Raw genomic sequence first — 57,671 nt, 5'->3', positions numbered from 1 at the left:
GTTCATGAGCATCAGTCCAAGCTTTTGCTCTTTCTTCGCCATATACAGCACCACTAGAACCACCCATGTTCGGAACTAAAATCGCATTCCAATAAGCATGTCTAAACGCATCACCATTTCCCTTAGTAAGTTGATCACCACCATAATATTTCTTCGCTTCATTAAGAGCATCAATTGAACATCCTCCATAAGTTACGAATTCAATAGGATGCCTCTTTGCTAACGAAATTTCCGCTTCTGTTAAATCAGGCATTCCTGGTATATCGTAACCATATAAACTAGGGGATTTTGCTGTGCTATTTTTTATCTTGTCACTAGCAATTTGATTCAATTCAGCATGAGTATATTTCCCATTCTTTATCTCATCTTTTAATTCTTTAAATATCAAATTTAATTGATATGGATCGATTGACCTTACCTCTTCTTCACTTAAATATTCTTCCCCCGTTTCTTTTAATTCATTTAAGTCAATGTTTTTTGCCTTTTCTGGCATGTTAGATAAAGAGAATGTTTGAAGTTTTGCTATGTTACTTTCTTCAGCATGAGAAATAGTTGGCAAAAGTCCGCCAAATAACATAGCTGATGTTAATGTAATAATTCCTGCCTTTTTAAAATTCAATTGAGTTTTCCCCATAAAATTACCTCGCCTTTAATTGTTAGTATATTTCAAATTTTGAAACACCTGTATATATTTGTAACATATTACCAAAGGTGATTATAGTTAAATATATTTTTCTCAATAATAGACAGAATATTCTTTTTATTTGATTTTGATTATAAATATTTCCTTTTTAGTAGATGAAGTAGAGAAAAGGTTAACTGCAAAATGCGTTGGCATCATAGAGGAACACACTGCTGCGGAACATGAGCTGCTTCTTTTAGAGGAAAGAAATGAAGCTTACACCAAAAGTAAGTCAATTGCTAAATTAGAGCAAGAACTGAATATCTTGTTACATATAAGAAAGGAGTGAATAACAGCTGAACAATTAAATATTTTAGATTCAGGATTTGAGTAATTAAATAAATTTAAAAATTGATTTAATACTATAGCATCATTAATTACGGAAAAAGTAAATTAGATGCAGGTGACTTCCATACTGCCTTATCTTATTTTCAAAAGGCACTTCAAATCAGGCTACAAAAAGGAAATGAAGAGCTAATTCATTCAACTAAGTTTTGCATTACGTATTGTATGTCTTGCTGATAAAAATCCCCAAAACTTTTAACTTTCTTCACAATTCTTTCAAAGTAATCACACTTAATCTCGCTATATTAAATACGTAGTTATTCATATAGGGAAGGTTAGGGGAACTGAAAGTATGAAAGTAAATCGTTCGCTTCATTACATTTTTTGGCGTTGGCATTTTTATGCTGGACTTTTTATTACACCGCTTCTTATTACGTTGTCACTGAGCGGAATTGGGTATTTATTTCGGGAAGAGGTTGAAGATTTCATCTATAAAGATTTATATTTTGGGAAGAGCGCCCAAACAGAATCTATTTCGATGTCTGATTCTATTTCCTTAACCGAGAAAAAATATCCACATTATAGTGTGGCGAAAATTAGTGAGTTTAATGGGGATTATAATACGAGGCTTACGATTGCAAATGAATATACGGGGCAACAAAAGTATGTATATTTAGATAGCAATAATCAAATTGTCGGAGATCAAAACGCAAGTGAAACGTTTGCGAATATAATGAGGGAATTACATAGTTCTCTTTTAATCGGTGGCACTGTCGTCAACTATACTGTAGAACTCGCGGCATGCTGGACAATCTTTTTAATCGTAACCGGATTGTACATGAGTATACGCCAATTCAAAAACACACCATCATCCAATAAGCGAGAAAAAGCAAAAAGACGTCATTCTATTATCGGTATTATATTTACAATTCCACTCGTTTTGTTAGTCGCATCTGGATTGCCATGGTCAGGATTTATGGGTAACCAAATTTATAAGATCGCATCGTCGAATGAATCGATTGGATATCCAAAGTTGTATATGGCACCGCCTGAATCAAAGGTAAAAGAATTGCCATGGGCAACAAGAAAAGAAGCTCCTCCTGAATCGAATTCGAGTAAGCCAAAAACAATTTCTGTCGATGAATTACAAAAAGGAATTGAAATAAAGAAGCCATACGTTATCTCACTACCAGCTGATCCGAAAGGTGTATTCACTGTTTCGAAATCGAGCGGTTCTGGTATTACAGGTATGCATGTTGCACCAAATGAAGAGATAACAGCTTACTTTGACCAATATAGCGGAAAGCTTATTTCCAAAACGGACTATCGTGATTATGGATTACTTGCACAATGGTTCACTTACGGCATCCCGCTTCATGAAGGACATTTATTTGGATGGCCAAATAAAATATTATGCTTACTAACGACATTATCTCTACTACTTCTTATTTATTACGGGGTAAAAATGTGGTTAGCAAGAAAGCCGAAAGGAAAATTAGCAGCACCTCCAAAACAAAGAGATAAGAACAGTATATTCGTTTTCTTTATCATGATGGTTATACTGGGCGCTGTCATGCCTTTATTTGGATTATCTGTATTAGTGATTTTTGCGATTGAACTTCTTATATATGTATTTTCAAAAATACAATCATAATGAAAAGAAAACCACTCTACATGAGTGGTTTTCTTCATCACTGCGCTGTTTTCTTTCGGTACATCTTCCCGTTCCAATAGAAGAATCGTGAAGTGAGGCCTCCGTACTTTACAATGCGCCGTGCCATTTTGTGCATATTCTTTTGTGCTGATACTTTTTGATCTGATAAATAAATACCAAGTAACCCTCGGCTTATAAGGCGATGAAACTTCGCATGAGGCAAATCACCAATACTCTTCTCCGCTTCTTCTACAAAATGTTTCATCCGATCTAATATTGCTTGCTCGTTTTCGTAATAACTACAGAAATTCAAATCTCCGCCTATACGGTCTTCTTCTTGATCAATGAAATAATCAAGTAAGATATGAAGCCCTTGTACGTAAGGGAAGTATCCTTGTCTAATTTTCGCAATATCTTCATCATGTAATTCATCATGAAAGGCATATGCGACAAGACAGAAGATTCCAAGTGTAGAACCGGCACATGCTGAAAATTCAAACCAACTCATCTCTGGTAAGTTTTCTTTATGCGCTTCAAACCACTTTTGTAATCGTGGTTCTCTTTCTTCTAATTTTACATGTTTATGAATTTGTAAATCACAATAATAACAAGCAAGTTCATGAAGAACAGGAGCAATTTTGTCATAGTGCTTCGTTTTCTTTAAAACATCTTGGCATGTTTCAACAAGTTCATCTAAATAACCACCATCATCTTGATCATCACGATAACGATAATAATTACCGCCGCCTTCTACTTCAGGTGATAATGCCATTAACATCGATTCATGCAGTGCGGCAAAATCATTTGGATCAAGTGATGTACTGCGATCACATAAATTATCTAAATAGTCGCTGATCGTTTGATACGCTACGATAAAACGAATACATTCTTCTCGGTGTTCATTTGCTAGCAGAGCTAAAATGCCACCGCCCTCGCAATGAAACGTTTTATGCTCAATACTTGCGATTGCCTGACTATGAAGCTCATCATTCGGAATATGGTAGGCACGCTCTTTCCACATCGCTAGCTCATGGTGTACAACCGGAAACACATCACGGTATACTTTCGCCATGAGCGTTATGGGATTACTCGGTACGTTCACTTCTTCCTTCATCTCCTCTATTAAATGTACAAATAATGATTTATTTGTTTGTTTTTACTATATTATTGACATGCATTTCAGTAAATGACTGAATATAACTCAAAATTTCATCACGCTCATACTCATTTAATAGCTCGTGATAACAATTCGGCCATTCTTTAAAAGCCTTATCACTTATTTTAACATTATCAAACCAAGTGCGGACACGTGTTTTATCTACAAGTTTATCCTCACAAGCTTGCATTAGCAAGAGCGGAACATCTGGAAAATCATCTATTTTTTTATGAGCAATTTCGATAGACTTGATCAATTCACTATACCAACGTACTGATACTTTGCGCAAGAACAAAGAATCATTCTCCATTGCATCTCTTACTTCATGGTTACGTGTTGACATTTCCACCGTAAGATTCGTTGCAAATTGCAATTTTGGAGCCACAACATTTAATATTTTTGAAGCAAATTGAAGCGGAGCAGAGGGTCCAGTCACTACCCCTAAACAAGGCGAACTCAAAATAACACCTTCTACATCTTCTCTCTTCGTTTCTTGCATCATACGAATGACAATAAGACCACCCATACTATGACCGAATAGAAAAATAGGTAACCTATACTTTCTTGCTTCTTTCACCCATAATTTAACTTCCTCTATGTATTCATCAAATGAATCAATATGTCCTCTATTTCTTGAAGTCGTTCCATGTGACGGAAGATCCCCCATCACGACGTGGTAGCCGATATGATTCCACATTTCCGCAACTGCTTCGTAACGTCCGTGATATTCCATTGCGCCGTGCACAATAACAATGACAGCTTTTGCTTCCTCCGCTTCATAATTCCACATACGGCTCTCCTCCATTTCACTCTTTCTCATAATTTGATACACTAAAACTAGTCTCTAGGAAAGGAAGACTTTACATGATATATCCTTACAAAGAAAAAAAACCGAAAATTGCGAGTAGTGCTTTTATCGCTGACTATGTTACGATTACAGGCGATGTTTCCGTTGGCGAGGAATCAAGTATTTGGTTTAATACAGTCATCCGTGGTGATGTGTCACCGACAATCATTGGAGACCGAGTAAATGTACAGGACCAATGTACACTTCACCAAAGCCCGCAGTATCCTCTTATTTTAGAAAACGACGTAACAATTGGGCATCAAGTCATTTTACATAGTTGCCATATTAAGAAAGATGCTTTAATTGGAATGGGATCTATTATATTAGATGGTGCTGAAATTGGCGAAGGAGCTTTTATCGGCGCTGGAAGCCTCGTTTCACAAGGAAAGAAAATTCCGCCGAACACGTTAGCTTTCGGTCGTCCCGCGAAAGTCATTCGTGAATTAACAGAAGAAGACCGTAAAGATATGGAGCGTATTCGCACGCAATACGTTGAAAAAGGTCAATATTATAAATCATTACAGAAGTAAATTTCCGCTGCCATAAGATTGGCAGCTTTTTTTATATAAAATCTAACTTTTTCTTTACAAAACATTATTACTCCCTCAACAAAATCTTATTAAAATAAAAGCTAATATCTCCATATATATGTAGATGAGGGAGGAGAATTTTTATGAAGGTCAGTGGATTATATAAAATAGAATGTTACATTTTCAGAGGAATTAACCGCTACTTTGATCAAAAAACATTAAATATCTTTTTCAGCAATATTACTCATATCGGTGGCGCGACTTTCTCCATCGCACTCACACTGTTCTTTTTAATTTTCGCAAAGGGAACTTTGCATCAAGCTGCAATTGCAACTGCTATTTCGTTAGCAATTAGCCATATTCCTGTGCAAATATTAAAAAGGTGGTATCCGCGAAAACGTCCTTATTTAACAATTCAGGATGCAAAATATCCAGTCCATCCATTAAAAGACCACTCTTTCCCGTCTGGTCATACAACAGCCGTTTTCTCTGTCTTCATTCCATTTATTTGCTATAATCCAAGCTTACTTGCTTTCCTATTACCGTTAGCATTATGCGTCGGTATTTCACGTATTTATTTAGGACTTCACTATCCGTCAGATGTATTCGTCGGTATGTGCCTTGGCACTTGCTCTGGCATCATCTCTTTTTATCAATTCATCCCACTTTTCACATAAAGGAGTGATATGATGAGAGTCGCCATTTTTACCGATACTTTTACGCCACAAGTTAACGGGGTTGCGAAAACGTTAGAGCGATTAACACAATATTTTCAGAAAGAACAGATCGCCTATTCTGTTTTCGCTCCTCAGCATACAGCTGAAGATAATTTTGTAGCGAATGTGAATAAGATGAGAAGTATCCCGTTAACAATATTATATCCAGAATGTCGTTTTTCTTTTCCTACTCCGCGCATTAAACGAGAACTACTTTCCTTTAAACCTGACATTATTCACATTGCCACACCTTTCAACATGGGACTTTGTGGATTGTATTATGCAAAAAAGTTAAACATCCCAGTTGTCGGTTCTTATCATACTGATTTCGATGCCTATTTACGTTATTACAAAATCGAATTCCTCTCCAATATGCTGTGGAACTATTTAAAATGGTTTCATAGTCATATGCAAAAAAATTTTGTACCTTCCTTTGAAACATTACATCAATTAAAAAACAAAGGCTTTCAGACCCTCTCTATATGGGGACGTGGTGTAGATTGCACACTCTTTCATCCTGCTTACAATACAGACCTATTCCGAAAAAAATATAATATTACAGCGAAGTATGTCCTTTCCTATGTTGGACGAATTGCTCCTGAAAAAGATATTGATACGCTGCAACACCTTATCGTTAAAACAGCACATACTCGAAACGATATTCATTGGCTCATTTCAGGAGACGGTCCTCTAGCAACAAGTTTACGTGAAGCTGTTCCGAAAACAAATATCACTTTTACTGGCTATTTACAAAGTACAGATTTAGCTGAAGCATATGCTTGTTCTAACATAATGGTGTTTCCATCAGCTACTGAAACATTCGGAAATGTCGTACTTGAATCACTCGCATGCGGTACACCTGTAATTGGTGCAAATAGTGGCGGGGTTAAAAATATTATTACAGATGGAAAAACGGGAGTTCTTTGTCCGCCTAAAAATGAAGATGCATTTCTATCATCCATTTATTTTTTATTACAAAATGAAGAAAAACTTGAGCAGATGGGAATAGCAGCTTCATCTTTTGCGAAATCAAAGAGCTGGGATGAGATCTTTCACGGTTTGCTTAACCAATATGAAGAAGTCCTGCAGCATAACGCATCAGAGTTGCTTGCTTAAATAGAAAAACTCCCTTCAAAAAAACGAAGGGAGTTTATTACATAGTCATAAATTTTAGTTTAATAAATGATACATAAGGTTAAACATTGTTTTATTTCTATATTAATTATATCAAAAATAAACATAACTAAACAGACTTGTAATAAAAACCCATAAAAATTAATATATGGTTATACAGTATTTTAAACTGTATAATGATTTTAAGAATTCCCCTTAAAATCAACTTACTCACATACCTTTATACAGCAATTGTTCCCCAATTCTGTATATCAAAAAACCTTTCATTCATTTGAAAGGTCTTTTTGAGCCTGCACATATTCTTCTTTCGTATTTACATTTATAAACCAATCCGCATTCGCCTGTACATCTTCTCCAGAAACATACTTCACATTACATAGTGATAAAAGCTGGCCCATACTTCTTTTTTCTTCCTGAAGTAAAGCATAAATCTTTTCTTTCACGCGGTTATGATACGCCGCAAGTAGCGGTTGTTTTCTTCCATTAATAATAGGTACAACCGCATCATATTCATTGCTCGTTTGCTCTAGTAAAATGGCAAACCATTGATGCGAAACGTTTGGTGCATCGCAAGGCATAATAGCGTACCAATCTGCTTCTATGTATTCCATACCTGATACAATGCCCGCAAGCGGTCCATTTCCTTTATAGTGCGGGATATCTTCTATAACAGGAACTTGTACGAATTGCTCTACTCGCTCTTTTATATCAGTATGGCTAATTACTACAATGTCTTGCAAAGTAGTTCCCATCACTTTCACAATATGCTCAACAAAAGTAGTTCCCTTCCAAATTGCTAACGCTTTCGGCTCACCAAATCTACTCGACATACCGCCCGCTAATACAATTCCAGCACACTTACTCATTGGCGATGCAGCTCAAATGTAATATGGCCTAATTCCGGTAAAATTAATTTATTCATCGCAAGTCGAACCGCTCCGCTAGACCCTGGCATCGAGAAGACTACTTTGCGCCCAATTGTACCACCAATCGCTCTACTTAACATTGCGCTGCTTCCGATATCTTCTAAATAACTAATCATACGGAACAGCTCACCAAATCCAACAATTTCTTTATCTAATAACGCTGATACTGCTTCAATTGTGACATCACGTTTCGTAATACCAGTACCGCCGTTTGTTAATACAACATCTACATCTTCCTTATGATAACCAGCTAACACCGCTTGCTGAATACTTTCTTTATCATCTTTTACAATTTCATAAGAAGTTACTTTATGTCCCGCTTCTTTTAACAATTCATGTAATAGTTGTCCGCTCTTATCTGTTTCTTCCGTACGTGTATCGGAAATCGTAACAATCTTGCAACGCACTTCTTTTGGAGCTTGCTTTTTATGTTCAGTTACACTCATTTTTTATCTTTCCTTTCTTAAAGACTTTTCTTCATTTTATCATACATACCTTTACACAATTATGTATGAAGCCACTCATGCGGCATGATACAATATAAGTATACTAACCCACAAAAAGGAAAGTGTACTTTCTTATACTCCTAGACTACACATCTTTAGCTACTCTTTATATTTTCTACATAATAGAATTCAATTTTAAAACTTGTACTAAAAAATAAATTGGAGGTCTACATAGTATGGAACTTTATAAAAAATTAACAACAACATTTATCCTCTTATTCATCGCTTCAATCACTGTCGGCTTTTCCTTAAAAGGCGCAATTCCATACGCTACATTAGTAAGCATTATATTTGCGACACTATTTTTACTAAGTAGTGCCTTTTGCGCAAGTAAAGCACGTCAAATGAAAGGTTGATTACATATGTTCAGAAAGAAATCAATCTTTTGTAAATCATGTAAAACAGAAATACAAACGTATGAAAAAGCGTGGATTCATATGCCCTTTCCGGCGAATGGCATGACGAATATGAAAAAGTATATTGAATTAGAAGGACAAATTTATTGTAGTTCGTGTGTTGAGATAATGAATAAAAACCAGTAAATACAAAAGGGGTGTTTACATTGTTTGAGTCCAACCGTATCCAGTTACGAAAGTTTTCCGAAGATGATATTCTAACATATTATAAATGGCATAATGATATAGACGTTATGAGTTCAACTACACTTACTCTTGATAAATATTCCTTTCAAGACACAGAAAAACTTTGCCAGCAATTTATTCATTCTTCGAACTCTAAGAGCTATATCATTGAAGAAAAAGCTACGCATCTTCCAATTGGTATTACTTCTTTAATTCATATTGATTCGTATAATCGAAACGCTGAATGCATTATTGATATTGGTAAAAAGGATTACTGGGGACAAGGTTATGGGCAGGAAGCTTTAACCCTATTATTGGATTATGCATTTTTAGAATTAAATTTACATCGCCTTTCTTTACGAGTATTTTCTTTTAACGATAGAGCAGTTAAATTATATAAATCACTTGGTTTTCAACATGAAGGAACTTGTAAAGAAGCTATATTCCGCAACGGCACTTGGCATGACATTGAACTCTTCGCTTTATTCCAACGTAATTATAAATAAAAAAAGCTTTGCGCTCACCGCGCAAAGCTTTTTTTCATATATTATAGACCAGCTTGCTCTTTTAAAGCTGCAGCTTTGTCTGTACGTTCCCATGATAGATCTACATCAGTACGTCCGAAGTGGCCGTAAGCTGCTGTTTGTTTGTAAATTGGGCGACGTAAGTCTAACATTTTAATAATACCAGCCGGGCGAAGATCGAAGTTGTTACGAACTAGTTCTACTAGTACGTCTTCAGATACTTTACCAGTGCCGAATGTATCAACTGAAATTGATACTGGTTGTGCTACACCGATTGCGTATGCAAGTTGTACTTCTGCTTTTTCAGCAAGACCAGCTGCTACGATGTTTTTCGCAACATAACGAGCTGCATATGCTGCAGAACGGTCAACTTTCGTTGCATCTTTACCAGAGAATGCACCGCCACCGTGGCGAGCGTATCCACCGTAAGTATCAACGATGATTTTACGTCCTGTTAAACCAGCATCACCTTGTGGTCCACCAATTACGAAGCGGCCAGTTGGATTAATGAAGAATTTCGTTTCTCCATCCATTAATTCTGCTGGTACTACAGCTTTAATTACGTGCTCTTTTAAATCGCGATCGATTTCTTCCCATGTAACATCTGGGTGATGTTGTGTAGAAATTACGATAGTATCAACACGTACTGGTTTACCATTTTCATCATACTCAACTGTAACTTGCGTTTTTCCATCCGGACGTAAGTATGATAATGTATCATCTTTACGTACTTCAGTTAAACGGCGAGCTAATTTGTGAGCAAGCGAGATTGGAAGTGGCATTAATTCTTGTGTTTCATTACATGCAAAACCAAACATTAAACCTTGGTCTCCTGCACCAATCGCCTCAATCTCAGCGTCAGTCATTTGACCTTCGCGTGCTTCTAGCGCTTGGTCAACACCCATAGCGATGTCAGCAGACTGCTCATCGATAGATGTTAAAACAGCACAAGTTTCTGCATCGAATCCGTATTTTGCGCGTGTGTAACCAATGCCTTGAATTGTTTCACGAACGATTTTCGGAATATCTACGTAAGTAGAAGTCGTAATTTCCCCCGCTACCAATACTAAACCAGTTGTTACAGTTGTTTCACAAGCTACACGTGCATTTGCGTCTTTTGATAAGATCGCATCTAAAATTGAATCAGAAATTTGGTCACAAATTTTATCTGGATGTCCTTCAGTTACAGACTCAGATGTGAACAGATGACGTTTTTTTGTCATGTGGTAAACCTCCCTACAGTAATTGTATATATTGTACGGAACTCATCCTTAATTTGCCACAAACTGCGACATACATTTATTCTCCCACACAAGCATACAGAAAAACCTTTCCTACTTTACATAGAGGAAAGGTTTAATTTGCTACTTGCATACTGCTTTTTGCCCTTCGCTCTTATCGTTCGAGACCTGTAGCCTCGCACAGGTTTTAGCACCTATTCACCTGCATTTATCAATACAAGTGAGGTTGCTGGGCTTCATCGGGCCTGTCCCTCCGCCAGCTCGGGATAAGAGAGTATCCGTCCCAACCTATACTAAAGAAATGATATTCATTTGTCAATTAATATTCACATTTTCCTGAAAGTTTTTCTCAATACGCCTGAAATGAAATATTAATAAGGAAATAATGCATTCACACAAACAAAAAGAAATAAATAGTATACATTATTTATATAATTGTGTTATACTCTTGTTGGGGATTACGAGAAATATTTCATTAAATGAAAAGGATGGTATATAAATATGAGTACTGTGAATGTCCAAATTGGTTTACACGAATTATTGAACGGAAGCAATGCACAGATTCAACTAAGTGTTCCGCAATTAGTGGAAAAAGTATTAATGCGAAATGAAGGGAAATTAACTTCTACTGGTGCCGTTTCTGCTTCAACAGGAAAATATACAGGACGTTCTCCTAAAGATAAATTTATTGTGAAAGAAGCATCGGTTGCTGACAAAATTGCTTGGGGAGCTGTGAACCAACCGATTTCTGAAGAACATTTTAATAAATTATATACTAAAGTTTTAGAATACTTAAAAGAAAAAGAAGAGTTATTCGTCTTCAAAGGATTTGCAGGCGCTGACCGCAATTACCGCCTACCAATTCAAGTTATTAACGAATATGCATGGCACAATTTATTTGTACATCAATTATTCATTCGTCCAACTGAAGAAGAATTAACGACTCATGAATCAGAGTTCACAATTGTTTCTGCACCGAATTTCAAAGCTGATCCAGCTGTTGACGGTACAAACTCTGAAGCATTCATTATGGTTTCATTCGAAAAACGCATCGTATTAATTGGTGGTACAGAATACGCTGGAGAAATGAAAAAATCAATCTTCTCTATTATGAACTTCTTATTACCTGAACAAGATATTCTTTCTATGCATTGTTCTGCAAACGTAGGTGAAGAAGGCGATGTAGCATTATTCTTCGGTTTATCTGGAACAGGTAAAACAACATTATCTGCTGATCCAAATCGTAAATTAATTGGTGATGATGAGCACGGTTGGTCTGATAACGGTGTATTCAATATTGAAGGCGGTTGCTACGCGAAATGTGTAAACCTTTCTCACGAGAAAGAACCACAAATTTTCGATGCAATCACATTTGGATCTGTTTTAGAAAACGTTATCATTAATGACCAAACGCGTATCGCAGACTATAACGATACTACTTTAACAGAAAATACTCGTGCTGCATACCCTATGCATGCGATCGACAATATCGTACTGCCAAGTGTTGCTGGACACCCAAATACAATCATTTTCTTAACTGCTGATGCATCTGGCGTCTTGCCTCCAATCAGTAAGTTATCAAAAGAACAAGCTATGTATCATTTCTTAAGTGGTTATACTAGTAAACTAGCAGGAACAGAGCGCGGTGTTACATCTCCGCAAGCAACATTCTCAACTTGCTTCGGTTCACCATTCTTACCACTTGATGCATCTCGCTATGCTGAAATGCTTGGTGAAAAAATTGAGAAACACGATGCGAAAGTATTCTTAGTAAACACTGGCTGGACTGGTGGCGAATACGGCGTTGGTAAACGTATGAACTTAGGTTACACTCGTGCAATGATTCAAGCTGCATTAAACGGTGAACTTGCGAAAACTGAAACAGCTAAACATGACATCTTCGGTCTTGAAGTTCCACTTCACGTACCAGGTGTACCTGACGAAGTGTTAATGCCTGAACAAACTTGGGCTGATAAAGCTGCTTACAAAGCAAAAGCAATCGAACTTGCAAACGAATTCAAAGCTAACTTCAAAAAGTTCGACAGCGTATCTGAAGACATTATTAACTTAGGCGGTCCAATCGCTTAAATTAAAACTTTCTGTTGAAATAACCCTTTACTCATATGAATAAGTGTCGTGTAACCGTAAAGTTTCGCGTACTCACCGACAAAACCCAATGCGGCTTAACGATTACACACACTTACATAAAAAAGAAGCTTACGTGAAAACGTAAGCTTCTTTCTATATCTTATATAAAGTGAAACGCTAATCTCTTCATCTGTGACCTTGATTATAAATATACATTATATCCCTACTCGCTACATCTCTCGGGTTTCACATCGTATGGTGCTAAAAAAGGCCCTGACCGCTTCTATCCGTGGCTGGATCATCTATTCCATCTAAAAAAAAGTCTTTTATCTTTTTTAGCTCTTTGTTAGTTCTTTCTCATCTTTCATGCTATAGTAACCTAAATTCACAACAATTAAGAAATAACCGCCCATAATCCCTACTGCAAATGCCCACATAACCATGTGGTGCTCAATTTCGTACATAATAATAGCACCCAAAATGGCAGCTGCAAAACGGTTAAACATACCGAGTGTCGGTGCTTTCGTCTTCTTTACAATACTATCTCCAAGCTTCTCAATTCGTCTCCCTAAAAGCCAAACGCAATACATACTTACAATAAGCCCAATTCCAGCGCCTAAAAAGTGTGCTGAAAACGGTGTTAACATCCAACCGAGTAACAAAATACCTAGTATATAATACGATTGGATTTTAAATGATCTTAGTGACATACTAATCATGCTGTACCTCTCTTCATTCGTTCTTATCTATCCAACAAAAAATTTCTTTCAAATTCATATTCCTTACATCCATTTCACTCAAATTAAAAACAACATAAACAGTATGTTTATGTTGTTTAAATGTTTTTAGGAAATAATATTATACAAGATTTCAAACATCATATTCTCATATTTTGTGACGGTTTTTCAAACTTTTTTCGTCCATTTATGAAAAAAATGATATCAATCTATGAACATACGGATATGATGTAATAAGCACACAAATAAAGGGGGCGTCTAATGATTTATTTTTTAATGGCTCTCATTCACCTCATTATCCCTGCACTTATTGGACTTTCATTGTATTGGTACACGAAAAACCATAGCATTTTTTACGCTGTCCTCGGTGTTCTTCTTCCAGGTATTATTCTTATTACACTCTTCCGTATTCCATTTTTAAACTTAATTCCACTTATTACTGCTATCTTATTTCTCATCTTCTTACCAAAAATAAAAAAATAGGAAAGCAGATCATAGGTGATCTGTTTTCCTATTTTGATATAGGTTCCCCTGCAATAGAATGAACTTTTACTTTCTCCGATTTCACAAACCATAGACCGACAAAAATGATAATTCCACCGATGATTTGTTGAAACGATACATATTCATTTGCCCAGACAGCTGCAAATAAAACCGCTACAAGCGGCGTTATATACATATATACCATCGTATGTGACGCCCCAATTTTTTGAACACCAACATACCACATTACTAGACCAAATACTGTTACAAAGAAAATAGAATATAGTAAAGCAAATAGTGTCATTCCGTGAGTAATGTGAAATGGCATGACAAACACATGTGGACCACTTAACAATAATAGCGGAATCGCACCCACTAATGCAGACCATGCTGTAACACGTAATGCTGAATATTTTTTAATTAATGGTCCTGCTAAAACAGGATAAAGCCCCCAGCATATTGATGTAATCAGTCCAATTCCATTGCCATAAAAAGAACTAGTAAGCGAATGTCCTGCTACTAAAACTAATGCTGCACCAACAAAGGCAGTCATAGAACCGATTAACTTTCGAGAAGAAAACTTTTCTTGTTTCAAGAAAATCGCAAATGCAGTTGTAAAAATAGGTGAAATAGAAATGAGTAAAGAGGCATTTGTAGCAGATGTATATTTGACAGTTTCCATAAATAACGTTTGATACAGTACAATACCTACAATGCTAACGATAATTAATCTAGGTATATCCTTTCGCTCCATATAAACCGACTTTTCAATAAAAAAGGTAAGGAGTAACAGAAGCGGTGCCGCCGCCATCATGCGAAGTGCAGTAAACTCAATTGCTGTAAATTCTAAAAGTCCATACTTCGCAATTGTATAGTTAATCCCCCAAATAATAACAACACTTAAAATTAACAACTCAATTCCCCATCTTCTCATGCGTATCCCCTCCGCAAAGAAGATTATACAGAAAATTCAATCGCATGTACATTTCATTATGTGAAAAAATCTTTTTACTTTTGAAACGTTTTGGTAAATGAAATTATATCGGCGATTTTCTGAATATATCGGCGCAACTCCATTTATATCGGCGATTTCCCAAATATATCAGCGTAACTCCATTTATATCAGCGATTTTTTCAATATATCGACTTATCAACAAAAATCGACAATAATAGCGACTTATAAAATAAAAAAGGCGATTCCAAAATACATTTTGGAATCACCTTTCCTTTACTATATTCGAACGTGTAACTTCATATTTGGATTATAAAACTGGCTTGGGCTCTTTAACTGAAAAGTTCCTCCACCTTCATGCCAATCAACCGTTAACTTATCATCCATAAATACAAGCTTTGTACGATCAGCGATAAAGTTCATTGTGCTTGATTCAATATCCACATCGCGCTCATCTTTCTCTGCTACAGCTACTAAATCGATAATTCCGCTCATAACACAACCGCAACCTTCATTATCGTAAAATAACTTTATATATTTCGCTTCACTTGGAATCGTATCCATAATCTTTTTATATGCTGCTTCTGTTACAGTAACGTACATACGTTAATCTTCATCCTCTCTTCTCTTCTCTTATCATTCATATATTGTATCACCATTTTTCTCAAAAGTTATATACAGAAAATTAAGACTAATATACAATGTATGTGATAAAGTTTCAGCAATCGAGCTTTTATGAATAGTTCATGCAGGAGAAAGGAGGTTTACTATCCGTGTTCAAACTACAACGATATCCTATGTTATTAGGTCTATTGGGTAGTTTCTTCATTTCTAGCGGAATACTGTTACAGCATGTACTTCCCTATTCTCCTTCTATCGGCTGGATTCTAGGTTTTATTTGTTACCTATCCGCTTCTTATTTTACTACGAAGAATACAAACAACTCATAAAGCAAAAATCATCTTAAGGAGGATTATCAAACATGCCAGCCTTAAAAAAAATAGAGCAATCACTCAATCACTTATTCCAAATTGAAAAATACGGAAAAGATAGTGCCTTTAGTCGATTTATCCCAGCCGTATATGATCCTATCAAATTTCCTTGGCAACAATTTTTCGAAGCAAATTTTGTAGATTTATTTAACGGCCTTATGATGCACGGATCTGAAAATGTAAACAAAGTATTTTTAGCTGTATTCCCTACAGATGACGTTCTTGAAACATTCATTTCACAATCCACACCTGGTGATTTACTCTTTATGCACCATCCCCTTGTAATGGAGTGTGGTGATCCGCTTGGAAGATCAGGTCGCGGTTTCATACCAATTCCTGAAAAATATTTGCAAGGAATAAAAGAAAAACAACTTTCTATATATACATGTCATGTACCAATGGATTTTCATCAAACGCATGGAACGAGTATTTCAATTGCAAAAGCATTAAACGCTACTGTAGTGGACGACTTTGCATATGGAGGTCCAGAACAAGAACCAATTGGCCTTATTTGTGAAATAGATGAAACATCAACAGAAGCACTCCAAAAACATCTAAAACAACTCTTCCAGATTCCTTACACAGACTTCGAAGGTAAACGACATGATTCCATCAAAAAAATCGCAATTATCGCTGGATGTGGCGATGTTGTATCTTTAATGAAGGAAGCAGAAGAAAAAGGTGCTGAAGCATATATTACAGGAGAAATCCATTGCCATATCGACAATGATTACGGCCGACATAAATACTCGCTCATTATGGATTATGTAAAAGAAACGAATATGTCTCTAATTGGTGTGTCACACTCTGCCTCTGAATATTTAGTGAAAGAGACATTGATGTATGATTGGTTTAAAGAAAATTTTGATGTGGATGTTATTTTGCTTCCGCAGGAGAAATGGTGGCTCTAACGCTATCATTTTTTAAATTTATATACACAATACAATCGATCACAGAAAAATAGAGAAATGTGAAAGCACCACCTGTACCAACGTAAATGCTTTCGTTGTGCCGGAAAACGAACCTACTGGTAGCACCGAGTTTACTGGCGCTACCAGTATTACAGCATGAATATATATTCTATTTTTCTAATCACTGACATATAGCAATTCATTTCATAAAAAAAAGACCCGAGATTCGGGTCAACAAATAGAAATATAAATGAACTACAACAAATAACAGACAAAGCCATTATATATTTTTCATAGTAAAACATCCATTATTTTCTTTTTACACTATCAACATATTATTTTTCGTTATCGTCCTCTTTTTTAGAACGTCTACCTAAGAAGAACACAAAAACATTACTTCCAAATAAGTGATGTTTTTTCTATTTAATGCAATGGTAACATAACCTCAACCGTTGTTCCAACCCCAACTTCACTTTCAAAACTCATTTTACCATTGTGGTCTTTAATAATTTTTTCTGTAACTACTAAACCTAGACCAGTTCCTGTTTCTTTCGTTGTATAAAAGGCTTCATTTAACTTTGGAATTTTATCTTTCGGAATACCACATCCCTCATCTTTCACTTGAACGATGATTCCATCTTTTACAGTAACTTTAATCGTAATTGTTCCCCCAACTGACATTGCTTCAATTGCATTTTTGATTAAATTAAAAAAGACCTGTTTTAATCGTTTTTCATCACATGTAATGGACGGTAAGTCTTTACTGTAAATACCTTGTATGTGGACTCCTTGTTTTAAAGCAGGCTTTTCCATAACTCGAATAACATAAGAGATAATTTCTTGTATGTTATGAGTTTCTGATTCTAGTGATTTAGATTTCTCAAATCCACTAAGTTCTGTAGCAATTATATGAATCCGATCTACTTCTTGTTTCATAATATCACTATAAATTTTATCCTCTGGATGCTTGTCGGCTTGTTTATTCACAAGTTTTTTTAAGTTTGCTAAAGGTCTTCTAATCTTATAACCAATAACCGTTGCCATTTTTCCAACAGCTGCTAGTTTTTCTGTCTGTTTTATTTCTTTGTCCATCATCTCAAGCGTACGAACGTAAGACTGAACCCTCAAAAATATAATCCAACATATAATAGTAAATACACTATATAATGCCATTGGGATTAAAACGAGAGAAGATTGAATAATGATTCCTGTAAGAGCGTACTTCCCGACAAGTATCGCTGGAACTAACCAGAAATATCTTTTGTTCACAAAGATTGGTGCGAACAAAATAAAAAATACTTCTACTATATTTCCACCGTCAAATTCCGCATCGCTACCATAATAAATCATAATGTTATGGATACAATCTAATACATTATAGCCAATTAGAATAATATACTTTACCACAAAAACATTCTTCCATTTCATAAAGTATATTCCAATGCAAAACAATACTACCGTCAAAAGGTAAAGCCATAAACCTAAACCATCTTCAAACTTTCCTACGCCTTCTTGCTCTCCCGCGATTAAAGGTACGATAAATTCATAGGCAAGATCATACACAAAAAATATAATAAAAAATAAACTTAAAAATACTTTCAATGCCTTTATTTCTTCATTTTTAAATATATAGCCTTTATTCATATGGTAACTCCTAGCTTTTCTTCCACTTGGATTTCAGTATTTCCACACTTCCTTGGGAGAATGATGTCTATTCTCGTTCCAGTATCTCTTTCACTTGAAATATGCAGCTCACCAAAGTGCTCGGCGACAATTCGATTCGCTACCGTAAGTCCCAGACCAATTTTATCTTGTTTCGTTGTATAAAAGGCTTCTGTAACACGGGTTAAGTTTTCTTGCTTAATACCATGACCATTATCGATTACGCTGATTATTACATATTCTTTCCCTTTATTCTCTAATTGTAAATGTAATATGCCACCTTGTTCCATTGCCTCTAAAGCATTTTTTATCGTATATAAAAAGACTCCTCTTATTTTTCGTTCATCACATTCAACTTCTATTGTTTTTTCTTCCACATTAGAAATAAACTGCACGTTTAATTCATTCATTTTTCCGCGAAGACTTGTTATTACTTGTAATACAATTTTTCCTACATCATGTTTCTTATAAATAGAAGGTTTGCATGTAGCAACTTCCATCAACTCACTTATCATATTATTCATATTTTCTATTTCAAAAATCATACGTTTATAAATAGGATCCTCTTCATGCTTCTCTCGTTGTAATTGCGTAAATCCTTTTAATGAAGCCAGTGGATTTTTAATTTCATGTCCAACAGTCGCTGCCATTTTTCCGATTACTGCTAATTTTTGTGATTCACTAGCAATCGCAATACTTTCCTTTACGGCTGAAAGATATTGTAAAAATCGATTTAAAATGATATATGCAGCTATTAACATAAGTGTACACATAATAAGGAACATAAATGCTTTTATTTCCTCTAATACAAATAAATAAATTAAATATTTTCCTACAATAGAGGAAAGCAAAAACACATAAAATTTTTTATTTAAAAATATGGGTACAAAGAAAATGAGAATAATTTCTATTATATTTGTCGCATCAAACGCCGCCTTATTATAAAAAATATACGAAATTATATTAGCGATTTCTATCCCTATGTATGCAAATATCCATGCATATTTAACAAGGTTTGCCTTTTCTTTTTTCAGTAAATATATATTCACGCATAGTATTGCTACTCCGCAAATAACTTGCCATATTATGTTGTATCCCTTATCCATTATTGATTTATCTTCTAATACGATTGCATAGAAAATTTGATATACAATAACAATGACATATAACACCCATAAAAGGATTTTTGCATTCCTTTCTTCTTCTTTATATGATAGAAAACTTTCTTTCACTTCAACACCCCTTCAAAATAATATCTCGAAGAATACCATTTATTATAATAAATGATTTTCATAGACAAACAAAGATAAATCGAACATTTGAGGAAAATCGTACCAAAAACGCAATATATTTAGACTATATACAGAGCATAAAATCTATGATCATTAATACGTATATTATGGAGGATGTTTTATATAGACGGCCTAAAAAGTAAAACAAAGCTTTTAGAATGGAGCCTATTGATAGAACAGGGGGAGTTTTATGTTTGTTACTGTCGAGAAAGATGTGCATATTTTTGTGCAAGACGTTAACCCTGGTCCAGGTAGTAAGACTGTTTTCTTCGTTCACGGATGGCCTTTAAATCATCAAATGTATCAATATCAAATCAATGTTTTACCAGAGCATGGCTTTCGTTGTATCGCCATGGATATACGAGGGAATGGGCAATCTGATAAGCCATGGACTGGTTACACGTATGATCGATTAGCCGATGATATCGCAATTGTTCTAGAAGCACTCCAAGTAGAGAACGCTACATTAGTCGGTTTCTCAGTTGGTGGTGCTCTTTCTATTCGCTATATGTCTCGCTATCATGGGCGCCGCATTTCTAAGCTCGCATTAATTGACGCTGTCTCCCCCTCTTTCGTTAAAAATCAAGAGTCCCCTTACGGTGTACCGAAAGAACAAGCAAATGCTCTCATTAATCAAATGTATGCTAATTTACCAAAATTTTTAAATGACGTATCTTTATCTTTTTTCAATAGAAACTTAGGGGCTGCAACCCTTGAATGGTTTTCTTATCTCGGTATGCAATCCGCTTCTTATGCCCTTATCAAAATTTTACAAGCAGCTGCAAATGAAGATGTAACGAAAGATTTAAATAAAATTAACGTCCCAACAAAAATCTTCCACGGCGTTCACGACCAACTAATTCCTTACAAAAGTGCTGAGCTTACGCAACAACGAATTAAAAATTCTCAGTTACATGCTCTTACAAATAGTGGTCATGGTTCACCAATCGATCAAGCGGATGAATTAAATAAAGAACTGATAAAATTTTTACAAACATAACAACTGCAATATAAGAATGAAAGTTAACATAATCGTTTTTTATAAAACATAAAATTCACACATTTCTCACAAATACACAAATAAAACGATTACATTTTCATATATACTAAATGTACAAGTAATACTCCCTAAACCCAGCTTGTCTGGTTACCCCGTTAAATACTATGAAAAAAGAACTTGTATCGTTATACAAGTTCTTTTTGTTTCTTTTATTTAAAGAGGATATCTGTACTATATTGATTTCCAACGAGTAAATCATATTGGAGCATTTTATATTGCTCTAACATTTCTTTTTGTTTCTTTGTTAAATCATTGATTACTTCTCCATTTTTATCAACTTTTAATTCATCTCTAAGCACTGGTATTTCCTTGTAAAGTTCCGATAAAAATTGATAAAATAAGGATTTATTTAATCCTGCATAATCAAAAATAAGATTAGAAAAATGAATTGGGCTTACTAAACCTAAATTATCATTTGGCATATCAAAGTTTGCATACATTAATAACGGAGTTTGCGCCATCGCTAAACGTTCGCTCGGTGTTTTTTCATTCGTTATATACCCGTTTTCTTTATAAAAAGATTTATTTGTTCCTAATGATGGAAGATGATCTCCAAAGAATACTAATAATGTAGGTCTATCTAAATTATCTAGTTGCTCTATTAAATATTGAAGTGCCTCATCTGAACGTCTTAATCCTTCTGTATACGTCTCTAATTCTCCTTTTGATTCTTCATTTTCTAGACCGCTAATTTCTATTAGGTTTTCACCAAATCGGCCTTCTGTAAATGGAAAATGATTTTGCATCGTAACTGCATGAATAAATGTTGGCTGTTTTTGTTCCTCTAACTCAGCAATTATCTCTTTACTCATCGCTAAATCACTAATATAATCTCCATCAATATCCACATTTTCCATCGTGTCCTCTGCATTAAACTTATCAAATCCTAACACCTTATATACATCGTCACGTTTAAAGAATGTGCGACCAAATGAATGAATTGCACTTGTATAATAACCTTCTTTTTTCAACGCCGTAGGGATTGATGGAACTTCTTTCTTATTTGTAATAACCTGCTGATATGGTATAGAACCTGGCTTTAACAAACTCATTGAATAACTTGTTAATGCCTCAAATTCAACGTTCGCTGTATTTCCCCCAAATGTAGGAGAAATAGTTTGTCCCCCAGGAAAGTTTTCTATATAATGATGCAAATTTGGTACAGGATCTTCACTAAAAGAAAGGTTGGTTACTTTCGTCGGATCCCAAAACGATTCACTCATTACAAAAATAATATTCGGTTTCTCTTTTTTCTTTTGATTCCCTACATTTCCACTATATTGTTTTTTTATATCGTTTGCTATTTGAAGCATATTTTCTTTAGAATAATTTTTTGGTTTTTCCATAACTGTTGTATCTAAATTGCTAATAAACCCAAGTACAAAACCATTTGAAGCGTAGTTCTCATTTTGATTCCACAAAACAAAATCTACACCTGATTTTTGAAATACTTTATTCATAAATGTATTCGCAAAATTACCGTACGCATATAGAACAAAAATAGATCCTACTACTAATAAGGCTCTTATTCCTAGATGAATCTTTACATTTTGAATATACCTTCTCATATATATCCCTGCTACAATACAAGCTACGATACTTACGATAATGACAAAAATATAACTCCAACTAAAATAGTCCATCACCATCGGTATAACAGATTGCATATGCGTAATTTGTGTGAAATCAGAAGGATATAACGGATCACCTCTGAAAATAAGCTTCAAATAATTCACAATACATAAAATGATTAACGTACAGCTCGTTAAAACCATACTTAGAAAAACCTTACCTATTAAATTATATACAAGAATATATATTGCATAAATTACTACAAAACTTAATATAAACTGCATATTATAAAAGTAAATCCAATTCATTGCCTCTATGAAACTCATATTAACTTGCATGACAATATAAAATAACGCTACTGTATGAGCTAATAAAAGTAATATAAAATGCACTCGCAGGGATGCTCTAAGTATAGGCATCTCTTTTTTATTGAAATGCGTAATATAAAACGTTATGCCCCATATGAAAATCATCATAACACTTAAAACAAGCTTTTGATTTAAATGATCTTTCATCATGTCTAAATTAAAAACCTTTAAAATCATAAACAGCATAGTTATTACTAATAAAGTCACCATACTACTTATAATGCTAGAAATTAATATATTTCTTTTTGGAAGATGAAAAAGTGTAGAACCATACTTCAATTCATTCCCTCGTTTCTATGTCTTAATTTCCCCCGCATCGAAAGAACTATTTCTATTAAAATAACATATATTACATATTTCGTCTGCATACTTGCTTCTACCATAAATGTATTGTCTTAATATTCCCTTAATCAACAGTTAAATTGTGGTATACAAATTACTCATTCTTGAAAAACTTAATTTCAGCATTCCACTTTATGATATAATAACTATGTTTTGGAAATCCTTAATACTATTAAAGATTTCACATAAAAATACGAAAGAATTAATAAACAGGCGTTGCACGTTTTTAACAACTATTACTATAACGAAAAGAACCTGCCACAAGACAGGTTCTTTTCGTTATTTTATGATAAAAGAGAAAATGATTAGTATGTGTATTATATAAAAGGAAGCAGCCATATTTTCCATACGATACATACGAGCACTATAACTACAAAATCAAAAAAATCTAATCTCGGTCCTTTTTTCATATTCATATGTAGCCACATATGAAACCATTTTATTTTTGTATATTTATGGATGTTTTTCTTTGCGAATCGGTAAATAAGCATTTGCATAATAAAAAATACGGCCACAAAAATAAATAATAAGATGAGAAATCCAATCACAAAATTCCTCCTATTTTTGTAGCGTTTTTTCTACTATCTGATTTTTCAAAACCCACTCTTCAAACTGGGCACTTCCAAATTCCCAACTAAGATCGCGAGCATGTACAGAAAAAACGTAATAACCGGCATATTCGTCCATAAACCTACCTAACTCTACATCGTCTTTCTGAATACCGTATACTCCAAAATTAAAATACACATCCCATACGTCTTCATTCTTCCTCTTATAAGCGATCGATTCCATATCACATTCTGTCCCGAAATAATCAAGATGTAAATGTACGCTATCATCGTATTCGTACTCCATTTTATCACCCCTTATATTTGTACTTCTTTACCACCCAAAAAATTCCTGCTATCTACACTCACATATGGGCACTTACCTACATATCATGCTTGTAGAGTGACTTCTAGGAGGTGTTATATAGTGAAAAAATTAATCGCGATTTTTTGCATCATGTTACTAGCTGTTTTTACTTTTGCTGCTTGTAGTAGTAAAAAAGAAAGTACGAAAGAACAAACTCAAAACATTCGCGTTGGCGAAGTTACCCATTCTCTCTTCTATGCCCCATTATATGTCGGGATTGAAAAAGGATTTTTTAAAGATGAAGGACTAAATATTGACCTACAAACAACAGCTGGTGGCGATAAAACGATGACCGCCCTATTATCTGGCGGAATTGATATTGCTCTCGTCGGTTCTGAAACGTCTATTTACGTTCATCAACAAGGAGCGAAAGACCCTGTCATTAATTTTGCACAGCTTACACAAACAGATGGGACATTTTTAGTTTCACGTAAAAAACTAGACTCTTTTAATTGGAATGACGTAAAAGGTGTTACATTTTTAGGACAGCGTAAAGGCGGCATGCCGCAAATGGTTGGGGAATACGTTTTAAAGAAAAATGGAATTGATCCTCGGAAAGATACGAACTTAATTCAAAATATCGAATTTGCTAATATTGCAAATGCCTTTGCATCTGGTACAGGAGAGTTTGTGCAGCTCTTTGAACCGACTGCAAGCATATTCGAAAAAGAAGGTAAAGGTTATATCGTCGCTTCATTCGGAAATGAATCTGGTACTGTTCCTTATACAACGTTCATGGCAAAAGAAAGTTTCTTAAAGAAAGATAAAGCTGCTGCTGAAAAGTTCACACGTGCGCTCTATAAAGCACAGCAATGGGTTGATACACATAGTCCAGAAGAGATTGCTGATGCTGTTTCTCCGCTATTTAAAGACACTTCGAAAGACATTACAGTAAAAGTAATTGAACGGTATAAAAAACAACATTCTTATGCGACAAATCCACTACTAGATGCGGAAGAATGGAAACAGCTCCAAACGATTATGAAAGATGCTGGTGAATTACAAAAAGAAGTCCCACATGAAGCGCTCGTCAATACAAAAATTGCCGAAAGCGTTATTAAGAAATAGAGGCGAAGTGTATGAGTTTTTTACAAATACGTAACGTTTCTCACTGTTTTTTCGCAAAAGAGAATGCCAAACTTATTCTCGAAGATATGAGCTTACAAGTGGAAGAAGGCGAATTTATTTCTATACTCGGCCCAAGTGGTTGCGGTAAAACAACGCTCCTCTCAATCATTGCTGGACTACTTGATCCAATTGATGGTATCGTCTTTTTAGATGGTGAACCAATTACAACGAAAACTTCATCTATGGGATATATGTTGCAGCAAGATTACTTATTCCCGTGGAAAACAATTGAAGAAAATATTATGCTTGGACTTCATATTCGAAAGATTTATGATGAACAGATGAAAGAACATACTTTAAATCTTTTAAAACAAGTCGGTCTACATGGGGTAGAAGGACAATATCCTCGTGAACTATCCGGCGGTATGCGTCAACGTGCTGCTCTCGTTCGAACGTTAGCAACTGATCCGAAAATTTTATTACTAGATGAACCATTCTCCGCACTCGATTATCAAACGAAATTAAAACTAGAAGAACTCGTTTTCAACTTACTAAATAAATATAAGAAAACATCACTACTTGTTACTCACGATATTGAAGAGGCGATTGCGATGAGTGATCGTATTTATTTACTGCAAGCGAATCCTGGAAAAATCGCAAAAACCTTTATCGTCCCGGAAAGTATCCGTTCTTTATCACCGTTAGAAGCACGCCATCACTACGATTTCCCAGCCCTCTTTCAAGATATATGGAAGGAGCTGGAACGACTTGGATAATATAAAACAACTACATGAACAATTTCGAAAGAAAGAACGCAGGCGTGCTTGGATTGCTCGCTCATTACAGCTTTTACTACTTATTCTTTTCTTTGCACTATGGGAAATAGCTAGCAAAAAAGAATGGCTCGATCCTTTACTCTTTAGTTCTCCTTCGAGTATTTGGGATCTCTTCTTAACGAAATGGATCGACGGTTCACTTTGGGTCCACATATGGACGACATTGCTGGAAACAGGAGTAGGCTTCATTCTCGGAACGGTACTCGGTGCTATTATTGCCACGTTTCTTTGGTGGATGCCACTTCTAGCCCGCGTACTTGATCCTTACCTCGTCGTCCTAAATGCAATGCCAAAAGTTGCACTCGGTCCAATCATCATCGTTATTTTCGGTCCAAACATTTCATCTTCTATCGCAATGGGAGTAATCATTTCCATCATCATTACCATTCTCGTTATTTACAGTGCATTTCAAGAAGTCGATTCTAACTATATAAAAGTGATGGACACATTTGGCGCAAATAAATGGCAATGTTATAAGCAAGTCGTTCTCCCTGCCTCCTTTCCAGCAATTATCTCAACGTTAAAAGTAAATGTTGGTTTATCCTGGGTCGGTGTTATTTTCGGAGAACTTCTCGTTTCCAAACAAGGACTTGGCTACTTAATTAGCTACGGATTCCAAGTCTTTAACTTCACACTCGTCTTACTTAGCGTACTACTCACATGTGTTCTTGCAACTCTTATGTATGTATTTGTTGAGGCATTTGAAAAAATTCTAATTGGAAAAAGAAAAAGAAGCTGACTCAAAACAGTGCGCTATAGTCAGCTTCTTTCTTTTACCTTTTATCACACATTTTCGTTTCATTTGTAATGTTTCCATCCGCAACCGTAACTGTATGGAAACAGTCTTTCACACGTACTGTAACGACATTATCTTTTCGATCTATCACATGATAATCATTAAACTTTTCATTCAAAGCACTACGAATTTGCTCCCCTTCAAAAATCGGAAAACCGTGAGACATTACCCAAATGAGACCAGCAACAGCAAGAATCGTTTTCATACGTTTCATTACCTCCTCGAGAGTAAACTTATAGTCCCTACAACACGCGCATTATAATTGTGTCTAAATTGTGACATTTTTATACTAATTCTATTTTATACCGCCAGTTCCTTCTTCTTTTTAATGAAAATACAGAATTTTCAATTTTATCAACATGAAAAAACGCAAAGAATTAAAAATTCTTCACGCTTTACTTTAACGAAACTATATCGAACGCATAACTCACATTAGTCTCCACTTTGTTGTTCTATCGTTTTCGAAACATCATATAATCCCGACAGCACTTCCGCTCTCATTTTTACAAGCTCAGGGAACTGATAGAAGAAAGCAATTTTCTTATATTTTAACTCTGTCCCTTCTTTCACCTTTTTTGAATCTTGTAAAATGAACGCTGTAAATGTATCTGCGATATCTTCCGTTACATTTGTTGTTCCATACAGCGATACAAAATCATCATGCTTTTCTTTATAAAATTTAATTTGTGCCTCTTCACTTTCTTCTACTTTCTTTTCTGTCCACTCTTGCTCAATTGGTTTCCAAAATTCATTATAAAATCGGTTAATATACGAAGTTTTTCTCGCACATCCATTTTTCAAGAACACCGTTTTACATTTATTTCGATATGATGAAATGTCTTTCTCTTCATCAAACGCCTCTAAATATTTCCTATCCACTGGTACTTGTTTATGCCCAATCGTTAATACGTGAGCCGTTTCATGAATTAATGTTTTCATCACTTCATCTATATTCACCCCAGAATCGAGCACGTCTAAACTAAGCAACCAATCTCTCGGGTCATCCATACTTGGCATGACATGAGCAACAACGCCATCATAACCATCCGTTATTAGATCAAACCCTGTTATATTCTCACGATATTTCACTGGAATGAGAGTGCGATACATGTCCCATAAAGTTTCATGATACTCTCTATCTTGCCGGTGGCTTAACAAATCATCTTTTGCTACTTCGTCATCTGTAAAAGCTTTATTCAATCTCTTACGATCCAATTTCTCAAAATAAGGATCTACAATTTCATCACCATCGATATAATAAGAAGCTAAAAAGAAATAATTGTCATCCTCTTCTTTTTTCTGTTCCGCCTCTTTCATATTCACACTTTCATACTCTTCTATGTCATAATCTTCTACTTTTTCAAGTTCTGAAAGTCCCTCTATCTTTTTATATACTTTTTGTAATGTTTTATCTCCTATTTGCGTGCACTCTTCTTCTGTTTTACAAATTTCTTTTTCTTTCGTAACCTCGATAGCACTATCGCATCCTGCAACTAAACTGCTTGCTATAATACAACACACTAACTTGCCATACAGTTTCTTCATACAATCCCCCATTATTCCATTCTACAAAATATCATAATCATTTTTTTACGAATATGCGATAATTAATTATAAAAACTGCAAGGAGGCTTCCCATGATTCGTGCAATCTTATTCGACTTAGATGGAACACTATTAGATCGGCGCCAATCTTTAGAACAATTTATTTGTGAGCAATATAATCGCTTCGCCTCACATTTGAAGAGCGTAGAGAAAACAGAGTATTGTTCTCGATTTCTTGAACTCGATAATAATGGCTATACGTGGAAGGATAAAGTATATGCTACTCTCCTTTCCGAATACAACATTACTACTTTAACGCAAGAACAACTACTACACGACTATATTACAAACTTCCAACATCATTGTATTCCTTTCAAAAACACGCATGAACTACTTCAACAGTTAAAACAGCGAAACATTAAAATTGGTATTATTACAAATGGTTTTACTGAATTTCAGATGAGCAACCTTCGAGCACTACATATACATACGTATACAAACACCATTCTCGTTTCAGAAGCTGAAGGAATTAAAAAACCTCATCCTGAAATTTTCGAACGTGCTTTGCAAAGACTAGATGTGAAGGCAGAAGAATGTCTTTATGTTGGAGATCATCCAGAAAACGATGTGCTTGGTTCTGAACAAGTAGGGATTCTTGGTGTTTGGAAAAAAGATTCGTTTTGGGGGAATTTTAAGCATTCACGTATCGTAGATGATTTGTTGGAGGTGCTTTCGTTTTATAAATTTCCTATTTACCCTATAGAAATATCCTCATCATCAAAATTTATTCTCTAATCCAACCAAAATTTCATATACAATGTTCTTTTTAAGTATTTTTTATTTTTCCAAAAAAACATTCATCCATAAATAGTGAATCAATTATTTCCGATACATATATACCAACTAAAAATTATATGTTATTCAATTTTCATATCAATACTAAATCTACTCGTATTCTATAAAAGGTTATTAGTAGAAACCCTCTCATGTTATAATGAGAAAAACTATACTATGAGGAGATTAATTATGATTAACTCATTACAATTAAAAAATTTCAAAAGCTTTACAGACACAACTAAACTAAATCTCACACCAATCACATTAATTTCCGGTCAAAATAGCATCGGAAAAAGCTCATTGATCCAATCAATTTTACTTTTAAAACAAACCTTAGAAGTACAAAGTCCTGACATTGATGATTCACTAATTCTAAATGGATCATACGTAACCTTAGGTGATTTCAAAGATATTTTAAATAATTCATCCCACAACAATGGGAAAATTCAGTTTAATATTGAATTTTCCAATACTAAAGCAATTAATTCCGATGAAAACGCTACTCTTAATTTACCTTATATATTATTTGATGAAATAAACCATTTAGGTATCAACCTTGAATACGTAAATTCTTTATCTATAGATGAAAATTTATCGCTAAATATACCAAGGCTGTCTAAGAGCTCAATATTTGGGTGTGTTGAAGAAAAGAAGTTCGAGCTTATCCTTAAGCATAATAACGATTTAGTTAGTAATCTGGCTCACAAATTTAATTTGGACGCTAGACTCTTAACTAATGATGATTTTTTGTTTGAAGTTGAAAAAACAAAAGGATTAATTTATCAATCAGAAAAGCCTGTTGCGTTTCTAATGAATACATTTCTACCCTATTCCTTATTGTTCCCTTTAAATGAAGAAGTACTAAAGTTACAAAATGAGCTTATGTTAGACATTCTCAATTATATTTGTAATAAAAATAACATTAGCTTACCTTCACATCACAAAAATATAAATAGATATTTGACCTATCTTGCAAGAAAACTTATTTCCCATAGAAAAAGCTTCCAAGATTCAATCGAATCTATAGATCAAGAGCAATATCAATTAATAGAAAGCAAGATTGAGGAGATTTTTATAGAGACAATTAGAGATAATCCTTTACATATGCAATTTAGAAACATAATCGATTTTTATATCCCACGTTTAGATGAAAACTCTTATCATGAAATAAACCTAAAACTAGATAAAGTATTAGATAACTTAAATGTTGCTAAAAAGCAAAAAAAGAGATTAAAAAGTAGTCCTTTACGGAGCTCAAAAATCCTTGAATATATAGACCTTGACGATTATAATTTTGCTCTTAAAAATCTTTTTAAGAAAATCTATTATTTAGGACCTCTTCGTGAAGAGCCTAAAGCCTTTTATACTAGATTTGGTGCATCTGATCCAATGTATGTTGGACAAAAAGGTGAAAATGTTGCTTTTGTACTCAAACATTATTCAAAAAAGGAAATTAACACCATATTACCACCAACTGATGGTTCCAATTTCAATCCAAATAAACAAACTATACAAAAATGCAAATTAGGGGTTGCTGTACAAAAATGGATGAAATATTTAGGTATTGCAGAAAATATAAAGGTGGAGAATATAGGTAATTTAGGGCTATCTATTCAAGCAAATATTACTGGAGAGAAAGATTCTACCTTAACAAATGTAGGAGTTGGAGTAAGCCAAATTCTGCCAATAGTAGTGCTTGGCCTATCGGCCCCAATGAATGAATCTATTTTAATACTTGAACAGCCAGAGTTGCACTTACACCCTTATGTACAAAGCAGATTAGGAGATTTTTTTGTTGCTCTCACATTATTAAAAAAACAAGTCATTGCTGAAACACATAGTGAACATCTAATTAATAGAATGAGATACCATATTGCTAAAGGTTATTTTAAATATGATGAAGAGATTTCTATTTTATTTGTTAAACGTAATAATGAATCTAAACAATCAGAGATTACGAAAATACAAATAGATGAGTATGGATCTATTGACTCATTTCCTGATGGATTTTTTGATGAAACGGAAAAACAATTAAATGAAATACTCACGGCTGCATTTGAACGTGAGTTATTTGAATAAGGATTAAAACATATGAAATATATTTTAATAGATCCAACTTGTCTTTCCTTCACTTTAAATACTAATATATCTGGAGCAGATGAATTAGTACAATTCAATACATTCTATAAACAATTAGATCAAATGCTTGATGATATAAAAAAAGCTAACCTTAAAATAGGAATGTCTAAAAAATTATATCATCTATATCTCTCTTTAATGCCAATTTCAGTAGAAAAAAAACATCCTATATATAAATTAGCTAGAGAGGCCATACAAAATAAATTTAAAAATCTAATAAAAATAACACCTAATTTCGATATTAGTATAGAAATTGATATGTCGACTGTAAAACATCCAAATAATATTACTAGTTTAGAAGTTTATCAACAATGGGTAGTTGATCATTTAAGTTTAATTTCTATAAAATACTTACCTTCTTGGTGTTTGACTAATGTAAATTATTCTATTTCAAAATATGATTATTTTTACATAATCGAACCTGATAAATCAAAAACCATTGTCTATTTAGCAAATAATATCCATCAAATTAAAGATTCCTTAGAATATTCCATTTATTCCTTACGGAAATTTAGTAATAATTCATTATCGACAAAAATAAATGGTGTTATCAATAATCAAAATATAAAGCAGATGGATGATATCTTAGATTCTCAAAGAAGTCTTTTTGAAAAATTGGTACAAACCCAACTTATTTCATCTATACAATTTATTGATTATTTTTATCAGAACACATCTAATTGTTCTACTCCCCATTTAATTATAAAAGATATAGTAAGTGATGGAATGAGCGACTATTTAAATTGTTGTCTGGTTTCTAACGAGGTTACTATGAATGGCCAATCTATAGAAGTTCAATTAGCACAAGGAGCAGGTTCAAAATTAGCAGGTTTATTTAATAACGAAATAAATTCTTCTAATTTAGATTTATTGATTCCCATTACAACAAGTCCATATCAATACAGTTAAAGCATAAAGAGGAAAAGATAGCATTATCTTTTCCTCTTTATGTTCTGATTTATAACCTCAAATGGATTACATCCTTTTGGAAAAATAATTGGAAAACCTTCAATATCCATAATTTCTGATTTTAATTCCACTTTTAATGATTTATTCCCTTTAGTTTCTAATATAGAAATATCAAATAGCGAATTACAATCATTAAATAGGTGTGAAGAAATTGTATCTACTTCAAGGCTATCAATGTTCTTATTTATTTTATTTAATATAGGTGTCACTACTGCCAGTAAAAAATCTATAATAATTTTTGTTTCATCTATTTCTAAGTTGTCTGTGACAAAGTCAAATAGTCTTATTACCTCCGGATAATTCTCTTTTATAAACATATCATCCTTTTGTTGAATTAAAAATTCAATCTCCTTCGTTGCTGCTAGTGGCTTCCCCGAAGAAATCAAACTTTTTTCTTGATAATACTCTTCAATTGTTCCTTTTCTTAAAATAAAACATCCTGATTTTTCCAAACTATCTAATAAGAAATTCAACCGTCTTCTAATACTATGAAACTTTCTCTCATCCTTAAATGTTTCTATATCTGCTGTATCCAAATTTAATATAATCGCCATACTAGATCTAAGTTTGACTTTTAATAATTCTTCTCCTTGTAAACCTTCTTTCCAATAATTATGTTGCATGGCATACTTAGATAGATCTTCCCAATTCTCAATAACAAACTTTTTAAAATCATTGTACACATCTCTCGCAATTTTATGTAAATTATTATGTCCTTTTTCTTCCATCAATTTCTTAATTTCTTCATTTTCAGAAAATACAGAAATGAAACTTATTCCGTCAGCTAATAAATCTAAATCTGCTAAAACTACAGGTTTTTTTCCCATTAAGCTCATTAATTTTACTACGGCAGGAATTTCCCCTTTACCAATAATAGGTATAATATAACCACCTGATGTTTCTATATTATAACCTAGCTGACCATTTAAAAAATTACATATAATCATATCACTATGACCTTCTACTAAAATAGGTTTAGATGAGAAAAACGCTTCCTTATGCGCCTGACCTATTCTAGAAATTAATTCAATGATTTTTTGTTTTTTTAGTTCAGGTCTATCTCGAGATATTTGTAGTGGTGGCGTTTCTGTATTTTTAAAGAAGATAATATTATGTATTTTTTCGATATTATGAATATCTATCAATTTAGATGAATGCGTAGATATTATGACTAATTTTTTATTCTTTTCACTAGGATCACCAGCCATATTTTTTATCTCTCTTAATAAAAATGCTTGATACTGTGGGTGTAAGGATAATTCCGGTTCATCAATTAACAACACACCAACCTCATCATCATATAACGCAGCTAATATAGTTACTAAATGTAATAAGCCACTAGCCTCTTTAGCTGATGCATATGATATTTTCTCTTCACCATAAGCTATAAACTCTACTTTTAAATTTCCTGAATCCCAATGAAATTTAATATCTCTCTTAAATAGCGATATTAACCTCTCTCTAACCTTAACCATTAAATCCGTTCTTAAACTTAATGTATGGAAATCTCCTAATAAACTTTCCGAAGTATGACGGTGCCTTCTCATATCTTTAGAACCAAAACTAGCCCCCTCATAATTAGGAACACCATTATGTCTACCATCCAAATCAGATCTATAATTTTCTAGTGAAAATAATCTCCCTGCCGATAGTAAACGCACCTTTTTATTTGTTTCTAATTTAATAAATTGCCTTTTTAATTCTCTCAAAAATTGTGTTTTTCCTCCACCATTTGGTCCCAACAAAATGGTCAATCCTTCATTTATAGTGATGGGATTGGAAGCTGAATTAAAAAAACCTGGTATTTCAATTTTAAGTTCTAGTGGGAATTGCATTATTATCACCTTTTATTTTTATAATTTATCATCAAAATTTCTCCAATACTTCTTCAATTATTACTAAAATAGAGACTAGAATCAATTATATTTTTCAATATACAAAAAAAATTAAATTCATATTACTTAAAATTTTAGTAAAAAAAAAGAAACCGGCTACTTTACTTCGTAAAACAGCCGATTTCTTCTATATGTTTCATCGTACGCGCTAATACGTCATCGCGCATTATAAAGCTAAATTTTCTATTCGTTTTAATGTTGTCAGGAATGTCTTTTAATAAAACAGACCCTTTCGTTTCTTCGTAATGCGTATGTTCTTCTACCGCACTAATTGTTGCAAAATAAATGTTTTTAATGATTATTTTGTCTTTTCCAGATACTTTGTATTGTCCTAAGTAAGTTAAATCAGAAACTATGCCGCCGGTTTCTTCATGAACCTCTCGAACTGCCGCTTCTTCCGGTGTTTCCCCTAGTTCTACTTTACCACCTGGAAATTCAAGACCGCGACGTAAATGATGCGTTAATAACCATTGATCCCCGTACCGGCATACAACCCAAACATGCTTTGGCTCAGGAGAAAATGGATAACGTTCAAACGATAATTGTACAGTGTTGTGGTAATAATCTTTAAATTTGTACATGCCATTACTCCCCTATTGATGGTTACAAGTTTTTCCTACCACAAATTGTAGCATATTCTCGCTTTTCTGCATAATATTATCCAATTACAATCCATTGATTATTCCCATTTGCGCGACTAATTCTTTCGTCTCGTGATTTCCTAAATCGTAAATCATTTTATATGCTTTTTGTAGTTGTTCATCATATCGGTCATTATTTGAATCGTGATGATACTCAACAAATGGAACGTGGGAGCGTACAAATGAACCTAAATCTTCTACATATGCTTGATCGAAGTGCTCTCTTAATTCCGTAATTTCCTCATCATTTGCGGAAATCTCAAAATTATACGTATCCGCCGTCTTCACTTGTGAAATTTGACCGTTTCCTATTGATATATAATATGTTTTTTTCGTCTCCATGTAACACCCTTCTTTCATCCTTTTAATTTCTATTGTTTTCATCAATTACAAAATTATGTAAAATAAAGAAAAGGAGGGGTTTTATGTTTAAAATATTAATTATCGGTATTATCATCGTCCTAATTATCCTCGTACTCTCCATCATGACAATTAATAAAGGCTATGCTTATAAACATTCGGTCGATAAACTAGAAGATAATCCTTATACAAAAAAGAATAAGGAGGATTTATAATATGCTTCGTATACTCCGCATCACAATCGCACTCACTGTGATCGTTATGTCGGCAATTGGATTATATACAGGTCAAAATAATTTTTTACCTCTTTCACAATTTCTATTAGGAGCTTTAATGTTTCTCATCGCATTTGAACAAATAAAGAAAAAGGAGTCCTCAACTGGACTTATTTGTATTATTGCCGGTGCCTTCATTTGGATTGTTCTCATCATTAGCTATATAAAATAAAAGAAGGTACATACATGCTAAAAGGAATCCGGATTACTGTATTACTTATCGCTTTCTCTATAGCAATTTATGGATTTTTTACTGGTAGTAGAGAAATAATGCCTTATATGTTCATCTTTTTAGGAGGTATGGCCCTCACCATAAGTTTAGAGGAAATATTAAAACGACAAACAGGAGGTAGTCTGCTCGCTCTACTAGCAGGGGCCGCTGCTTTATTTATTGGTTTCACAGAAATATTCTAGTAAATGGTCTAAAGGAGGCTATACAATGCTAACTCTAACTATATTACGGATTTTTTTAGCATTTCTCATGCTTCTCTTACTCACTCTAAGCACTTATGTCCATGTTACCGATAATTTTTCACTTCTTCCATACTTACAATTTATTCTCAGTTGTTCCTTTATTCTTCTAGGAATTAATGAATTAAAATCCGGACGAAAATCAATGAGTATCCCGTATTTTTTCGTTTCTGGTCTTATATTCTTCTTCTTAATATCGAACTACTTTCACTACATGTAGAATGAAATTTTGACCAATTTAGCATTTATAATTATTTTCTCTCAGTAACTATGTCTTTCTACTAAGGGGGATTCCATGTTAAAAAACATTCGAATTATAATCGCCACTATCGCTCTTTCTCTCGCCCTATTTAGCTTCTTTGCAAACTTCACTATTCTTTTACCTTACGTGTTCACCCTTTTGGGAATCGATGAAATAAAGCAGCAGCAAAAAGCGAAAGCATTTGTTTATTTTCTCTGTTCTGCCTTTATTTTATATGTTGGAGTATCTAATATATTTTCATACAAAAGAAGAGTATGGTCGCTCTTAGCACAATAAAAAAACTGCCCTTTCACAGGCAGTTTTTCTTTTTATCCAAAAACTTTCTCAAGTTCATCTTTATCTTGGCTTAACCAGAAGTTCATTAAGCGTTGTGCTCCTTCTAAGTCGTGAAGCTTCGCTTGACCACATTGCGTTTCATTTGCAGCCGGAATTTCTGTAATTTGAACCGCATCTTTTAATGTTAGTTCTAATAAATCAATGATTTCTCGAACTGTCGGCGTTCCGCTCACTACAAGATAATATCCTGTTTGGCAGCCCATCGGTGAAATATCGATAATATCAAAATGCGGATAACGATCAATATATTTACGTAAATTAAATGCTAATAAATGCTCTAACGTATGAATAACATCTGGTTTCATTGCTTGTTTATTCGGTTGACAGAAACGAATATCAAATTTATTTACAATACCGTCACTACCTACATTGTGAACTCCGCAATGTCTTACATAAGGTGCCTTTACAATCGTATGATCTAATTCAAAGCTTTCTACTGATGGCATACAACATCTCTCCCGCTTTTAATTTAATTCCGTTATATCCAATATGATATAACGGAAATGCACATTAGTAAAGTATTATGTACAGTCGTGCTATAATACTTTACTAATATGCTGAAAAGGAGACCGTTATGAAACAGATTTTTATTGGGATTATACGCTTTTATCAAAAGTTCATTTCTCCGATGACACCACCAACATGCCGCTTTTATCCAACTTGTTCTCATTATGGATTAGAGGCGTTTCAAAAACATGGTGCACTCAAAGGCTTTTGGCTTACTTGTAAGCGTATATTAAAATGTCACCCTTTCCACCCGGGAGGATTTGATCCTGTCCCAGATAAAAAGGATGACAAAGTAAATTCTTAATTGTCGTAACCATTCACAACTAAATCTAATTTTCCTGTATCAGGATCTATAACAAGACCGTGAACAGGTACTTCTTCCGGAAGTAATGGGTGGTTGCGAAGTACTGATACGCTATGTTCTACACTTTCTTCCACACTAGAGAAACCGCGCAAGAATTGTTCTAAATCGATTCCAGAATAACGAAGCATATCTAATTTCTCTTCTGTTATACCGCGTTCTTTCATTCTCTCAATCGTACTGCTTGCTTGAATTTTTGCCATACCACAATCATGGTGACCAACTACACATACTTCATCAGCGCCAAGTTCGTATACAGCGACTAAAATACTACGCATAATACTTCCAAATGGATGTGAAATAACAGCGCCTGCTACTTTAATAATTTTCACATCACCGTTACGCATATTCATCGCTTTCGGTAATAGTTCAACAAGTCGTGTATCCATACAAGAAATAATTACCATCTTTTTGTTTGGAAATTTCCCCGCTACAAACTCTTCATATTTTTTCTCTTCAACAAATTTCTCATTGTACTGCAAAATCTCTTCTAATGACTTCATAGTAAAGGACCCTCTTTTCTCTCGTTTACACTACATAAATAGTGTACCAAAATATGAAAAACTCAAAAAGGATATCGCTTTATAGTAAAAATAAGATATTTTCAGATAATCGACATAATTCTTTCAAAATATACACACATCTTTGTAACAAGTTTCACATACTTTAAACGTATTTTCACTATAAACTGATTGTAGATAATGTAAAAAAGGAGTGAATATTTATTATGTCCGACGTTCTGTTACTGAGTCGTTTTCAATTTGCAATTACTATTTTTTATCACTTTTTATTTGTACCTTTGACAATCGGACTTGTCATTTTAGTAGCATGTATGGAAACTCAATACGCCCGCACATTGAATCCAACATACCGTAAAATGGCAAATTTCTGGGGTAAATTATTTACAATTAACTTCGTAATGGGGATTATAACCGGGATTACGATGGAATTCCAATTTGGAACAAACTGGTCTGAGTACTCCAAATATATGGGAGACATTTTCGGATCACCTCTCGCAATCGAAGCACTCGTTGCCTTCTTCTTAGAATCTACTTTCATGGGAATATGGTTATTCGGTAAAGACAAAATTTCACCAAAGTTCCGTGCCTTCTGTATGTGGATGGTTGCACTTGGAACAAACATTTCCGCACTTTGGATTATTACAGCAAACGGCTTTATGCAAAACCCTGTTGGCTACGTAGTACGTAACGGCCGCGCTGAATTAAATGATTTCTGGGCACTCGTTACGAATCCATACGCTTGGAATATGTTCTTCCATACTGTAGTTGGTTGTTATATTGTAGGTGCTTTCTTCGTTATGGCAATTAGTGCCTATCACTTATTACGTAAAAATGAAGTAGAATTCTTCAAAAAATCATTTAAGTTTGGTTTAATGTTAGGCTTATTCGCCGCAACAATTACACCGTTTATGGGACATCAATCTGGTGTATCAGCAGCTAAATATCAACCCGCAAAAGGAGCTGCGATGGAAGCAGTTTGGGAAACTGGAAAAGGACAAGGCTTCTCAATTGTTCAAATTCCTGATGTAAAAAATGAGAAGAACTTTGAATTCCTTACGATTCCAAAACTCGGAAGCTTCTTCTACACAAATTCATTTGATGGCGAAATTGTTGGTTTAAAAGATATTCCGAAAGATGAACGTCCAAATGTTAACCTTGTGTATTATAGCTTCCGCTTAATGGTTGCACTCGGTATGTTCTTTATGGCATTAACTTGGTATGGTTTCTATTTAAACCGAAAAGGAAAACTAGAAAACTCAAAACGTTATTTAAAAATTACAATATGGTCTGTCTTACTTCCTTATATCGCGATTAACGCAGGATGGATTGTCGCTGAAGTAGGTCGTCAACCATGGACAGTATATAAACTAATGCGTACAGCAGAATCTGTATCACCTATATCTGTCCCGCAAATTTGGTTCTCATTAATTAGTTTAATTTTATTCTACACTTTACTTTTAATCGCAGACGTATACTTAATGCTGAAGTTCGCGAAAAAAGGACCTGCCGCATTAGAAGAACCTGCTACTGAGGGAGGTGTGGCTCATGTCTCATGATATGCTTGCAATCATCTGGTTCGGTTTATGGGGCGTGATTTGGACAGTTTACTTCATTCTTGACGGGTATGCACTTGGTAACGGAATGATTTTTCCTTTCGTTACGAAAGACCGACAAGAACGAAATCAATTACAAGAAGCAATTGGCCCGTTCTGGGGCGGTAATGAAGTATGGTTAATTACAGCTGGTGGCGCAACATTTGCTGCCTTCCCAGTCACATATGCTAATATGTTTAGTTATTTATATACACCGTTATTCTTAGTATTACTTGCACTATTTGCTCGTGCCGCTGGACTGGAATTCATGCATAAAGATGATTCACCAATTTGGCAAAAAATTTGTAAATGGGCATTTGCAATTGGCAGTTTCCTAATCGCCTTCTTATTCGGTGTTACATTCGCTAATCTTTATTACGGACTACAAATCGGAAAAAATGGCTATGAAGGAAATTTACTTAGCTTACTCAACCATTACGGTATATTAGGTGGTCTTTTCTTCACTGCTATATTTGTCGTATCCGGTGCCCTTTGGGTCATGATTAAAACGACTGGTGAAGTATCTGATCGTGCTTATAAAATCGCAAGACCATTTTCAATGGCAGCTGCTATTATTTTAGCTATCTTCTATGTAGCAACTGCTAATAGGACAAACTTATTCCAAAACTTTACGGAATATCCGGTACTATTCATTCTTCCAGTACTTGCAATGCTAATGAGTGTACTCGCACTTATTATGGTGTACAAACATAAAATTGGCCTTGCATTCACATTCATTTGCCTAACAATCGCAATGTTTATGACAACTGGCTTTGCAGGTATGTTCCCAAGAATGTTACCATCTCGTATTAACGATGCATACAGTACAACGTTATACAACGCAGCTGGTAGTCAATTAAACTTAAAAATTATGTTCTTCGTTGCAATGATCATGGTACCAATCGTTATTGGATATCAGCTTTGGAGCTACAGTATTTTTAAAAATAAAATTCATAAAGACTCTGCTAAAGGATATCACTAAAATACAAAAGACACTTCGTTTGAAGTGTCTTTTTTTGTACGTATGATTTTCGATAAGATGTTATATTTCTAATCTAACAACTATAATACAGAAGAATCATTAACAGCTCACAGCTAGATTGTATCATAGGGCAACTTCATCATTTTATGCAATTTTACATATTGTGCTATAAAGTAAACTGTATCCCCTGATCATTTACATCATTATCCCATACATCAGCTGTACTAATCCCGCTAAACGTTTGTACTTTCATTCCTGTATTTGATGACCCCGATCCATTATAAGCCTTCGTCTTTTCAATCGGCTGTACGTTATATTTATCCCCTACATTAATTGTTCCATTGCAATTTTCAATAATAACACCTTCCACAACTGCCGGCATTTTGTCACCCACTTTCATTTCTTTACTTTTATTTTATGAAAATCGCCTAGAAAAATAGCATGTTTCAATAAGAAAAAGCACTCAATTTGAGTGCTTTTTCTTTAAGCATAAAGACAAGTTTGGAGACAGTTGACTTCTTCAAAATTTTATTAGGGGTAATATTTTGAAAAAGAAAGCCTTTCATATGTAGGTTAACACCACTGGGATATATAGTAAATTGATAATATTTATACGGAAGATTGCTAATGTTTAGTATAGATAGTTTACACTACGCTAACAGTGAAAACTATCTATACTAATAAAAAAAGGTGCCTTCAAAAAAGACACATTTCAAAAACAGACACTATAAAACAGAATTATTTATTGTTATACGATTGTTAGATACAAAAAGTAGAGGGAAATGTTTGTATTAAATTCTGCTTTATAAAGTCTGTCTACAAATTATATTGTAATCCTCTTCATTTGAAAAAAAATATAATATGCACAATTGCATACAAAAAGAAAAAGCACTCTACTGAGTGCCTTTTCAACCATTTTACTTTTAATATATCGCTTTACATACATTGTAACATATGTATCTATATATTTTATTGAGAAAATTCTAAATCATTTTTTCTTTCATTTTCAATTATAAAATCATGTAATATAAAGGATATGTCAAATTATTATACAAATTGAGGTGTACTATATTTATGTATTTTGGAATTATTCCTCTTATATTGTTTATTATTTTTCTTATCTCCTATTTAAAAGATCCACGAAAAATAATAAACGGCTTTTTATTTAATGCCTTTTTCTGTTTTTTCCTTCTGTTTTGTATACTTGTCTCTTGGGACTCAAGTAATACTATCCTAGGCTACATAATAGTCTTACCTATTTTAGCAGTGATCGTTATGATTCCTTTCGGTGTTGTTGCTTTAATGTTTGGGCTATTTCTGAATGCGAGAATTTTAATGAAACGAGAAGGACGACGTTTTACTAACTGTTTAACACTTATTGCTGCTTTAGGTATTTTATTCTCTATATTATTCCTTTTCATAAGTCCAGCAAGTTTCTTCTCATCACATTTGCAACCTATTTTTGGTGGAATTTCTCTTATAACCATATATTTCTTTATACACTTATCTAACTTCTTAAGTGCATATTTTTTATACCAATTCAACAGACCAAGACGTAATCAAGATTTCATCATCGTTCTTGGTAGCGGCTTAATTAATGATAAAGTACCACCATTACTTGCAAGCCGCATTAATAAAGCTATCGACTTCTATTGGAAACAAGCAGCTGTAAATACACCACCAACAATTATTTTCTCTGGTGGTCAAGGTCCAGATGAAGGTCTTCCAGAGGCAGAAGCAATGCAAAATTATGCTGTTGAAAAAGGAATTCCTCTTGAACATACGGTGCAAGAAAATCGCTCTGTAAACACATATCAAAATATGTTGTTCTCTAAAGAAATTATGGATTCTTTAAAACCTGAAGGTAAATATAAAAGTATTTTTACCACAAATAATTTCCACCTTTTCCGCGCTGGCATATACGCTAGACAAGCTGGTCTTAATAGCCAAGGAATCGGGTCAAAAACTGCATTTTATTACTGGCCTAACGCAATGATTCGCGAATATGTTGCGATTGTCGTAATGGGACGTAAGCGCCATATGAAAATATGTGGAACTATTTTAGGTTTCGCTTTATTCGTATCAATACTTAGTTTTATATTTTCTTAATAGCATCCCATCCTTTGAAAGGATGGGATTTCTTATACTGATTTCAAAAATATTTTAAAGATAATATGGTGATAATATTCCCTGCATACATCCATTAAAGGAGAATTTTTTCAAATTAAATGTTAAAATAAAATTTAGGTGTGAATGACGTAACAAATAAGAAACTAGTTTGAAACGAGGAAATTATATGGAGAAAATTATCAAAAACAAGCCCAATAAGCTAAAAATTGCTTCAAAAGCTTTGATGATTATTATTGGGGCATTTATCACAGCGTACGGATTAGAAGCAGTATTAATTCCAAATAACGTATCAGACGGTGGTGTGACTGGTTTAAGTATCGTTAGTTCAAGATTATTTGGATTGCCATTAGGAGCTCTAATCGCAGTTATTAACATTCCTTTCGTTTGGTTAGGGTATAAGCAAATCGGTAAAAGCTTTGCGATTTATTCTATTATCGGAATTGCTTCATTAGCAGTAGGTACCGTTGTCATGCACGGAATACCAGCTATTATTGAAGGCGATACATTATTAGTTACAGTTGTTGGTGGTATTATCATCGGTTTTGGTATGGGACTAGCATTACGTAACGGTGGGGCATTAGATGGAATCGATATGCTTGCTGTATTGCTTTCTCGTAAGTTACCATTTGGAACGAGTGACCTTATTTTATTCTTAAACATGTTCGTATTTATTTTCGTATCAACGGTATTCGGTCTTCAAGGAGCTATCCTTTCGGCAATTGCTTACTTTATCGCTTCGAAAGTGATTCATATCGTTGAAGTTGGTTTAAGTGGTTCAAAAGCATTTAAAATTATTACAAAAGAGCCTGAATTAATGGTAGAAACAATTCGCGATCGTTTAGGCCGAAGTGCAACATATAACGAAGTATACGGTGGTTATTCAAGAGAGAAATTCAAAGAAATTTCTTGCGTAATTAACCGTTTAGAAGAAAGTAAAATGAAAGAACTTATTAATGAAATCGATCCACACGCCTTTATTACAGTTTATGACGTAGCAGAAGTAAAAGGCGGTAATTTCAAGAAACGTGATATTCATTAATCGTTATATAAAAGAGGGTGTGCCAAAATTTTGGCACACCCTCTTTTTATTATTAAGTTGCTATCGTTGTCAGTTTTTGTCGGTAAGTCGATATATTTCAATAATCGCTGATATATTTTGAGTTGTGGTCGATATATTCCAATAATCGCTGATATATTTTTACTTCCCCCCTTATGCCTAAATCGTACCAACTGAAAGGGATTAATTCCCATAACAAAAAAAGACCAAAAAGCAATTTACACTTTTCGGTCTCTACACTATCTTCTCTTCGTAATCTTTCCTGAACCACCGACCCTCGTTTTCGGAGGAGATGTATTCCTTGGCGGCGTTTTAATAGATGATTTTGGCTTCACATCTGATCCGCTTGAACCGCCTGGTGTTTTTGTAATTTTACCCTTGCTTCCAGTAGAAGGTGGGGGCGTCGTATTACTTCCTTTTTCAGTAATACTTCCCTTATCACCTACTGATGGTTTCGAATCTACATTATCGCCTCGCTTAATGATAGACCCTTTCCCTTCCTTCGTAATTGGAGGTGGGGTTTTCTTTTCTTCTTTTGTAGGTGGTCTCTCTGGAATAACTGGTTTATGATTTTGTCTATCGTTATATCCTCGATAATCACCGTATGATGATTTTCGTGAACCGAATATATCGTTTAATATGCTACCCATAATATATCCTTGCAAAAAGGACGGTTGGTAATTTTGACGGACAAATTCTTTATTACTTATTTCAATTAACGTATCAGATGGTTTCTCTTTATCCTTTTGCAGGTTATAAATCTTATCAGAATAAACGAGGAACATTTGATTTTCGTCTTCTTTAGATGCTTGCTTCGGTTCTCTTTCGTTAATGAGTTCCTTCGCTACTTCAGGAACTGACCGATTGGCGGCCCTATACACGTAAGATTCTTGTTTACCTTCCTTGGCAACAGATTCAAGTGGATAACGGTCTTGAATCGACTTTGTCTGCCCGCCTTGACAACCTGATAAGGCATAACCAGCAACAACAAGTAATATAACGATAGCAAGTATAGGGATTACAAACGATTTAATCATGGTAAACAATCGGTTTGACATGATTACGCCCCCTTACGTTGCTCTTATAATTTGTACATCAGCAGGAATGATTGCTTCTCCCTCATACATCATTGTGCGACCATTTTGCCATTCAATACGCAATAATTTTCGATTGTCTGATTGGAATTCCCATACGTACTGTTCTTCTGAAGCTGAGAATGGAGTTTTTCCCATCACAACAACACGTCCGTTATATTGTTCTTCCATATGATACTCGGTATCATCCATTTCAATTGTCGTGGGAATTTCATCAATTGAATCTAAGCGACCATCAATTGGTGTATATAATTTGTAATACGTATTTTCACGATCTTCAATTTTTAAATAACGAATATCTTTTCCATCTTGCAATGTCAAAACAATTTCCTTACGCGAATGCATACTCGTTTTCCCAATTAATTCATACATAACTAATGAAACTTCAATCATATCGCCAGGAGCTAACGTTAAAAGACTTTTTTCCGGCTTCAGTGGCTCTGGGCTTTTCATTATATTTTTTATTCGTTTAAATAAACTCATACTCTACCCCTCCTTTTCTCTTTATAAACAAGCACCTAAAATTAGTGCACCAACAATATGTAATGATCCGGCTAACATCGCATGTGCAACGCTACCTTCTTTCGTACCTTCTTCTAAATCAAGACCAGACATTTTCTTTAATACAAATTCGATAAACATTTCTACCACTAATAAAATAACGAAAGAAACTGCTGAAGCAAGAAGTGCCTGCCATAAGTCATTTGCTTTCGTAATTGATTGGGATAAAATGTACCCTTGTGCAAATAATTTCATAATAAAACGAGTTGTTACAGCTGTATTTCCATTTTTAATTTCTTTTAAATCATTGTATTTTGTAAAAATTGAATCAACCCACATAATTGCAAATAAAAGTACTGCACTCGCTCCAGTCCATACAAGCATGGCAACTACATTCATCCATGTCATTGCAAAACCTCCTCTAAATATAATAGAAAACCGACATGAATATATTTAGACATGTCGGTTCATTTGTCTCTATTCTATATTATTTCTCATACTGCTTCATAATACGAGCTAATTCATCGTCAACAGCAGAATTTTTGTTTAAGCTTGCGAATTCATCATCTAATGATTTTTCTTTCTTATAAACTTCACCGCTTGCTTCTGCTTCAGCCTCTAATTGAAGAGCTTTCTCTTCCATACGGCTTAAACCAGCTTTTGCTGAGTTTGAATCAAATCCAGACATCGCCTGATTAATATTTTTTTGTGCTTTCGCCGCATTTACACGCGCTACAAGTGTCTCACGTTTATTTTTCAGCTCATTTAATTGCTTACGCATTTCTTCTAGCTTTAGGCGCAGGTTATCAGCAGCAGCTTTATTTTGCTCATAGCTTGCTTTATACTCATTCATCTTTTGCTCCGCATTTTGTTTTTCTTCTAGTGCACGGCGCGCAAGATCTAAGTTATTAGCTTGAACAGCCATATGAGCTTGCTCTTCACGTTTTTTCACAAGTGCTTCTTGCTCTTCAAATAATATTTTGAATTTCTTCTCAAGCGCGATTTGAGCTGCTACACTTTTCTCAGCTTCTTGTACATCCGCTTGCATATCGCGTAAATATTGATCAGTCATCTTAACTGGATCTTCCGCTTTTTCAATTAATGAATATACATTCGACATTGTTAAATCTCTTAATCGTTTGAATACAGACATCTAAATTCCTCCTATGATATACCTCATATTTCAAATTCACTACTTGGAAAACTGAAAAATCTCCCTTTACAGTAAAGAATATTCATTTTTACAGCCTATGTGTTTATTATAACAAAACTAATATGTCCTTACATGTTATTTCCAAAATACATCCATTATAATATGACATTCTATATACAATATTGTATTTCTAATATATTCTCATTATCCCTCTTTGAAATTAACTTACTTTTGTGCAATTTCACTAAATTACATAAGTGTAATGTTACTGTAAGCTAACTCGATAGTTGCATTCTAATATTTCTTATACACTAATACCAGAAGCAACAAACAAGCTTCTTCACTTGTAAGCAATAATACAAAAATTGTATTTAATATAAAACATATAAAAGGAGAAATCATCATGAAAAAATTAGTAGGAATCGGATTAGCAGCAGCAATTTCACTTGGAGCATTATCAGGTTGTTCTTTATTAGGAGAGAAAGCGAACGGTTTTGTACTGTACGGCTCAGAAGAACAAGTTCAGCAAATTACAGATAAAAACAAAAAAGAAGTGAAAGAAAAAGACTTCTATAAAATGAAAATGACAACATTAGATGGTAAAAAAGTTCTTGTAATGGATAAGAAAACTGGTGAGGAACTAGTGAAAAAAGAGTTACTTAGCAAAGTTGATGAAAAAGACAACACGAAACCACTTGATAAATTACCAGCTGTAACAACAGAACAAGGTGCATTATTTGCAAAAGAAAAAGTAGAAAATGCTACACTTGATGGAGCCAAATTAAAATATGAAGGCAACACAATTATCGGAAGTGGCCGTGCATATACAGATATGTATGCGATTGTCGATGACGCAACTTACAACAATGTAAAAGGTGATGAAAAATCTGTAGGTGTATTAAAATTTGATAAAGACCCAAGTAAAGAATTCCCTGGTTACAACGGCGTCGAAGCTTCTCAACTTGTAAAAATTAAAAAGTAAAACAAAAAAGCTTTGCGAAATTCGCAAAGCTTTTTTCTATTTATTATGAGCAACTTGTTCCATATCTGGACTACAAGTTTTCGACTGACATGACTTACTTAAAGAACATGCTGCGCATTTTCCTTTTTTACTTCTCTTTACAAAATTAACTAACGTGTATGCTGCATAACCAAAAATGATAGCTCCAATTATAATATTGACCATCATTATACATCTCCTTTTAGAATCCTAGTAAAGATCCAACTTGGTATATAATAAGCGTTAATACATACGCAACAACAAGCGGGTAAACGACTGAGAAAATCGTCCATTTCGCTGATCCTGTTTCACGTTTAATAACAGCCACCGTCGCTAAACATGGAACGTATAATAAAATAAAGAACATAAATGCATAAGCTGATAATGCTGTATAATGTGCTCCCATTACGTTTCCAAGCACATCTTCTTTAACTGCATAAATAATTGCCATTGTTGAAACGACAACTTCCTTCGCTAAAAATCCTGTTAAAAGGGATGCTGCAGCTTGCCACGTTCCAAAGCCGAGCGGTGCAAATAGCGGTGCGATAAATCCACCAATCATCGCTAAGTAACTGTCTCCCATATCAACACCAAATCCTGATGGACCTGCATAGTTTAATAACCAAATGATAACTGAACCACCGAAGATGAATGTACCAGCTTTACGAACAAATCCTTTTCCTTTCTCCCATGTGCTCAGCCATAACGTTTTTGCTTGTGGCACACGATAAGGAGGTAATTCAATTACGAAAATAGACTTTTCCGCTTTCAAAATCGTAAGAGACATAATTTTTGTAACTAATAACGCAAGAACAATCCCTGCAACATATAAAGAAAATACAACAGTCGCCTGACTATGCGGGAAGAATACGCCCGCAAATAATGCATATACAGGTAATCGTGCTGAACAAGACATAAATGGTGTTACTAAAATGGTAAGTAAACGTTCTTTCTCCTGTTCAATCGTTCTCGCAGCCATAATACCTGGAACGTTACATCCAAAACCGATAATCATCGGAATAAAAGCTTTTCCGTTTAAGCCGAAAAACTCCATAATTCTATCCATAACAACTGCAATTCGCGCCATATACCCTGAGTCTTCTAATAATGAAATGAAAAAGAATAGTGCAAAGATTTGTGGTACGAATACTAATACAGCACCAACACCGGCAATAATACCTTCTGTAACGAGTGCTTGAATAAAATGAGAAGCTCCAATACTTGTAAGTCCAGCCGTCACCCAATCCGTAAGCTGGCCACCAAAAAACTCATCTAACATATCAGATAAAGGTGTACCAATCCACGTAAACGTAACCTGAAAAATAAAAAACATAACTGCTAAAAAGATTGGAAGTCCTAAAATTTTATGTGTAATTAATCTATCAATTTTTTCTGAAAAAGGAATTTTTCCTTCTTTCTCATGCTTCATAACATTTGTTTTTAACTTTTCAATATACGCTTCACGAGTTTTGTAAATGTGCTCTTCTAACGTACAATCAAGTTTTCCTTCTAAGCGAGATCGAATGGCTATGAGTTCCTTATAAATTGGTAATGCTTTCATTTCTTTTTCTACTACTTCGTTATTGCTTAAAAATTGAAGTGCTAACCATCTCGGATGCTCGTAATTCACTGTCTCTAAAAGAGCAATTACTTCTCCAATTCCTTCATCCATTTGTACACCATATGAAATAAGGAATGGCTTTTTCTCTTTTTTGTCATTTTCTTTAAGAGTCGTAAGCAGTTCTTCACAGCCTTTTCCACTCCTTGCAACAACAGGAACGACTGTTACACCTAATAGTTCTGATAATCGTTTTACATTAATGACAATTCCTCTTTGCTTCGCCACATCAACCATGTTTAAACCAATTGAGACTGGCTTACCAAATTCAAGTAACTGCAACGTTAAATGCATATTTCTTTCAAACTGCGAGGAATCTACGATATTTAACATATGATTAAATTCTTCTGTTAATAGAAAATTTGTTACAACACCTTCATCACGTGAAACTGGATTTAAATCATAAACACCTGGTAAATCAATTAATGTTCCTTGTCTATCTTTTAATTTACCAACCTTCTTTTCTACTGTTACACCGCTCCAGTTTCCTACATATTCATAAGAACCAGTAAGTGCATTAAATAATGATGTCTTCCCTGTATTCGGATTCCCTAGCAAAGCTACCTTATTCACGCTAATTCCACCTTTATCATTTTCGCGTCACAATGACGAATACTAATTAACTGTCCACGACACTCCAATGTACAAGGACCTTTAAACATCGCTTTCTGTTTCAGGCGAAGTTCGCTTCCTTCAGCAAGACCGAAAGCAGCTAGTCTACGCTTTAATAGCTGATCTAAAGACTGAATACTTTTTACTAACACTTTCTCTCCAATTTTAATATCTACTAAACTCATAACCTTCCCCCTCAGAAGAGAATGATAATTATTTTCAAAAAAATTATACCACACCCAATTTCTCTTGTACTATACCCTTTTGCTTCATATTTATTAACATTTCGCTACAATTCTATTTCAATTATTGTCATACTGTATTCGTTTGCCATTCTCATCCATTTCGCTTACAATAAACAATAGCAAATAAAGAATCTCGTTATCACTGGGGGAGCCATGCCGCTGAGAGGGAACACTTCGTTCCGACCCTTCGAACCTGTTAGTTAATGCTAACGCAGGGATTGTGCAAACGTCCGAAATACATACCTCATTTTTATTTACGTATTTCGTATCCTCCTATGATATCTATTCTTTTTTGTACAACTTGGATTTAGGGGGAGACAACATGCGTAACACTAATTTACAAGCGATGATCGAATCTGCTATTCTTGCAGCCTTCGCCTTGGTCATCGACATTTTACCACTTTCAATAAAAATATCAGCAACAGGCGGTTCCATTTCATTTGCTATGATTCCTATTTTTATTATCGCATACCGCTGGGGCTTCAAAATGGCTTTCTTAGGGGGCCTAATTTGGGGATTATTACAAATTGTCGTAGGCGATGCCATTATCGTCACACCAATTCAAGTACTAATTGAATACTTTGTTGCTTTCGCATTCATTGGATTTGCTGGTTTATTCTATCGTCCAATTCAAAAAGCACTTTTAACTTCCAATGATAATAGCGAAGAGCAATCAAATTTAGGTAACCGTAAAGACAAACCTTCATCAAAACCAAACCAAGGAAAGAAAGTAATTGGATACATTATCGTCGCTACTTTTATCGGTAGTCTAGCTCGTTACTTCTGTCACTTTATCGCTGGTATCATTTTCTGGGGACAATATGCACCAAAAGGCCAATCGGCTTTCCTATATTCTTTAATATTTAACGGTAGTACAATGATTGGTTCCTATATTCTATGTACCGTTTTACTTATATTTTTATTTATCACTTCACCACGCTTATTCAAAAGCATCAGTGCTTATCAAATGAATACACAAAAAAAGGGCGCTTAATGAGCGCTCTTTTTTCATATCGTAATATTAATTAAAAATACAATAAATGCGCAAAAGAAAATAAATACCATTATACTTAGCCAATTGCTATGCACGGTTCATCGACTCCTTACATAACCTCATTTTCTAACCAGATTATATCGCTTAAAAATAAAGATTAGGTAAAGATAATATGAAAATAAATTAAAAAAAGCGTAGCATGCATTATCTACGCTTTTTTCGGTAAGTAAAAGTAAAATAATACACCGTCTTCTGTATTTTTCACTCCATATTCAGCATTGTGTAATTCTAAAATATTTTTAGAAATAGCAAGCCCAAGTCCCGTCCCACCTTGTGAACGCTGACGAGCTGTATCCACTCGATAAAAACGATCCCAAATTTTATCTAATTGTTCTTCTTCAATGTGAGTACCTTTATTTTCAATACAAACTTTTATACGATCCTTCTCATCTATTGCAGAAATAATAATATCTTCTTTATTTGGTGTATAACGTATGGCATTCGTAATGAAGTTAACGATGACTTGTTCAATCCGGCCTTGATTTGCAATCACTTCAAATGAATGTATATTTTTATGAACATGAAGTTCTTTTTTCTCTATTTCCACAGATAGATGTTCACATATATCTTCAATTACTGTATCAATATAAAACGAAGACTTTTTCATTTTATATGTACCAGATTCAAATTTAGCTAGCTCAAGCATATCCAAAATTAAAGTATCCATTTTGTCTACTTCTCTCTCCATCGCTTGAAAATAATACTCTTTTTTATGCTCAGCTACCCCGTCTTTTAAAATGAAAATACAGCTTTTCATAATACTTAGCGGTGTTTTTAATTCATGCGAAACACCAGAAATGAATTCTTTCCGTGTATTTTCTAACTTTCTTTCCTTTTCAATATCTTCTTCTAACTGTCCAATATGTGAATGGAGTTTATTTGATAACACATTAATATTTTTCGACAAATCTCCAATTTCATCTTTTGAAGTAATCGGTATTTTTTCTGTAAAATCTAATTGTGCTATTTTCTTCGTCGTATCATTTATTTTTAATAACGGTTTGGCAATTTGTTTTGAGTAATAGAACGAAGCTAAAAAAATAAGAACGACTACAAATGCAATGATATAGATGTAATAATCTTGCACCATTTGTACAGCTTCATCTACGGGCTGTAAAGAAGCCATCGCATAAATATATGTTACTGATCCGTCTTTTTCTTTTATTGGTTTCATTAATAATTTATATTTAATATCATTTTTTTCATAGTCCATTGTTTGTGTTGTATATTGTATGGGCTTGCTCTCTTTTAATAATAAATTAGTTTGAAATTCTTTTATGTTATCTAAGAAGATGCCATTTTTATAAATTGGATTCACAGGACCTTTTACATCTGGTAACTGTACTTTTGTAACACGCCCCCCTATGTAAGCATCTCGTTCTTGGATAACTTGCTCCTGAACGGCTGGCTTCTTTTCCTTACTAACTTGTTCCATAGCTGCTTTCTTTTTCTCTTGATCTAATTTACTCATTTTCTCATTAAACGCTTTTTCTAGCGGTTTATTAGATCCGCTTAAATTCTGCTTAGATAAAGAAAAAGAGAATGGAATAAAACTATCTTCTTTTCTCACTCCAGAAAAATAAATTTCTTGTCCTAAAAACTGCTCTGATAATTTATTATCAATTTCCTCTATATTGACGAGATTACCTAAGGGAATTTTGAATATTTGTTGTCCAAAGCTCTTTTGTTGCCTACGATCTATCGTTACTTCAAAATAAAAATCATCTGCGTGTTTTAAATTCCCGTTCTTATCTAATGTCGTAATCCACGTATTATTTTCTCTTAAAAAGTCTTGCTCAAGTTTCTGAATTCCTTCTACGTTTCCTGTGTAGTTTAAATAATTCTTCTCAAAGGAATTTAAATTTACTTTAATATCTTCCACTTTTCGATTCGCATAATATTGTTTAAAAAATATCGTTTGTCCAATAAATATCGTCGCTAAAATCAACATACATAATGCTGTTGTAAGAGTAAATAATTTTAGTACAATTCCTTTTCTCATATATTCCCCTCAAATTTATAACCAGTTCGTACTACAGTTGTAATGTACTTTGCTTTCTCTCCTAATTTATTTCTTAAATTACGAATATGACTATTAACCGTTCGATCATCGCCAGCAAATTCATATCCCCAAATTCTTGAAATGAGTTGCTCTCGCGTTAAAACGATTCCTTGATTTTTCATGAAATACACCAATATTTCAAACTCCGTATGCGTTAAACTAACATCTGCCTCATCAACAGTAACAGTACGCGACGGAAAATGGACATGGATGCCATGAATCGATAACGTATCATCTTCGTTCTCTAAAGGTTTCTTCGATGCTTTTCTACTTTCTAATAATCGTTTCGCTCTTGCTAATAAAATTGGAGGACTATACGGCTTCGTCACATAGTCATCTGCTCCAAGTTCAAAACCAAGTAACGTATCGTCTTCATCTACACGTGCCGTCAGCATAATAATAGGCACCTCGGACGTCTTCCTAATCCTTCGGCAAACAGACCATCCATCGAGTTCTGGCAACATAATATCTAAAATAACTAAATCAACCTCTTCTTCTTCAAATACAACTAAAGCCTCTTTCCCGTCCCTCGCTTCAAACACTACATATTGTTCACTTAAAAAATAATCTTTTAATATTTCACGTAATATGTCTTCATCTTCAACAATTAAAATGTTTTTTGACATAACTTATATATCCCCCTCTCGCTTTCAGAAACTATAATTTCACTTTGAATAACTGCCAGTTAACTTCGCCTCGATAATATATCTATCTGGTGCATCCCCTATATAATCAAATGGGTAACAAGTTGTCAGTGTTAATATCGGTTCTTCTTTTTTTATAATAACAGTACGATCATCCGCATGAGTAATCCATGTCTTTTGAATTTCATATGTGTACGTTTTATTATCATACTCTAAAACAAGGGTATCCTTTTCTTTCAACTCTTCTAAATCTGTAAATACAGTATCTCGATGTCCACTCAGTACAGTATGTCCCCCTCCAGATGGAGTTGTCGTTAAATCACTAACGAACATACCCACTCCTTTTTTCAAAGTCATATCATCTGCTCCCCAATATATAGAAAACTTCTTCTTTATTTTCGGTATGTTTAACATCGCTACCTTTTCTCCTTCTTTATGTTCTGTTTGAGAAGAAGGCACTTGAGAAGTTACAGGTGTTTCATGAGAAAGTTGAGTACCTTGTATATTTTTAAGGCTCTTTATTTCTTCTGCCGTTAATTGCCCGGCAGAGCTTCTTCCTTTATACCATTCCACAGCATAATAGGATCCCATGAATAGCCCTATAGCCATCAATATGATACCGATATAATTGAGTAACTTCATTCTTCATTCCTCCATGCCAAAAATGGTAGGAGTAACCTACCATTTTTAATATATGAAATTATCCCATTCTTTATAGGAAAATATTTTATTTACGCTTTAATCTTATTGCGACGATTCAAACCAAATAATGTACCTACCGCTACAAGACATGCACTTAATCCCATCATTGCTACATTATTTGATGCTGTATTTGGTAATTTTTCACCTTGTACAACTGGCTTTGCTTCTTCTTTTTTAGCTACTTCATTCTTTTGCTCGGCTTTTATCGCTGCTTCTTTTTTGGCCATATCGTTTTTTAACTGTTCTTGCGCTATTCTCTTTTTCTCTTCTTCACTTTTTTTCTCAGCTTTTATTGTTTCCTCTTTTTTAGCCATATCATTTTTTTCTTGTACTTGTGCCGCTTGCTTTTTCTCTATTTCACTTTTTTGCTGTTCCTTAATTGCTTCTTCTTTTTTAGCTTTATCCTGTTGTACCTGCGCTTCTTCTTCCTTTGTTACTGTTCCAGTATCCGCACTCGCTACTGAAGAATATCCTACTGTTAAAAGTGCCATTGCACAAATTGGTAATAGTTTCTTTTTCATTTTCACTCTCTCCTTATATTTTATTCACATCTACTCGCATCGGATGTATTACTAGAATAAGCAAGAGATATAAATATAAGATGCAGATGAAATATATTTCATTTAAAGATTTCATTGTAGAAAAAGAAAAAAACATCGCAATATGTACGATGTTTTTTCGGGTGTGTGTCTCAATTATTTACATGTTACTTTCGCGTGATTTGGAAGTAGAACGGGCCGGAGCGATAACTAATTGTCTCGGCTCAGTTTTCTTGAAGTGATTTTTGACGTTACACTTACGACGTTGAACAACCCACGCTTTAATAGGGTTTGTTAAAATAATCTTTTGCTCTTCGTTAGGGGCCTCTTCTTCAAACCTACAACTCTCGCTCCATTTATTCCATTTCATTGTAAATTTAGAAGAAGAATGATCATCTTCACGATCAAACAAGTGCAAAAAATCCATTTTTCCATCTAGCATTACGGTGTTACTAGTCGCTAAAAAAGAAAAGGTCGTCCAACGTTTCTCCATGCCCTCCTACTCCTTTTTCACATATAGAGTGCCTAAAACTTAATTTACCTAAAATATGCTTGCCTTTTACCTTACACCCATAGTTTATCCAAAATGCTCTTATGCAACTATCGATTTGCCTTACAACTACCTTACATTTTTGTAAGAAACAAAAAAACCTTCACTCTATATAATGAAGGTTTCTTACTTTTTATCTATATGATCTCTCATATCATCAAGTCCAGCTTCTTTTAGCTGCGACATCATACCGTGCGAAATTGCTCCTAACACTAAAGTCATTCCAATTAATGATATACGAATCGCAGGTACATCAATTACGTAAGCCAACAGGCCAAGAACAATTGTTAAAAGTAATGCTTTTATAAATGTTACACTTGTGTACTGTTTCTTCTTCATCATATTCACCCTTTATGGAAGCGTTTTCTTAATATACTTAGTATATCATATCATCAGATGATTTTGTCGTTATCTTTGTAAAAAATTACTATCTCCTTTGACTTTTTCTATTCTATCCTTTACAGTCGAAATGTTCGCAAGTTTTACACTGTAGGAGGATTACAATGAATATTGAAATAAAAGACACTTTAATTTCTGAAGAACAATTACAAGCAAAAGTTAAAGAATTAGCACTTCAAATCGAACGTGACTTTGAAGGAGAAGAAATCGTAGTTATCGCAGTATTAAAAGGTTCATTCGTATTTGCTGCTGATTTAATTCGTCACATCAAAAATGATGTAACAATTGACTTTATTTCTGCATCTAGCTACGGAAATCAAACAGAAACAACAGGAAAAGTGAAACTACTAAAAGATATCGACGTAAACATTACTGGGAAAAACGTAATTGTTGTAGAAGATATTATCGATTCTGGTTTAACACTTCATTTCCTAAAAGACCACTTCTTTATGCATAAACCAAAGGCACTCAAGTTCTGTACATTACTTGATAAGCCAGAACGCCGTAAAGTAGACTTAACAGCTGAGTATGTTGGCTTCCAAATTCCAGACGAATTCATCGTTGGATACGGTATCGACTGTGCTGAGAAATATCGTAACTTACCATTTATCGCTTCAGTTGTAACGGAATAATCGTATAACTTAAAAAATTGATAGTACATAAAATGTATATCGGCGATTTTTTAAATATATCGACTTACCGACAATAACTGACAATGTTAGCATCCAATTAATAGGGAGAAGCTGTTCTAAAATACATGGGAACAGCTCCTTTCTTGCCATTACAAACTACAGGGAGAGATGAAAAATGACAAAGACAAAATTTGAAAAAGTACTCCTTATCGTAAATCCGAAAGCTGGTCAAGGTGACTTACATACAAATTTAACGAAAATCGTACCACCTATTGCCGCAGCTTTTCCTGATCTACATATCCTTCATACGAAAAAACAAGGTGATGCAACAAAATATTGCCAAGAGTTTGCTAGTAAAGTAGATTTAATTATCGTCTTTGGTGGTGATGGAACAGTATTTGAATGCACAAATGGCTTAGCACCTCTCGAAACTAGACCTACACTTGCAATCATTCCAGGCGGAACTTGCAACGACTTCTCTCGCACACTTGGTGTTCCGCAAAACATTGCAGAAGCGGCAAAACTTATTACAAAAGAACACATAAAACCAGTTGACGTTGCAAAAGCAAATGAACAACATTTCTTAAACTTCTGGGGAATTGGTCTCGTATCTGAAGTATCAAACAATATCGATGCAGAAGAAAAAGCAAAGCTTGGTAAAATCGGTTACTATTTAAGCACAATTCGAACTGTAAAGAATGCTGAAACATTCCCGGTAAAAATTACTTATGACGGACAAGTATATGAAGACGAAGCTGTCCTTGTCATGGTTGGAAATGGTGAATATCTTGGTGGTATTCCATCCTTTATTCCGAACGTAAAATGTGATGACGGAACACTTGATATTTTCGTAGTCAAATCAACAGGTATTCAAGCATTTAAAGATTACATCGGAAAGAAACTATTTGAAGACTCAAATGAAAATGACATCTTCCACGTAAAAGCGAAATCCATTCATATTGAAACGAAAGAAGAAAAAGAAGTAGATACAGATGGAGAAAGCTCGCTTCATACACCTTGTCACATTGAATTATTACCAGGACACTTTACGATGATTTATAATCCTGCGGTTGTGTAATAAAAAAACGAGTGCTAGCACTCGTTTTTTCTCTTCTAATCTAGTTATATTGT

Annotated in this window: 67 protein-coding genes and 2 riboswitches (2 of these 69 cut by a window edge); of the genes, 31 read left to right on the top strand and 36 right to left on the bottom strand. The window is 34.2% G+C overall.

All coding sequences use genetic code 11. The annotated features are described in order from the left end of the window. Positions 1–619 carry the 5' portion of a hypothetical protein gene (locus AU379_RS30820; protein WP_227596004.1) on the bottom strand. It extends 191 nt beyond the left edge of the window, so 619 of the gene's 810 nt are visible here — the first part of the coding sequence; its start codon is at positions 617–619; the stop codon falls past the left edge of the window. Positions 620–1,319: 700 nt separating this feature from the next. Here AU379_RS30820 and AU379_RS00695 point away from each other — a divergent pair. Beyond that, a complete protein-coding gene (locus tag AU379_RS00695; RefSeq protein WP_061138904.1) occupies positions 1,320–2,621 on the top strand; it encodes a PepSY domain-containing protein in 1,302 nt (433 codons plus the stop codon). A 37-nt stretch (positions 2,622–2,658) separates the two neighbouring features. Here AU379_RS00695 and AU379_RS00690 read toward each other — a convergent pair whose 3' ends face one another. Together AU379_RS00690 and AU379_RS00685 are read right to left on the bottom strand one after the other, a co-directional pair. Beyond that, positions 2,659–3,723, bottom strand: coding sequence for a DUF2600 family protein (locus tag AU379_RS00690; protein WP_001102467.1), 1,065 nt, complete (start codon positions 3,721–3,723; stop codon positions 2,659–2,661). 40 nt (positions 3,724–3,763) lie between these two features. Next, positions 3,764–4,567, bottom strand: a complete 804-nt coding sequence (locus AU379_RS00685; protein ID WP_000267425.1) for an alpha/beta hydrolase — start codon at positions 4,565–4,567, stop codon at positions 3,764–3,766. Between the two features lie 74 nt (positions 4,568–4,641). Here AU379_RS00685 and AU379_RS00680 point away from each other — a divergent pair, with 74 nt between their 5' ends. From AU379_RS00680 to AU379_RS00670, 3 genes are all read left to right on the top strand, one after another. Then, positions 4,642–5,154, top strand: coding sequence for a gamma carbonic anhydrase family protein (locus tag AU379_RS00680; protein WP_000640186.1), 513 nt, complete (start codon positions 4,642–4,644; stop codon positions 5,152–5,154). 143 nt (positions 5,155–5,297) lie between these two features. Continuing rightward, positions 5,298–5,831, top strand: a complete 534-nt coding sequence (locus AU379_RS00675; protein ID WP_000868592.1) for a phosphatase PAP2 family protein — start codon at positions 5,298–5,300, stop codon at positions 5,829–5,831. A 12-nt stretch (positions 5,832–5,843) separates the two neighbouring features. Continuing rightward, positions 5,844–6,986, top strand: coding sequence for a glycosyltransferase family 1 protein (locus tag AU379_RS00670; protein ID WP_001261605.1), 1,143 nt, complete (start codon positions 5,844–5,846; stop codon positions 6,984–6,986). A 281-nt stretch (positions 6,987–7,267) separates the two neighbouring features. Here AU379_RS00670 and AU379_RS00665 read toward each other — a convergent pair whose 3' ends face one another. Both AU379_RS00665 and AU379_RS00660 read right to left on the bottom strand, forming a co-directional pair. Then, complete coding sequence (locus AU379_RS00665) at positions 7,268–7,870, bottom strand: molybdenum cofactor guanylyltransferase (RefSeq protein ID WP_000030834.1); 603 nt, start codon at positions 7,868–7,870, stop codon at positions 7,268–7,270. After that, the gene (locus AU379_RS00660) at positions 7,867–8,376 is read right to left on the bottom strand and encodes a molybdenum cofactor biosynthesis protein B (RefSeq protein ID WP_000117124.1); all 510 of its coding nucleotides are present in this window, start codon (positions 8,374–8,376) and stop codon (positions 7,867–7,869) included. Before AU379_RS00660 ends, AU379_RS00665 begins: the two co-directional genes overlap by 4 nt. Before the next feature lie 236 nt (positions 8,377–8,612). Here AU379_RS00660 and AU379_RS00655 point away from each other — a divergent pair, with 236 nt between their 5' ends. The 3 genes from AU379_RS00655 to AU379_RS00645 are packed head-to-tail and all read left to right on the top strand — an operon-like array spanning position 8,613 to position 9,523. Further along, a complete protein-coding gene (locus AU379_RS00655) occupies positions 8,613–8,792 on the top strand; it encodes a hypothetical protein (RefSeq protein WP_000424800.1) in 180 nt (59 codons plus the stop codon). Positions 8,793–8,798: 6 nt separating this feature from the next. Then, positions 8,799–8,978: a hypothetical protein gene (locus AU379_RS30815; protein ID WP_000488709.1), complete on the top strand. Its 180-nt coding sequence runs from the start codon at positions 8,799–8,801 to the stop codon at positions 8,976–8,978. A gap of 20 nt (positions 8,979–8,998) precedes the next feature. Then, on the top strand, positions 8,999–9,523 hold the full coding sequence (locus AU379_RS00645; RefSeq protein ID WP_000464119.1) for a GNAT family protein: 525 nt from the start codon (positions 8,999–9,001) through the stop codon (positions 9,521–9,523). A 41-nt stretch (positions 9,524–9,564) separates the two neighbouring features. Here AU379_RS00645 and metK read toward each other — a convergent pair whose 3' ends face one another. Then, positions 9,565–10,764: a methionine adenosyltransferase gene (metK, locus tag AU379_RS00640; protein ID WP_000163123.1), complete on the bottom strand. Its 1,200-nt coding sequence runs from the start codon at positions 10,762–10,764 to the stop codon at positions 9,565–9,567. 169 nt (positions 10,765–10,933) lie between these two features. Next, positions 10,934–11,055, bottom strand: a riboswitch (SAM riboswitch). 228 nt (positions 11,056–11,283) lie between these two features. Here metK and pckA point away from each other — a divergent pair. Beyond that, a complete protein-coding gene (pckA, locus tag AU379_RS00635) occupies positions 11,284–12,870 on the top strand; it encodes a phosphoenolpyruvate carboxykinase (ATP) (protein ID WP_000108802.1) in 1,587 nt (528 codons plus the stop codon). A gap of 335 nt (positions 12,871–13,205) precedes the next feature. Here pckA and AU379_RS00630 read toward each other — a convergent pair whose 3' ends face one another. Next, complete coding sequence (locus tag AU379_RS00630; protein ID WP_000624926.1) at positions 13,206–13,589, bottom strand: ATP synthase subunit I; 384 nt, start codon at positions 13,587–13,589, stop codon at positions 13,206–13,208. Between the two features lie 279 nt (positions 13,590–13,868). Between AU379_RS00630 and AU379_RS00625 the strand changes: the two genes are divergently transcribed. After that, entirely contained in the window at positions 13,869–14,090 is a 222-nt protein-coding gene (locus AU379_RS00625; protein WP_000639042.1) for a hypothetical protein, read from the top strand. Positions 14,091–14,118: 28 nt separating this feature from the next. On the opposite strand, the gene AU379_RS00620 is transcribed toward AU379_RS00625, so the two are convergent. Beyond that, entirely contained in the window at positions 14,119–15,024 is a 906-nt protein-coding gene (locus tag AU379_RS00620) for an EamA family transporter (protein ID WP_001255414.1), read from the bottom strand. 297 nt (positions 15,025–15,321) lie between these two features. Beyond that, positions 15,322–15,645 carry an iron-sulfur cluster biosynthesis family protein gene (locus AU379_RS00615; RefSeq protein ID WP_000289569.1) on the bottom strand — a complete coding sequence of 108 codons (324 nt, stop codon included), beginning with the start codon at positions 15,643–15,645 and terminating at the stop codon, positions 15,322–15,324. A gap of 170 nt (positions 15,646–15,815) precedes the next feature. Between AU379_RS00615 and AU379_RS30425 the strand changes: the two genes are divergently transcribed. Both AU379_RS30425 and AU379_RS00610 read left to right on the top strand, forming a co-directional pair. Then, complete coding sequence (locus tag AU379_RS30425) at positions 15,816–15,992, top strand: hypothetical protein (RefSeq protein WP_033685738.1); 177 nt, start codon at positions 15,816–15,818, stop codon at positions 15,990–15,992. 32 nt (positions 15,993–16,024) lie between these two features. Next, complete coding sequence (locus tag AU379_RS00610) at positions 16,025–16,945, top strand: Nif3-like dinuclear metal center hexameric protein (RefSeq protein ID WP_001111132.1); 921 nt, start codon at positions 16,025–16,027, stop codon at positions 16,943–16,945. A 423-nt stretch (positions 16,946–17,368) separates the two neighbouring features. On the opposite strand, the gene AU379_RS00605 is transcribed toward AU379_RS00610, so the two are convergent. Both AU379_RS00605 and AU379_RS00600 read right to left on the bottom strand, forming a co-directional pair. Beyond that, positions 17,369–18,589, bottom strand: a complete 1,221-nt coding sequence (locus AU379_RS00605) for an ATP-binding protein (RefSeq protein WP_001032638.1) — start codon at positions 18,587–18,589, stop codon at positions 17,369–17,371. Next, entirely contained in the window at positions 18,586–19,839 is a 1,254-nt protein-coding gene (locus tag AU379_RS00600) for an ATP-binding protein (RefSeq protein WP_061138903.1), read from the bottom strand. The genes AU379_RS00605 and AU379_RS00600 overlap by 4 nt, the downstream gene beginning before the upstream one ends. 250 nt (positions 19,840–20,089) lie before the next feature. On the opposite strand from AU379_RS00600, the gene AU379_RS00595 reads away from it, so the two are divergent. After that, positions 20,090–20,899: an alpha/beta hydrolase gene (locus tag AU379_RS00595; protein ID WP_061138902.1), complete on the top strand. Its 810-nt coding sequence runs from the start codon at positions 20,090–20,092 to the stop codon at positions 20,897–20,899. 209 nt (positions 20,900–21,108) lie between these two features. Here AU379_RS00595 and AU379_RS00590 read toward each other — a convergent pair whose 3' ends face one another. The 3 genes from AU379_RS00590 to AU379_RS00580 all read right to left on the bottom strand — a co-directional run bounded on the left by AU379_RS00590 (position 21,109) and on the right by AU379_RS00580 (position 24,096). Beyond that, positions 21,109–23,178, bottom strand: a complete 2,070-nt coding sequence (locus tag AU379_RS00590) for an LTA synthase family protein (RefSeq protein ID WP_061138901.1) — start codon at positions 23,176–23,178, stop codon at positions 21,109–21,111. A 380-nt stretch (positions 23,179–23,558) separates the two neighbouring features. After that, the gene (locus AU379_RS00585) at positions 23,559–23,789 is read right to left on the bottom strand and encodes a hypothetical protein (protein WP_061138900.1); all 231 of its coding nucleotides are present in this window, start codon (positions 23,787–23,789) and stop codon (positions 23,559–23,561) included. Between the two features lie 10 nt (positions 23,790–23,799). Further along, positions 23,800–24,096, bottom strand: coding sequence for a DUF3986 family protein (locus AU379_RS00580; RefSeq protein WP_061138899.1), 297 nt, complete (start codon positions 24,094–24,096; stop codon positions 23,800–23,802). Positions 24,097–24,216: 120 nt separating this feature from the next. Here AU379_RS00580 and AU379_RS00575 point away from each other — a divergent pair, with 120 nt between their 5' ends. The 3 genes from AU379_RS00575 to AU379_RS00565 are packed head-to-tail and all read left to right on the top strand — an operon-like array spanning position 24,217 to position 26,799. Further along, a complete protein-coding gene (locus tag AU379_RS00575) occupies positions 24,217–25,224 on the top strand; it encodes an ABC transporter substrate-binding protein (protein WP_000733151.1) in 1,008 nt (335 codons plus the stop codon). Between the two features lie 11 nt (positions 25,225–25,235). Further along, positions 25,236–26,000 (top strand): ABC transporter ATP-binding protein, encoded by a 765-nt coding sequence (locus AU379_RS00570; protein ID WP_000009025.1) that lies wholly within the window; start codon positions 25,236–25,238, stop codon positions 25,998–26,000. Next, on the top strand, positions 25,993–26,799 hold the full coding sequence (locus AU379_RS00565; protein ID WP_048568022.1) for an ABC transporter permease: 807 nt from the start codon (positions 25,993–25,995) through the stop codon (positions 26,797–26,799). Before AU379_RS00570 ends, AU379_RS00565 begins: the two co-directional genes overlap by 8 nt. A gap of 34 nt (positions 26,800–26,833) precedes the next feature. Here AU379_RS00565 and AU379_RS00560 read toward each other — a convergent pair whose 3' ends face one another. Further along, positions 26,834–27,061 (bottom strand): hypothetical protein, encoded by a 228-nt coding sequence (locus AU379_RS00560; protein WP_000849112.1) that lies wholly within the window; start codon positions 27,059–27,061, stop codon positions 26,834–26,836. A gap of 227 nt (positions 27,062–27,288) precedes the next feature. Further along, entirely contained in the window at positions 27,289–28,401 is a 1,113-nt protein-coding gene (locus AU379_RS00555) for a hypothetical protein (RefSeq protein WP_061138898.1), read from the bottom strand. Positions 28,402–28,493: 92 nt separating this feature from the next. Between AU379_RS00555 and AU379_RS00550 the strand changes: the two genes are divergently transcribed. From AU379_RS00550 to AU379_RS00540, 3 genes are all read left to right on the top strand, one after another. Next, positions 28,494–29,195 (top strand): HAD family hydrolase, encoded by a 702-nt coding sequence (locus tag AU379_RS00550; protein WP_061138897.1) that lies wholly within the window; start codon positions 28,494–28,496, stop codon positions 29,193–29,195. A 231-nt stretch (positions 29,196–29,426) separates the two neighbouring features. Continuing rightward, positions 29,427–31,316 (top strand): DUF3696 domain-containing protein, encoded by a 1,890-nt coding sequence (locus AU379_RS00545; RefSeq protein WP_061138896.1) that lies wholly within the window; start codon positions 29,427–29,429, stop codon positions 31,314–31,316. A 12-nt stretch (positions 31,317–31,328) separates the two neighbouring features. Further along, complete coding sequence (locus AU379_RS00540; protein ID WP_061138895.1) at positions 31,329–32,285, top strand: hypothetical protein; 957 nt, start codon at positions 31,329–31,331, stop codon at positions 32,283–32,285. A 23-nt stretch (positions 32,286–32,308) separates the two neighbouring features. Here AU379_RS00540 and AU379_RS00535 read toward each other — a convergent pair whose 3' ends face one another. From AU379_RS00535 to AU379_RS00525, 3 genes are all read right to left on the bottom strand, one after another. After that, positions 32,309–34,180: an AAA family ATPase gene (locus AU379_RS00535; RefSeq protein ID WP_061138894.1), complete on the bottom strand. Its 1,872-nt coding sequence runs from the start codon at positions 34,178–34,180 to the stop codon at positions 32,309–32,311. A 161-nt stretch (positions 34,181–34,341) separates the two neighbouring features. Further along, positions 34,342–34,821 carry an antimutator 8-oxo-(dGTP/GTP)ase gene (gene mutTA / locus AU379_RS00530; RefSeq protein ID WP_000276385.1) on the bottom strand — a complete coding sequence of 160 codons (480 nt, stop codon included), beginning with the start codon at positions 34,819–34,821 and terminating at the stop codon, positions 34,342–34,344. 84 nt (positions 34,822–34,905) lie between these two features. Further along, the gene (locus tag AU379_RS00525) at positions 34,906–35,223 is read right to left on the bottom strand and encodes a hypothetical protein (RefSeq protein WP_000448409.1); all 318 of its coding nucleotides are present in this window, start codon (positions 35,221–35,223) and stop codon (positions 34,906–34,908) included. An 83-nt stretch (positions 35,224–35,306) separates the two neighbouring features. Between AU379_RS00525 and ytzI the strand changes: the two genes are divergently transcribed. From ytzI to AU379_RS00505, 4 genes are all read left to right on the top strand, one after another. Next, positions 35,307–35,456 carry a YtzI protein gene (gene ytzI, locus AU379_RS00520; protein WP_048568024.1) on the top strand — a complete coding sequence of 50 codons (150 nt, stop codon included), beginning with the start codon at positions 35,307–35,309 and terminating at the stop codon, positions 35,454–35,456. Between the two features lies 1 nt (position 35,457). Continuing rightward, positions 35,458–35,688 (top strand): DUF3953 domain-containing protein, encoded by a 231-nt coding sequence (locus AU379_RS00515; protein WP_061138893.1) that lies wholly within the window; start codon positions 35,458–35,460, stop codon positions 35,686–35,688. Between the two features lie 14 nt (positions 35,689–35,702). Further along, complete coding sequence (locus AU379_RS00510; protein ID WP_061138892.1) at positions 35,703–35,930, top strand: DUF3953 domain-containing protein; 228 nt, start codon at positions 35,703–35,705, stop codon at positions 35,928–35,930. 352 nt (positions 35,931–36,282) lie between these two features. Then, positions 36,283–36,525 (top strand): DUF3953 domain-containing protein, encoded by a 243-nt coding sequence (locus AU379_RS00505; protein WP_061138891.1) that lies wholly within the window; start codon positions 36,283–36,285, stop codon positions 36,523–36,525. A gap of 32 nt (positions 36,526–36,557) precedes the next feature. Here AU379_RS00505 and luxS read toward each other — a convergent pair whose 3' ends face one another. Beyond that, positions 36,558–37,031 (bottom strand): S-ribosylhomocysteine lyase LuxS, encoded by a 474-nt coding sequence (luxS, locus tag AU379_RS00500; protein ID WP_001141371.1) that lies wholly within the window; start codon positions 37,029–37,031, stop codon positions 36,558–36,560. A 128-nt stretch (positions 37,032–37,159) separates the two neighbouring features. Here luxS and yidD point away from each other — a divergent pair, with 128 nt between their 5' ends. Next, on the top strand, positions 37,160–37,396 hold the full coding sequence (yidD, locus tag AU379_RS00495) for a membrane protein insertion efficiency factor YidD (protein ID WP_000809334.1): 237 nt from the start codon (positions 37,160–37,162) through the stop codon (positions 37,394–37,396). Here the strand turns inward: yidD and AU379_RS00490 are convergent. Further along, complete coding sequence (locus AU379_RS00490; RefSeq protein WP_000838164.1) at positions 37,393–37,956, bottom strand: carbonic anhydrase; 564 nt, start codon at positions 37,954–37,956, stop codon at positions 37,393–37,395. The genes yidD and AU379_RS00490 overlap by 4 nt on opposite strands. 224 nt (positions 37,957–38,180) lie before the next feature. Here AU379_RS00490 and cydA point away from each other — a divergent pair, with 224 nt between their 5' ends. Both cydA and cydB read left to right on the top strand, forming a co-directional pair. After that, positions 38,181–39,530 (top strand): cytochrome ubiquinol oxidase subunit I, encoded by a 1,350-nt coding sequence (cydA, locus tag AU379_RS00485; RefSeq protein ID WP_001286188.1) that lies wholly within the window; start codon positions 38,181–38,183, stop codon positions 39,528–39,530. After that, complete coding sequence (cydB, locus tag AU379_RS00480; protein WP_061138890.1) at positions 39,520–40,548, top strand: cytochrome d ubiquinol oxidase subunit II; 1,029 nt, start codon at positions 39,520–39,522, stop codon at positions 40,546–40,548. Before cydA ends, cydB begins: the two co-directional genes overlap by 11 nt. A gap of 166 nt (positions 40,549–40,714) precedes the next feature. On the opposite strand, the gene AU379_RS00475 is transcribed toward cydB, so the two are convergent. Then, positions 40,715–40,948, bottom strand: a complete 234-nt coding sequence (locus AU379_RS00475) for a spore germination protein (RefSeq protein ID WP_002005871.1) — start codon at positions 40,946–40,948, stop codon at positions 40,715–40,717. A gap of 674 nt (positions 40,949–41,622) precedes the next feature. Here AU379_RS00475 and AU379_RS00470 point away from each other — a divergent pair. Together AU379_RS00470 and AU379_RS00465 are read left to right on the top strand one after the other, a co-directional pair. Further along, entirely contained in the window at positions 41,623–42,657 is a 1,035-nt protein-coding gene (locus AU379_RS00470) for a YdcF family protein (RefSeq protein ID WP_002098000.1), read from the top strand. Positions 42,658–42,844: 187 nt separating this feature from the next. After that, on the top strand, positions 42,845–43,717 hold the full coding sequence (locus tag AU379_RS00465) for a YitT family protein (protein WP_000411244.1): 873 nt from the start codon (positions 42,845–42,847) through the stop codon (positions 43,715–43,717). Between the two features lie 257 nt (positions 43,718–43,974). On the opposite strand, the gene AU379_RS00460 is transcribed toward AU379_RS00465, so the two are convergent. The 4 genes from AU379_RS00460 to AU379_RS00445 all read right to left on the bottom strand — a co-directional run bounded on the left by AU379_RS00460 (position 43,975) and on the right by AU379_RS00445 (position 46,483). After that, a complete protein-coding gene (locus tag AU379_RS00460; RefSeq protein ID WP_000071190.1) occupies positions 43,975–44,793 on the bottom strand; it encodes a DUF4247 domain-containing protein in 819 nt (272 codons plus the stop codon). Between the two features lie 12 nt (positions 44,794–44,805). Further along, on the bottom strand, positions 44,806–45,312 hold the full coding sequence (locus AU379_RS00455) for a DUF4178 domain-containing protein (protein WP_000051740.1): 507 nt from the start codon (positions 45,310–45,312) through the stop codon (positions 44,806–44,808). A 21-nt stretch (positions 45,313–45,333) separates the two neighbouring features. Then, entirely contained in the window at positions 45,334–45,738 is a 405-nt protein-coding gene (locus AU379_RS00450) for a DUF350 domain-containing protein (protein WP_000220087.1), read from the bottom strand. Between the two features lie 79 nt (positions 45,739–45,817). Beyond that, positions 45,818–46,483 (bottom strand): PspA/IM30 family protein, encoded by a 666-nt coding sequence (locus AU379_RS00445; RefSeq protein WP_000110280.1) that lies wholly within the window; start codon positions 46,481–46,483, stop codon positions 45,818–45,820. Between the two features lie 403 nt (positions 46,484–46,886). Here AU379_RS00445 and AU379_RS00440 point away from each other — a divergent pair, with 403 nt between their 5' ends. After that, positions 46,887–47,465, top strand: a complete 579-nt coding sequence (locus AU379_RS00440) for a lipoprotein BA_5634 family protein (protein WP_061138889.1) — start codon at positions 46,887–46,889, stop codon at positions 47,463–47,465. A 36-nt stretch (positions 47,466–47,501) separates the two neighbouring features. Here AU379_RS00440 and AU379_RS00435 read toward each other — a convergent pair whose 3' ends face one another. From AU379_RS00435 to AU379_RS00425, 3 genes are read right to left on the bottom strand one after another with little or no spacing between them, the layout of a single operon-like run. Beyond that, positions 47,502–47,672: a FeoB-associated Cys-rich membrane protein gene (locus AU379_RS00435; protein ID WP_000989600.1), complete on the bottom strand. Its 171-nt coding sequence runs from the start codon at positions 47,670–47,672 to the stop codon at positions 47,502–47,504. Between the two features lie 13 nt (positions 47,673–47,685). Continuing rightward, positions 47,686–49,674, bottom strand: coding sequence for a ferrous iron transport protein B (gene feoB, locus AU379_RS00430; RefSeq protein ID WP_001044851.1), 1,989 nt, complete (start codon positions 49,672–49,674; stop codon positions 47,686–47,688). Next, a complete protein-coding gene (locus AU379_RS00425) occupies positions 49,671–49,898 on the bottom strand; it encodes a FeoA family protein (RefSeq protein WP_000060512.1) in 228 nt (75 codons plus the stop codon). Before AU379_RS00425 ends, feoB begins: the two co-directional genes overlap by 4 nt. 194 nt (positions 49,899–50,092) lie before the next feature. Then, a riboswitch (TPP riboswitch) is annotated at positions 50,093–50,194 on the top strand. A gap of 86 nt (positions 50,195–50,280) precedes the next feature. Between AU379_RS00425 and AU379_RS00420 the strand changes: the two genes are divergently transcribed. Next, a complete protein-coding gene (locus tag AU379_RS00420) occupies positions 50,281–50,952 on the top strand; it encodes an energy-coupled thiamine transporter ThiT (RefSeq protein ID WP_001246570.1) in 672 nt (223 codons plus the stop codon). A 208-nt stretch (positions 50,953–51,160) separates the two neighbouring features. On the opposite strand, the gene AU379_RS00415 is transcribed toward AU379_RS00420, so the two are convergent. From AU379_RS00415 to AU379_RS00390, 6 genes are all read right to left on the bottom strand, one after another. Beyond that, entirely contained in the window at positions 51,161–53,014 is a 1,854-nt protein-coding gene (locus AU379_RS00415) for a HAMP domain-containing sensor histidine kinase (protein WP_061138888.1), read from the bottom strand. Beyond that, complete coding sequence (locus AU379_RS00410) at positions 53,011–53,700, bottom strand: response regulator transcription factor (protein WP_000041847.1); 690 nt, start codon at positions 53,698–53,700, stop codon at positions 53,011–53,013. The genes AU379_RS00415 and AU379_RS00410 overlap by 4 nt, the downstream gene beginning before the upstream one ends. 39 nt (positions 53,701–53,739) lie before the next feature. Then, positions 53,740–54,360 (bottom strand): class D sortase, encoded by a 621-nt coding sequence (locus tag AU379_RS00405; protein WP_000771596.1) that lies wholly within the window; start codon positions 54,358–54,360, stop codon positions 53,740–53,742. Positions 54,361–54,449: 89 nt separating this feature from the next. Continuing rightward, positions 54,450–54,941: an LPXTG cell wall anchor domain-containing protein gene (locus AU379_RS00400; protein ID WP_000728022.1), complete on the bottom strand. Its 492-nt coding sequence runs from the start codon at positions 54,939–54,941 to the stop codon at positions 54,450–54,452. A gap of 178 nt (positions 54,942–55,119) precedes the next feature. Beyond that, positions 55,120–55,452, bottom strand: a complete 333-nt coding sequence (locus AU379_RS00395) for a hypothetical protein (RefSeq protein ID WP_000415613.1) — start codon at positions 55,450–55,452, stop codon at positions 55,120–55,122. A 183-nt stretch (positions 55,453–55,635) separates the two neighbouring features. After that, positions 55,636–55,851, bottom strand: coding sequence for a hypothetical protein (locus AU379_RS00390; RefSeq protein ID WP_002001286.1), 216 nt, complete (start codon positions 55,849–55,851; stop codon positions 55,636–55,638). A 161-nt stretch (positions 55,852–56,012) separates the two neighbouring features. On the opposite strand from AU379_RS00390, the gene hpt reads away from it, so the two are divergent. Next, positions 56,013–56,540 (top strand): hypoxanthine phosphoribosyltransferase, encoded by a 528-nt coding sequence (gene hpt, locus AU379_RS00385; RefSeq protein ID WP_001019295.1) that lies wholly within the window; start codon positions 56,013–56,015, stop codon positions 56,538–56,540. A 175-nt stretch (positions 56,541–56,715) separates the two neighbouring features. After that, on the top strand, positions 56,716–57,618 hold the full coding sequence (locus AU379_RS00380) for a YegS/Rv2252/BmrU family lipid kinase (RefSeq protein ID WP_061138887.1): 903 nt from the start codon (positions 56,716–56,718) through the stop codon (positions 57,616–57,618). 40 nt (positions 57,619–57,658) lie between these two features. On the opposite strand, the gene AU379_RS00375 is transcribed toward AU379_RS00380, so the two are convergent. Next, positions 57,659–57,671, bottom strand: partial view of a DUF2199 domain-containing protein gene (locus AU379_RS00375; protein ID WP_000830212.1) — the 3' portion only. The gene runs 497 nt beyond the window's last position; only the last 13 of its 510 coding nucleotides appear in the window; its start codon lies off the right edge, out of view; its stop codon occupies positions 57,659–57,661.

It is taken from the genome of Bacillus sp. JH7 (assembly GCF_001563515.1).
GTDB classification, from domain to species: domain Bacteria; phylum Bacillota; class Bacilli; order Bacillales; family Bacillaceae_G; genus Bacillus_A; species Bacillus_A cereus.
Note: the sequence above shows the minus strand (reverse complement) of the source record. Positions and strands in the feature narration are given on the sequence as shown.

Coding starts and splice junctions, on each gene's coding strand:
- AU379_RS00695 (WP_061138904.1), top strand. CDS start 1,320: ATGAAAGTAAATCGTTCGCTTCATTACATTTTTTGGCGTTGGCATTTT.
- AU379_RS00685 (WP_000267425.1), bottom strand. CDS start 4,567: ATGTGGAATTATGAAGCGGAGGAAGCAAAAGCTGTCATTGTTATTGTG.
- AU379_RS00680 (WP_000640186.1), top strand. CDS start 4,642: ATGATATATCCTTACAAAGAAAAAAAACCGAAAATTGCGAGTAGTGCT.
- AU379_RS00675 (WP_000868592.1), top strand. CDS start 5,298: ATGAAGGTCAGTGGATTATATAAAATAGAATGTTACATTTTCAGAGGA.
- AU379_RS00670 (WP_001261605.1), top strand. CDS start 5,844: ATGAGAGTCGCCATTTTTACCGATACTTTTACGCCACAAGTTAACGGG.
- AU379_RS00665 (WP_000030834.1), bottom strand. CDS start 7,870: ATGAGTAAGTGTGCTGGAATTGTATTAGCGGGCGGTATGTCGAGTAGA.
- AU379_RS00660 (WP_000117124.1), bottom strand. CDS start 8,376: ATGAGTGTAACTGAACATAAAAAGCAAGCTCCAAAAGAAGTGCGTTGC.
- AU379_RS00655 (WP_000424800.1), top strand. CDS start 8,613: ATGGAACTTTATAAAAAATTAACAACAACATTTATCCTCTTATTCATC.
- AU379_RS30815 (WP_000488709.1), top strand. CDS start 8,799: ATGTTCAGAAAGAAATCAATCTTTTGTAAATCATGTAAAACAGAAATA.
- metK (WP_000163123.1), bottom strand. CDS start 10,764: ATGACAAAAAAACGTCATCTGTTCACATCTGAGTCTGTAACTGAAGGA.
- pckA (WP_000108802.1), top strand. CDS start 11,284: ATGAGTACTGTGAATGTCCAAATTGGTTTACACGAATTATTGAACGGA.
- AU379_RS00630 (WP_000624926.1), bottom strand. CDS start 13,589: ATGATTAGTATGTCACTAAGATCATTTAAAATCCAATCGTATTATATA.
- AU379_RS00625 (WP_000639042.1), top strand. CDS start 13,869: ATGATTTATTTTTTAATGGCTCTCATTCACCTCATTATCCCTGCACTT.
- AU379_RS00620 (WP_001255414.1), bottom strand. CDS start 15,024: ATGAGAAGATGGGGAATTGAGTTGTTAATTTTAAGTGTTGTTATTATT.
- AU379_RS00615 (WP_000289569.1), bottom strand. CDS start 15,645: ATGTACGTTACTGTAACAGAAGCAGCATATAAAAAGATTATGGATACG.
- AU379_RS00610 (WP_001111132.1), top strand. CDS start 16,025: ATGCCAGCCTTAAAAAAAATAGAGCAATCACTCAATCACTTATTCCAA.
- AU379_RS00605 (WP_001032638.1), bottom strand. CDS start 18,589: ATGAATAAAGGCTATATATTTAAAAATGAAGAAATAAAGGCATTGAAA.
- AU379_RS00595 (WP_061138902.1), top strand. CDS start 20,090: ATGTTTGTTACTGTCGAGAAAGATGTGCATATTTTTGTGCAAGACGTT.
- AU379_RS00580 (WP_061138899.1), bottom strand. CDS start 24,096: ATGGAGTACGAATACGATGATAGCGTACATTTACATCTTGATTATTTC.
- AU379_RS00570 (WP_000009025.1), top strand. CDS start 25,236: ATGAGTTTTTTACAAATACGTAACGTTTCTCACTGTTTTTTCGCAAAA.
- AU379_RS00560 (WP_000849112.1), bottom strand. CDS start 27,061: ATGAAAACGATTCTTGCTGTTGCTGGTCTCATTTGGGTAATGTCTCAC.
- AU379_RS00555 (WP_061138898.1), bottom strand. CDS start 28,401: ATGAAGAAACTGTATGGCAAGTTAGTGTGTTGTATTATAGCAAGCAGT.
- AU379_RS00550 (WP_061138897.1), top strand. CDS start 28,494: ATGATTCGTGCAATCTTATTCGACTTAGATGGAACACTATTAGATCGG.
- AU379_RS00545 (WP_061138896.1), top strand. CDS start 29,427: ATGATTAACTCATTACAATTAAAAAATTTCAAAAGCTTTACAGACACA.
- AU379_RS00540 (WP_061138895.1), top strand. CDS start 31,329: ATGAAATATATTTTAATAGATCCAACTTGTCTTTCCTTCACTTTAAAT.
- AU379_RS00535 (WP_061138894.1), bottom strand. CDS start 34,180: ATGCAATTCCCACTAGAACTTAAAATTGAAATACCAGGTTTTTTTAAT.
- mutTA (WP_000276385.1), bottom strand. CDS start 34,821: ATGTACAAATTTAAAGATTATTACCACAACACTGTACAATTATCGTTT.
- AU379_RS00525 (WP_000448409.1), bottom strand. CDS start 35,223: ATGGAGACGAAAAAAACATATTATATATCAATAGGAAACGGTCAAATT.
- ytzI (WP_048568024.1), top strand. CDS start 35,307: ATGTTTAAAATATTAATTATCGGTATTATCATCGTCCTAATTATCCTC.
- AU379_RS00515 (WP_061138893.1), top strand. CDS start 35,458: ATGCTTCGTATACTCCGCATCACAATCGCACTCACTGTGATCGTTATG.
- AU379_RS00510 (WP_061138892.1), top strand. CDS start 35,703: ATGCTAAAAGGAATCCGGATTACTGTATTACTTATCGCTTTCTCTATA.
- AU379_RS00505 (WP_061138891.1), top strand. CDS start 36,283: ATGTTAAAAAACATTCGAATTATAATCGCCACTATCGCTCTTTCTCTC.
- luxS (WP_001141371.1), bottom strand. CDS start 37,031: ATGCCATCAGTAGAAAGCTTTGAATTAGATCATACGATTGTAAAGGCA.
- yidD (WP_000809334.1), top strand. CDS start 37,160: ATGAAACAGATTTTTATTGGGATTATACGCTTTTATCAAAAGTTCATT.
- AU379_RS00490 (WP_000838164.1), bottom strand. CDS start 37,956: ATGAAGTCATTAGAAGAGATTTTGCAGTACAATGAGAAATTTGTTGAA.
- cydA (WP_001286188.1), top strand. CDS start 38,181: ATGTCCGACGTTCTGTTACTGAGTCGTTTTCAATTTGCAATTACTATT.
- cydB (WP_061138890.1), top strand. CDS start 39,520: ATGTCTCATGATATGCTTGCAATCATCTGGTTCGGTTTATGGGGCGTG.
- AU379_RS00475 (WP_002005871.1), bottom strand. CDS start 40,948: ATGAAAGTGGGTGACAAAATGCCGGCAGTTGTGGAAGGTGTTATTATT.
- AU379_RS00470 (WP_002098000.1), top strand. CDS start 41,623: ATGTATTTTGGAATTATTCCTCTTATATTGTTTATTATTTTTCTTATC.
- AU379_RS00465 (WP_000411244.1), top strand. CDS start 42,845: ATGGAGAAAATTATCAAAAACAAGCCCAATAAGCTAAAAATTGCTTCA.
- AU379_RS00460 (WP_000071190.1), bottom strand. CDS start 44,793: ATGTCAAACCGATTGTTTACCATGATTAAATCGTTTGTAATCCCTATA.
- AU379_RS00455 (WP_000051740.1), bottom strand. CDS start 45,312: ATGAGTTTATTTAAACGAATAAAAAATATAATGAAAAGCCCAGAGCCA.
- AU379_RS00450 (WP_000220087.1), bottom strand. CDS start 45,738: ATGACATGGATGAATGTAGTTGCCATGCTTGTATGGACTGGAGCGAGT.
- AU379_RS00445 (WP_000110280.1), bottom strand. CDS start 46,483: ATGTCTGTATTCAAACGATTAAGAGATTTAACAATGTCGAATGTATAT.
- AU379_RS00440 (WP_061138889.1), top strand. CDS start 46,887: ATGAAAAAATTAGTAGGAATCGGATTAGCAGCAGCAATTTCACTTGGA.
- AU379_RS00435 (WP_000989600.1), bottom strand. CDS start 47,672: ATGATGGTCAATATTATAATTGGAGCTATCATTTTTGGTTATGCAGCA.
- AU379_RS00425 (WP_000060512.1), bottom strand. CDS start 49,898: ATGAGTTTAGTAGATATTAAAATTGGAGAGAAAGTGTTAGTAAAAAGT.
- AU379_RS00420 (WP_001246570.1), top strand. CDS start 50,281: ATGCGTAACACTAATTTACAAGCGATGATCGAATCTGCTATTCTTGCA.
- AU379_RS00415 (WP_061138888.1), bottom strand. CDS start 53,014: ATGAGAAAAGGAATTGTACTAAAATTATTTACTCTTACAACAGCATTA.
- AU379_RS00410 (WP_000041847.1), bottom strand. CDS start 53,700: ATGTCAAAAAACATTTTAATTGTTGAAGATGAAGACATATTACGTGAA.
- AU379_RS00405 (WP_000771596.1), bottom strand. CDS start 54,360: ATGAAGTTACTCAATTATATCGGTATCATATTGATGGCTATAGGGCTA.
- AU379_RS00400 (WP_000728022.1), bottom strand. CDS start 54,941: ATGAAAAAGAAACTATTACCAATTTGTGCAATGGCACTTTTAACAGTA.
- AU379_RS00395 (WP_000415613.1), bottom strand. CDS start 55,452: ATGGAGAAACGTTGGACGACCTTTTCTTTTTTAGCGACTAGTAACACC.
- AU379_RS00390 (WP_002001286.1), bottom strand. CDS start 55,851: ATGATGAAGAAGAAACAGTACACAAGTGTAACATTTATAAAAGCATTA.
- hpt (WP_001019295.1), top strand. CDS start 56,013: ATGAATATTGAAATAAAAGACACTTTAATTTCTGAAGAACAATTACAA.
- AU379_RS00380 (WP_061138887.1), top strand. CDS start 56,716: ATGACAAAGACAAAATTTGAAAAAGTACTCCTTATCGTAAATCCGAAA.